The organism is Streptosporangium jomthongense, from assembly GCF_042650425.1.
In the GTDB taxonomy this organism is placed as follows: Bacteria; Actinomycetota; Actinomycetes; order Streptosporangiales; family Streptosporangiaceae; genus Streptosporangium.
On record NZ_JBHSBC010000003.1, the window covers coordinates 206,976 to 261,181 of the forward strand.

Sequence of the window (54,206 nt, forward strand, 5' to 3'; positions counted from 1 at the left end):
CGGCCGCCGCTCCGACGACCTTCTGCGTCAACAAGACCACGAAGGTCGTCCGCGCGCTCACGAGGTGCAACCCGAAGACCGAGCGGGTGCTGACCCTCCAGGAGGCCCAGCAGGGCATCGCCTCCCAGGGACCGGCCGGCCCGCGTGGCCCGCAGGGCCCCCAGGGTGAGCGGGGAGTCGCCGGCCCGCAGGGTCCCCAGGGCGAGCGGGGCGCCACCGGTCAGCGGGGCCCCCAGGGCGAGCGGGGCGCCGCAGGTCAGCAGGGGCCGCGAGGCGAGACGGGCAAGACCGGACCCCAGGGTCCCGAGGGCTCGACCGGGCCTCAGGGCCCCGAGGGTCCGGCCGGGCCGCAGGGCCCCGCCGGTCAGGGCGGCGGCCTGCCCGAGGTCTACGCCTACAAGGTCGGTCCCGTCTGGACGACCTGCACGCTGCTGGACGGCTACACGATCGCCGCCTACGACTGCAAGGTCACCAGGGCGCCGGGAAGGACCCCGAGGACCGCCGCGTCGCCGAGTTCGTCTCCCTCGGCCTCCTGATCGTCCGGCGGTAGGGGCGACCACCACCGGACATGTTCGAAGGGCCGCCGTCCGTGGGGCGGCGGCCCCTGGTGTTCACGGGACCTCGGAGCCCGTGGGCCCGGACCCGGGGGCCGGGGTCCCGCCAGGTCTCTCCCGTGCCGTGAGACCGGTCCCCTCCGGGGCGGTGACGGTTGCCCGTCCAACCGGACGTCCGTCGGCCGATCGTTAGCATGAACCAGGTGATTACCGATCAAGCAGGACGGCGAGGCCGGCTGGCCTGGCTTGACGCCATACGAGGGTTCGCGGCCCTGGCGGTGGTCTTCGAACACGTGCTGTCGCCGCTGCTGCCCGAGATCCGCTTTCCTTTCAAGGAGACCTTCGAGCCCGGGTGGTACGGGGTCATGGTGTTCTTCCTGGTGAGCGGCTACATCGTGCCGGCTTCGCTGGAGCGGCGGGGTGACCTGCGGGCCTTCTGGATCTCCCGGGCCTTCCGGCTCTACCCGATGCTGGGCGTCTGCGCGGTGGGGGTGGCGCTGCTGATCGCCGCGGGATGGGACGGCCTGCACCCCTGGTGGGGGAGCCGTCCCCTGTCGCTGACGCTGGGCCATCTGACGATGCTGCAGGACCTGCTGTACATGCCGAACACGGTCAACGTGATGTGGACGCTCTCCTACGAGATGGCCTTCTACCTGCTGCTGGGTTCGATGTACACCCTCGGGGTGAACCGGGCGAGCCGTACGGCCGCGCTCGGGTTCGCCGTGGCGGCCGTGCTGGGGGCGGGCGTGCTGCCGACCAAGCTGCTCTCGTACGGCGACGGGACGCGGATGCTGACGGTCACACTGACGGTGGTCGCGCTGGTGGTGGTCGGAACGGCCATGACGCTCATGGGGCCCCTCGCGGTGCGGCGGGCGGGCGCCGTCGCGGCCGGGGGCACCGTGCTGGTGCTGCTGGCGGTCAACCAGGAGTATCCCGGCACCTGGCAGGGGCTGCTGATCCTGGCCACGATGTTCTCCGGCACCGTGCTGTACCGGGCGGAACAGGGCGAGATCACCTGGGCGCGGGCCGGTTGGGTGCTCCTGGTTCCGGCGGCCGGGATCTGGCTGACGAGGGACACGCCCGGCCTGTGGCTGGCGCTGGTCGCGGCCTGGCTGACCTTCGCCGTGGGGATGGCGCTGCGCGACCGTGAGCTGCCCCGGGTGCTGCCCTGGCTCGGGCTGGTCAGCTACTCGGTCTATCTGCTCCATCCGCTGCTGTTGAAGGTGGTTCAGATGACCTGGCCGGAGCCACTGGCCGTACCGCTCGGGGCTCGGTTGGTCGCGCTGGTCGGCCTGGTCGGGGCGCTGCTCGGGATCAGCGCGCTGACCTGGCGTTTCGTCGAGGCGCCCGCGCAGCGGCTGGGCAGGCGCCTGGTGAGGGGCTCCTCAGCGGCCGTCCCTCCGCGTCCAGCCGAGGACGCGCTCCGTCAGGGCTGAGGGATCCGCACCGCCGTCGAAGGCCGTCGGGACGAGCGCGCGGGCCTGGGCCGCGTCCTCCATCGCCTCGTCGATCCGGTTCCGGGGCCGGTTCCTGGCCGTCGGACGGTCGAGCCGTACGGTGTCGGGGCAGTCGAGCAGCGCCCAGTGGGCCGGGGTGCTCCAGCGGGTGCCGGGGACCAGGTCCTCGGAGGAGGGGACCGGGGCAGCCTAACCTGCGGGAAACCGTGCGTAGTGGGCGATTTGTTGGTGTTTGTGGCGACCCCAGTAGGACTGGTCTGCTCGTAGACTCTGTGCATGGCCGAGACGTCATGGCATGAGCAACTGCGGGCGCACGGTTACCGGATCACCCCGCAGCGCCAGCTGGTGCTTGAGGCGGTCAAGGCCCTTGAGCACGCCACCCCGGAGGAGATCTGCGGCAAGGTGCGGGAGACCGCCCGCGGGGTCAACATCTCAACCGTCTACCGCACGCTTGAACTCCTCGAAGAGCTCGGCATGGTCACCCACAACCATCTCGGGCACGGCGCGCCGACCTACCACCTGGCCGAGGACGCCGACCACGTCCACCTGGTCTGCCACGACTGCGGGGAGCTCAACGAGATCCGCCCCGAGCTGGTCGACGACTTCGTGACCAAGCTGGACGAGGAGTTCGGCTTCGCCGTCAACGTGCACCATCTCACGGTCTTCGGCCGCTGCAGGAAGTGCCGCTGAGGCCTCGTAGGCTTGGAGCCATGCGAAGCCCTCTGCTGGACACCCCGGGCGCGGTCGCGGCCGAGGCCCCCGACGCCGGCGTTGCCGGACACTACGGCGACCCGTTCGCCGAGCAGCGCGCCCTCCTCGCCGGAGAGGCGATGGTCGACCGGAGCAACCGTGAGGTCGTCCGGATCTCCGGCCCCGACAGGCTGAGCTGGCTCAACAGCCTGAGCTCGCAGAAACTCGACGACCTCAAACCCGGTCAACCGACCCAGACGCTGTTCCTGGACGCCCAGGGCAGGGTCGAGCACCACCTCACGCTCGTCGACGACGGCGAGGCCGTGTGGGGGCACGTCGAGCCGGGCACCGGGGCCGGCCTCGTCGCCTTCCTCGACAAGATGCGCTTCATGCTCAGGGTCGAGGTGGCCGACGTCACGGCCGAATACGCCGTGGTCTCCGTCGCCGACGCCAGCCGCGTCACCCCGCCGGAGGGGACGATCGTCATCGGCGACGACCTGCTCCTGCCGCGTGACCTGCTGGCCGAGCGTCTCGGCGGCATGCGCCCGGCCGGGCTGTGGGCCTACGAGGCGCTGCGCATCGAGGAGCACAGCCCCCGGCTCGGCTTCGAGACCGACCACAAGACCATCCCCCACGAGGTCGGCTGGATCGGTACGGCCCTGCACCTGAGCAAGGGCTGCTACAAGGGTCAGGAGACCGTCGCCCGGGTCCACAACCTCGGGCACCCGCCCCGCCGTCTGGTCTTCCTGCACCTCGACGGCAGCGCCGACATCCTGCCCGGGCACGGCACTCCCGTTCTCAACGGGGGCGAGGAGGTCGGCTTCGTGGGCAGTTCGGCCCGTCACCACGAGCTCGGCCCGATCGCGCTGGCCGTGGTCAAGCGGACCGTCCCGGTCGAGGTCCCCCTTGAGGCGGGCGGGGTCGCGGCCTCCCAGGAGGTCGTCGTACCGCCCGACGCGGGCCGCAACGTCCAGATCGACCCGGCGCTGCGCCGCCGCATCCGCTGAGCGGACCCGCGCGCCGCGCCCTCGACGGGGTACGGCGCGCGGGCCCGGCGGGAATCAGCCCTTGGTCCAGATGGCGGTGTAGGCGCCGCCCTCGGTGTCGAGCAGAGTGGGCAGGAAGCCCTTGCCCTTCAGCTCGTCGAAGCGCTTCTGGTAACCGCTGGGGGTCATGCCCGTGTACTCGTACCAGGCGGAGCCGGAGTCCTTGACCCAGACGCTCGTGTAGGACTCGTCGGGGCCGACGGTGACCAGCGAGGGCCGTTCGCCCTTCTTGGTCCTGGCGAGGAACTCCGCGTGGTGCTCGTCGAAGGACTTGCCGACGGTGACGGACCAGGACTGCGAGCCCTGCGTCCAGACGGCGGCGTAGCGCGGGTCGTCGGCGGTGCCGTAGGCGTTGGCCGCGGTGAGCACGTAGCCCCGCTTGGCGGCGTCGGCGTTGGCGGCCGTGAACTGGCCGGTGGTGAGGTTGTGCTTGGCGAAGAACTTGCCCGGGACCTTCTCGAAGATCGCGGCGAAGACGGCGTCGTTCCCCGAGCCGGTGGCGCTCACCGAGGTCGGGCGGTACCCCTGGGAGAGGTAGCTGTCGAACCTCTTCTGGTAACCGCTCGCCGACATGCCCTGGATCATCGCCCAGGCCGGGCCGGACCGCTTGACCCAGACGGCGCCGTAACGCGGTGCGGACGCGTCGTCGACCGTGAAGGTGATCGGCCGGTAGCCCTGGCCGCGCAGCGTGTTGAAGCGTTCGGTCTGCTGCTGGCCGGTGACGCCGTGGTAGGCGCTGAACGCGGGCGTGGCCTGGGCGCCGGTCTGGGTGCCGACCTGGGCGTTGGCCGCCGATCCGGCGGTGGTGACCAGGGCGGCGGTGGCGACGGACGCGACGGCGATGGACGCGAAGATGCGCATGACCCTCCCCAAGGGTGCGACTTTTCGGGTGTTTCATCACGGATGAACGGATTCATCGCGGACAAGCGGTTACCCTAGCGGATCATCGCGGTCGGTGATCGTGGTATTGGTCCGGGAATCAGACCTCCAGGATCAGGGTGATCGGGCCGTCGTTGGTCAGGGAGACCTTCATGTCGGCGCCGAAGACGCCCGTCTCGACGTGCGCGCCCAACGCGCGGAGCTCGGCGCAGACGGCCTCGACCAGGGGTTCCGCCACCGGTCCCGGGGCCGCCGCGTGCCAGGTCGGACGGCGGCCCTTGCGGGCGTCGCCGTACAGGGTGAACTGGCTGATCACCAGCAGCGGGGCGCCGACGTCGGAACAGGACTTCTCGCCCGACAGGACGCGCAGGCCCCAGAGCTTGGCGGCGAGTTTGGCCGCCTGCCGCCGGGTGTCGTCGTGGGTCACCCCGACCAGCACCAGCAGTCCGGGCTCGTCGATCGCGCCGACCGTCTCGCCGTCAACCGTCACCGACGCGGAACTCACCCGCTGCACCACCGCACGCATGCGTCCATCATCCCGGTTGTTGCGACCGCGCCGGAAACCGGTGTTTCCGCCCTCCGTAGAATCCACGCGAAGGGAGCTGAGGTGTCTGCTGAGTCGCTGGTCGTGGAGGTCGTCCGTTCCGGGTTCGTGGAGTCCACCCACCGGGCCCGCATGCTGGCCGTCGACGCGGCCGGTTCGCCGGTGCGGGTGCACGGGGCTGTCGACGTCCTGGTTTCCCCGCGTTCCTCGCTGAAGCCGCTGCAGGGGCTCGGCATGGTGCGCGCCGGGCTCGGGCTCGACGGCGAACTGCTCGCCCTGGCGTGCGCCAGTCACACGGGGGAGCCCTTCCACGTCGAGGGGGCCCGCCGCGTCCTGGCCGGGGCGGGACTCGACGAGAGCGCGCTGCGCTGCCCGGCGGACCTGCCGGAGGACGCCGCCTCCCGCGAGCGGGTGCTGCGTTCCGGAGGCGCTCCCTCACCGCTCTACATGAACTGCTCGGGCAAGCACTCGGCGATGCTCGCCACCTGCGCGGCCAACGACTGGCCGCTGGAGACCTACCTGAGCCCGGCGCACCCGCTGCAGAAGGCGCTGCGTGACACGGTCGAGGAACTCACCGGGGAGCGGGTCGCGGCCACCGGGGTCGACGGCTGCGGCGCGCCGCTGTTCTTCGTGTCGATGGTCGGTGTGACCAGGGCCTTCCGCTCCCTCGTGCTGGCCGAGGAGGGCACGCCCGAGCGCCGGATCGCCGACGCCTTCCGCGCGCACCCCGAGTGGACCTCGGGCACGACCAAGCCGGAGGCCCGGCTGATGCGGGCGCTTCCCGGGCTGATGCTCAAGTCGGGCGCCGAGGCGTTCGACGCCTTCGCCTTCGCGGACGGCAGGGCCGGGGCCGTCAAGATCGAGGACGGCGGCTACCGGGCCAGGATGCCCGTCACCGTCGAGGCCCTTCGGGCGCTGGGTTTCGAGGCCGAGGTGCTTGAGGAACTGGCCGTCGGCGTGCTGCTCGGCGGTGGCCGCCCGGTCGGCGAGGTACGGCTGCGCCGCTGAGACCCGCGCGGACCGAGGGCCGCGCACGTGGAGCGGGGCGCGCGGGAGTGGGGGACGGGGCCTGACGGGAGCTGGAGGACGCGGCTGAGGGCCGGCGAAGCCGTACGGTCAGGGACGGCAGAGCTCCTCGGCGACCAGGCTCGTCCCGATGCCCAGCAGCCAGACGTCCTTGGCGACGCCGATGCCCTCCTGGGAGGGGCGCAGGCTGCCCTCCTGGCGCAGGCTCGGGGTGCGCAGGTAGAGGCCGACCAGCCCGCCGGCGAAGGCGGTCAGCGCCGCGCCCGCGACCAGTGAGGGCACCACCGGGACCAGCAGGGCAGCGCCCACGGCGATTTCGGTCTTCGACAGCAGCCAGACGAACGTCCTGGGGCTCATCTTCTTCAGGAACGGGTAGGCGTTGGCGGCCATCCCGTGGACGGCGGCGGCGCTGCCCTCGTCCCCGGCGGCCATGGACAGCCCGGCGTTCAGGACGTAGGCGCCGGTGGCGAGCCGTACGGGGAGCTGGTGCGGGCGAGCCAAGATCCTCATAAGTGCTCACAAGGGTTGAATGGTCCGGGAATCATGCTCCTTCCCGTTGTTTGTCCGCTTCACCCGGGGGGTGGTTCTTTCTTGACGGTCCTTGACCCGGGCCGGGGCCAGGTCCGGGAACCGGCCGGGCTCAGGCCTCGGTGGCCTCGCACCAGTGGCTGAGGCAGTTGCCGAGCCAGCCGTCGCCCTCGCCGTTCTTCATCGCCCGCGCCGCGCCGACGAGATGGCCGTGGCGCGCGTTGAGTTCGAGGACAAGCCGGGGGCTGTTCACCCGCGCGTCCTCGGTCGGCAGCTGCAGCGGCGCGCTGACCCGCAGGTCCCAGTCGTCGGAGGCCGCGACCACGTCCGCCGGGACCATCGGCCCGCCGTCGAGCCTGACCTCGGCGCCGGAGTCGGGCAGCACCCGCAGCAGCAGCGGCACGGACCCCTCCTCGGTGCGCACGTGCCCCTCCCAGAGTCCCTGCGGGACCGCGACCGCCCGTTCGGGCAGGAAGCTCGGCGGCAGGGACGCGGACGGGTGGTCCGGCACCAGTTCCGCCATGACGCGGTTGACGACCGAGGTGCGGACCTCGCCCCCGGTCTGGTTGGCGAGCACGCAGATCGAGAGTTCGAGCTCGGGCACGACCGCGAGCATCGCCGAGACACCGCCCATGCCGCCGCTGTGCGCGACCACCTGGTGCGGCCCGCCGCGTGAGACGAACCAGCCAAGGCCGTAACCCTGCTCCGCGGTGATCGGCAGCGCGGTGCGGGTGGCCGCGGCCGTCTCCGGCTTCAGCACCCCGGGGCCGCCCGCCTGCAGCAGTCCGAACATCGCCAGGTCGGAGGCGCTCGCCCAGCCGAGGGAGGCGCCGTGGTGGGTGGTGTCGTAGTCGGGGTACGGCCTGCCGTCGGCCGAGTAACGCAGCGCCCGAGGCCGTTCGCCCTCGTAGGAGAGGCCGATCTGGCAAGCGTTCAGCCCGAGCGGGGCGAAGACCTGCTCGGCGGTGAAGTCGGCGGCGCTACGGCCGGTCGCCTTCTCCAGGACCGCGTCGAGGACGCCGTATCCGAGGTTGGAGTACTCGAACCGGGACCCGGGCTCGCGGTACAGCGTCGAGTAGTGCTCGACGCCGTGCCGGATCGCGGGCAGTCCGGCGTAGGCGAAGTCGTAGTGCCCGCCGAACCCGGCCCGGTGCTGGAGGACCTGGCGCAGGGTCGGCTCGCTGTAGTCGCGGTATCTGGGCAGGCGGAAGCCGGAGAGATACTTCTCGACCGGGTCGTCGAGGTTCAGCAGCCCCCGGTCGGCGGCGACGCAGACCGCGGTCGCCGTGATCGGCTTGGTCACCGAGGCGATCGAGTAGACGGTATCCGGGGTGGCCGCCACCCCGCGTGCCACATCCGCCAGGCCGTACGCCTCGGCGAAGACCACGCGGTCGCGATGGGCGACCGCGACGGAGACCGAGGCGCAGCCATGGGTGGCGAGCGCCTGCGCGCAGTGCTGGGAGAGTCCCTCAAGCATGATCGAACATCCCTTCCGCCGTGCCGACTCAGACTTTAGGCCCCGCGACCGGTGCGCCGGGCATCGTACCGATGACGACGTTCGCCCCCAGTTCCTCGCAGTCGGCCACTCTCGCCGCCAATCCCGCCCGTTCCATGGTCTCGACGGTCCCGGGAGCCTGCCGCAGGCTCGTCTCCACCAGGAGGTGGCCGCCGGGCGCCAGCCACCGGGGCGCCGTCCGCGCCACCCGCCGCACCACGTCGAGGCCGTCCACGCCGCCGTCGAGCGCCACCATCGGCTCGTGGACACGGGCCTCGGCGGGCAACAGCCTGATCGCCTCGGTCGGCACGTACGGCGGGCTGGCCACCAGCAGGCCGACCCTGCCCCGGAGCCCGGCCGGCAGCGGGTCGTACAGATCGCCCTCGTGGACCCGCCCGCCGACGGCGGCGAGGTTGCGGCGGGCGCACCGCACCGCGGCGGGATCGATGTCCACCGCGTGCAGTTCCACGGCCACGCCGAGGGCCGTACCCGGCGCAGTGCCCGACACAGTGCCCGACACAGTGGTCGGCGCAGTGCCCAGCGCGGTGGCCAGTGCGGCGCCCAGCGCGCCCGAGCCGCAGCACAGGTCGACCACGACGGCCGGTCCGCCCCGGGCCAGGCCGATCGCCTGCCGGACAAGGAACTCGGTACGGCGCCGCGGGACGAAGACCCCGGGATCGACGTCTATCCGCAGGCCGCAGAACTCGGCCCAGCCGAGGACGTGTTCGAGGGGCAGCCCGTGGGCGCGTCGTTCGACCATGAGGGCCAGTTCCTCAGGGGCGCGCGCGGCCGAGACGAGGAGTTCGGCCTCGTCCTCGGCGAAGACACAGCCCGCCGCCCGCAGGGTGGCGGCGACGGTGGAAAGGGAGGCAGCAGGAGACACTAGTGCTGCGTTCCTGAATGGAGGTGGGGATCCCCGTTGACCTGGGGTGATGATGGTCTCAGGGGAATTGTCATGCCAAAGCTGTTGTTCGCGCGTCCGCCGTTGGACACCGACGAGGAACGCAAGATCCGCAAACTGGCCGGAGCCCGGCATGCCCCGGCCGATTGGATCCGGCGCGCGCAGATGATCGTGTTCAGCTGGCAGGGTCTGCGCACCAGCGCGATCGCGGCCAGGCTGGGCTGTCACATGCAGACGGTGCGCGAGCGGATCGTGCGCTTCAACGCCGAGGGCCTGGACGGGCTCGGCGACCGGCCCGGAGTCGGCCGCAAGCCGCGGATCAGCGAGGTCGAACGCGGACGCGTCATCGCGCTGGCCCGCTCCGATCCGCCGGGCCGGCTGGTCCGCGACGAGGCCGGCGACCTGGTCGCGGACGACGAGAGCGGCGCGGCCGAGTGGACACTGGACAGCCTGACCGCCGCCGCCTGCGCCGCGGGCATCACGATCGCGCGTAGCCAGGTCCGCCGGATCCTGCTCCAGGAACACGTGCGCTGGCGGCACACCCGCTCCTGGAGCACATCGACCGATCCCGGCTTCGCCCCAAAAGGGCCGAGGTCATCGGCCTCTATACCGACCCGCCGCCGTCGACCACGGTGATCTGCGCCGACGAGCTGGGGCCGGTGACCCCGCGCACCTTCCCGCCCGCGCCTGGCTGGTCTCCCGGCGGGCACCGGATCAAGGCGCCGCTGGAATACTCCCGCGGCGCCGACAAGACCTGGGTGTACGGCGCGCTGCGCATCCGCGACGGCATCGAGCTCACCTTCTGCGCGCCCTCACGCAACAGTGACGGCTGGATCCGGCTGCTGGCCAGCGTCGCGAAAGCCAACCGGCGCGGCCCGATCGTCGTCATCACCGACAACCTGTCCAGCCACTCCAGCTGGAAGGTCCGCCAATGGCTGCTGCGCCACCCACGGATCCGCCAGGTGTTCATCCCGATCAAGGCGTGCTGGCTCAACCTGGCCGAAGGCTGGTGGCGATTGCTACGCAAGGCCGCGTTCGCCGGGCAGACCTTCGCCGACGCCACCGAGATCGCTTACGCGGTCGCCGTCGCCACCGCCCAGCTCAACGCCCACGCCCAGCCGTGGGTCTGGGGACGCTCACCACCACAGCCTCGAACCCTACGCCGCAAGTTCATCTACCTGCTTTGAGGAACGCAGCACTAGGAGCCTTTCGGGATGCCGACGGGCGCTCCCTGGGCCACCTGCGTCAGATGGACCGAGCGGTCGCGAGGGAGAGCGCCCGACCTGGTGTGGGAATCGGACTCACCTCCTCGACGCGTTCACCACTGGGGCGGGTAACACTACCCGATCCCCTCGGACAGCGGGCCGTACCCGTGCTCGGCGGAGGCGTCGAACCGCGGTTGGGGTTCGGTCTCGGGCCAGGACGCGGCAGGCGCTACAGCATGTCCAGCAGGACGGGGGCGGCGTTGATCGCGCCGTGAACAGTGAGGATGGGCCACATCAGCCGGTACCGGCTCCACAGGTAGCCGAGGAACAGGCCCAGTACCCCCTGGTGAACGAAGACCGAGGTGAGGTCGGTGAGAAGGTGGCCGGTACCGTGGATGCCGATGTGCCAGGCAGCGAAGGACAGACTCGTCAACACGATGGCGGGCCAGCGGCCGATGACGTGCTCCCATCGGGTCTGGAGCCAACGCCGGTAGAAGACCTCTTCGAGCAGGGCGTTGACGGCGAAGCCCACGATCATGGTGATCAACAGTGCGGCGGGGCCGGAGTCCGCCGCCCAGGCGTTGTCGCCGGGCGGCCGGGCGAACGGTCCGGCGTGGTGGAGGACGAGCCAGGCCGCCACCGGCACCACCGGCCCGTAGCGGCGCCAGGCCTCGATCCGCCCGCGCACCGGTTCTCGACGGGTGGCGCCGTGGCGTGTCAACCGGAATACCAGCACCGGTACGGCCAGCAGCAGAACGAGCTTCAAGATGGTGTGTGCCGGCTCGGCGTCGTAACCGTTGTCCGTCACGATTCGCAGCGCCGCCGCGAACAGTACGGCCGACGCCAGGAGGGCGCCCGCCTGCCGGTGAAGCTCTCGCGGTGCCGGTGCTCCGTCCACCGGGGCCGCCCGGGATGGCAAAGGCGTCAGCCGGGTGAGTGCCAGTCCGACGAGGGCGGGGATCCATACGTGCCACATGGGCCTGGTGCCGGCGTGGTCGGCCGTGTAGCGGATCTCGCCGACGGTGGTCAGCGCCAGCCACAACGCTGATCCGAGGATCACGGCCAGTCCGGCGATCAGCACGCCCAGGCTCGGCGTGCGGTGGTACGGCATTCGCTGCGGCACCTTATTCAGCACACTTGTACTTTATAGTAAACCGTACAACCGTGCGATTATGGGAACATGCCGAAGATCGTCGACCACGAGCAGCGGCGCGACGAGCTCGTCCGCGCCGTATGGGAGGTCATCAGCAGGGAAGGCATCGAGGGCGCCACGGTCCGCAAGGTCGCCGAGGCGGCGGGCGTCTCGGTCGGCGGGCTGCGCCACTATTTCGACAACCAGCGTGGCCTGCTCGTCTTCGCCGCGTACGCGATCGGCAGAAGCGTCACCGCACGTGTCGCCGGACACCTGCACGCGGACCTGCCAGGGCTGGAGCGCGCTCAGCTCATGCTCGAAGAACTTCTTCCGCTGGATGACAACCGCCGCGTCGAAGCCGACGTGTGGCTGGCGTGCCTGGTGCGCTCACGCGTCGAGGAGTCTTTGGCGGAGTCGCGTGGCACCGCCTGGGCGGGCGAACGTCACATCTGCCGTCTTGCGGTCGCCTCCTGCCACGACACACCGTTGCCCGATATCGGGCAGGAGCTCGCCGACGCCGTCCTGGAACAACAGGCCGTGCGGCTTCACACGTTCATGGACGGTCTGACGTTGCAGACGGTGACCTGCCCCCACAACTTCACCCCGCGAGGCATCCGGGCGATCGTCCGTGAAGAGCTACGTCTGCTGACCGAGGTGTGACGACCTCCGGCCGGGAGGTCCGGGGCCGGTGACCTCCACGGCCTGCCGGCCCCGGACCTCCCGGCCGAACGACCGGCGGTCGCGCACGACGACCTTTTTGCACCGCGGACCACGACGCTCCTGACAGCCCCCTCCTTGCCGTCCCCCGAACTCCTGCACGGATGATCAAAGGGGACATGCTCTCCACCCGCACTGCAACCTCACGTCCTCCCAGGTCCCAGGCCTGGTCACTCGCCGAGCAGGCCCGCCTCGCGGGCGGCGATCGCCGCCTGTACCCGGTTCTCCAGGCCGAGCCGGGTGAGGATGCGGTTGACGCGGCTCTTCACCCCCGTCTCGGAGAGCCCGAGGTCACGGGCGATCCTGGCGTTCGACAGGCCCCTGGCGACCAGCACGAGCACTTCGAGCTCACGCCGGGTCAGTTCGCCGAGCGCCCCGGCGCGGAGGGAGGGGGACGGTTCGACCAGCGCGGGCGGCAGCGCGGTGAAGGCGCCGATGAGACGGCTGGTCACGCTCGGCGCGAGCATGGCCTCTCCCGAGGAGACCACCCGGATGGCGTCGGCGAGCTGGTCGGGGGAGACGTTCTTCAGGATGAACCCGGCGGCCCCGGCCCGCAGGCAGGCGTGCACGTACTCGTCGAGGTCGAAGGTGGTCAGTACCAGCACCCGGGGGTGCGGCTGTTCGTGCGGCCACCGCCCGACGATGTGCCGGGTCGCCTCGACGCCGGTCATACCGGGCATGCGCACGTCCATCAGCACCACGTCCGGGCGCAGGTCGAGGGCGAGGGCGACGGCCTCCTCGCCGTCCGCGGCCTCCCCGACGACAAGCAGGTCGGCGCGCCGGTCGAGCATGATCCGCAGCGCGGCGCGCACCAGCTCCTGGTCGTCGGCGATCAGCACACGGACGGGGTTCACCCGGCCTCCCCGTAGCGGAAGACGGCCTCGACCAGCCAGCCGCCGTCCTGGTCGCGGGGACCGGCCCGCAGGCTGCCGCCGAACAGCGCGGCCCGCTCACGCATGCCGACCAGCCCCAGCCCGGAACCGGCGAGGGGCCGGTGGCCCGGCGCGGCGGGGCCGTTCTCCACCGTGACGACGAGCCGCTCGGCGGCCCGCCGTACGGCGATCCTGACGTCGGTCGCGCCCGCGTGCCGCAGGACGTTGGTGAGCGCCTCCTGGACGACCCGGTAGGCGGAGACCTGCACCGCCGCCGGGATCTCGGGGCCCGGTCCCGTGCTGACCTCGACCCGGCACCCGGCGGCGCGGGCGGTGGTGGCGAGCCGGTCGAGGTGGCGCAGCGACGGCTCCGGGTCGCCGGGACCGGCTGGGGCGTCGTCGGCGAGCAGCCCGAGCAGCCGGCGCATCTCGACCAGGGCGGCGTCGGCGGCCGTGCCGATCCCGGTCACCCCCCGCCGGGCCAGATGGGGGTCCTCCGTCATCACCTCCGCGGTCGCCCGCGCCTGCATGGCGATCGCGCTGACGTGGTGGGCGACCAGGTCGTGCAGGTCACGGGCGATCCTGGCCCGCTCGGCCGTGACCGCCCGCCGGGCGCTGACCTCCTGCTCGGCGCGCAGCCGGGCGGTCAGGTCACGCAGCCGGGCGGCGTCGGCGTGGATGTGCCGCTGGGAGACGCCCAGCAGCCACGGCGCCAGCGACAGACCGGCGATCATGATCATCTCGAAGAGGGTGGGCCGGAACTCGGTGGGGAACGGCAGGCCGAGTGGCGAACGCAGCAGGTCGGGGGCCACCACCGTCACCCCGGCCACGACGACGGCCACGACGCTCGCCGGTGGCCGGGCGTAGCGGGCCACGGCGTAGGCGGCGAACATGACGTACAGGCCGTCCCTGAGCGCGACCATGGGGTCGACCAGCTCGTAGACCACGTAGGTGACGCTCACCGCCACCATGACCGGCCACGGGTGCGTCCTGCGCCAGGCCAGCGGTACGGCCTGCGTGAGCAGCAGGGCCGTCACCAGGACGGCGGTCGCCGGGTCGTCGGGAACGCCCTCGCTCAGCCTGAGCATCAGCGCCGCGACCGTCAGCGCCAGGGCGAACAGGACGTCGGCGATCCGGGGCCTGGCAGCGAGCCACCGTCTCATCCCGTCGATGTGATCCCGCACCGTCGCACCGCCCCCGTCTCCTCCGCCCAAGGGTAGGCGCGGCCGTGACCTGCACGGAGCCGGAGACAACCAAAGTTGCGCCGTCCGGGGCGGATTCCTCCCCAGGGGGCATCGCGGAGCCGGGCCAATGGCCGATGTCCCGGCGGACTCCGATTTCTAGGGTTGAAATGTGCGCCGGAACATCCCGGTCTGTCACCTTTTAGGAGGATTTATGCGTCCCTTCGGTGCCCCTGTACGACGTGCGGCGCTGCTGGCCGTGGTCGCGGCCCTGGCCACCACGACTGTGGCCTCCCTGGCCTCCCCGGCCGCCGCGGCGAGCCCTGCGGACGCTCCGGCGCGGGTCTCGACGTACGGCAAGGCCGACCTGCAACGTGACGTGGACGCCCTGCGCGCGATCGGCACCAGCGGCGTCCAGGCGCGCGTGACCACCTCCGACGGCCGTCAGCTGGTCGCGACGAGCGGGGTCGCCGCACTCGGGAGCAGGCGCCCGGTCCCGGCGAACGGCTACGTCAGGATCGCCAGCACCACCAAGTCGTTCGTGGCCACGGTGGCCCTCCAGCTCGTCGCGGAGGGCAAGCTCTCCCTGGACGACACCGTGGAGAGCAGACTGCCCGGCGTGGTCAAGGGCAACGGCAACGACGGCAACAAGATCACGGTCAGGCAGCTCCTGCAGCACACCAGCGGCATCCACGAGGGCTACCCGGCCCACACCTCCGTCGAGGAGTTCCTCAAGCACCGCGACGAGCCGTTCACCAGCGAGCAGATCGTGGCAGAGGCCGTCAAGCACGCGCCGAACTTCGAGCCGGGCAAGAAGTGGATGTACTCCAACACCGGATACGTGCTGATCAGCATGATCATCGAGAAGGTGACCGGGCGTCCCTGGCACGAGGAGGTCGACCGGCGCATCAGCAGGCCGCTGGGGCTCAGCCGTACGCTGTGGTCGGGCCGTTCCCTCGACGTGCCGAACCCGCACGCCAAGGGCTACCTGGTGCTGCCGCCCCGCAAGCCGGTCGACGCCACCCGGCACTTCGACGGGGACGCCGCCGGTGGCCTGCTGTCCACGACCAGGGACGTCAACCGCTTCTTCATGGCGCTGCTCGGCGGCAGGCTGCTGCCCGCCGAGCAGCTCGCGCAGATGCGGAAGACCGTCGTGGCCCCGCTGTGGCAGCAGACCTGGCCGGGGGCCCGCTACGGCCTGGGCCTCAGCTCCCGTCCGCTGTCCTGCGGCGGGGTCTACTGGCATCACGGCGGCGACGACTACGGGTACAAGACGAGGACGGGCGTCAGCGCGGACGGCAGGCGCAGCGTCACGATCTCGCTGACCACGCAGTTCGGCGACGAGCGTTCCGAGCGCCAGGAGAAGGTCGCGGGCGAGGTCGTCGACCGGGTGCTGTGCAGCCGGTAGTCCCTCTCCGGCCGGGACCCCGTCGCAGGGGATCCCGGCCGGACCGGTGTCTCAGAGGCGACCGAGACGGTCGTACAGGACACGCCACCGGTCGGGGTGGACGTGCGCGACGACCGTCCCCTCCGGGACGCCCGCTGCGGCGAAGGCGGCCCCGACCAGGGCGGCCGGGTGACGCAGCCGCATGGTCGCGTCCAGGGAACCGCCCAGGCCGGTGAAGCCGTAGTCGACGAAGGCCTCGTAACCCGGCAGGTCGGGCGTCTCGGCCCGGCGTTCGATCCGCAGGATCGCCGAGTCGACCGAGGGCACCGGCCGGAACGCCTCCCGGCCGATGTGCCCGAGCATCTCCCAGCGGAACCACGGCCAGGTCCGCACGGTCAGCGCGCTCCAGCGGCCGAAGTCGCCGGTGCGCTTGCGGACGTACTCAAGCTGGGCGACGAGCGTCGCCGAGGTCAGCCCGGGTGCCCCCAGACACCAGTCGACGATCTTCGAGGTGATCGAGTACGGGATGTTCCCGACGACCGCGAACGGCTCACGCGGCGCGCGGGCGGTCAGGAAGTCCCCCCTGACGACCCGGACGCGGGCGTCGTCGCGGGTGCGGACGGTCAGCCTGCCCGCCAGCAGCGGGTCGATCTCGTAGGCGACGACCTGGTCGCAGGTCTCGGCCAGCGCCAGGGTCAGGACGCCCTCGCCCGCCCCCGGCTCGACGACCAGCCCGTGCGCCCCCGCCGCCTCGGCGACGAGCCGTACGGCCTGGCGGTCCACCATGAGGTTCTGCGAGAGGGTGCGCCTGGCCTGGTCGCGGGCGGTCCTGCCGCCCCTGTTCGCGACCTTCTTCTGGGTGTGTGAATGATCTCCGTGTGCGAAAGAACGCGCCACAGTCTTGCCCCTTCGGGTCCGAGATGAAGTGGTCTCGGAAGATCCGGGGCACGCGCGGAGAAGTGAGATTCTCTAGCGGCCCTGGATCGGGCCGCGGCGCATACGGATGTAGTACGAAGGAATACGACACATGCGGCTCACCCTAGGAGAGCCCGGGTGAGCGGCACAAACGGTTTTCCCGCCTCCCCGGAGCAGGGGAGACGGGAAGCGCGCGAGGTGTCTACAGGGAGCGGAACTGCCGGGTCGAGGAGATGGCTCCCGACGTCGTCATGGTGAAGGTCCGCATCGAGTCGGCGAACTTCGACAGGTCCCACTCGGCGGGGCCCTGGTACCAGTACAGGTGGTCGGCCTGCCTGCCGTTGCCGGTGATCGAGGAGACGACACGGGCCCAGCGGTCCACGCTGTCGAAGATCACGGCATAGGGCAGATAACGGGAGAACAGCTCGACCCGCTGGGCGGGAGGGATGTCGCCACCGGCGTCGCCGGAGGCCAGATACTCACGGAAGCCCAGCGTGTGAGCCAGGGCTGCGGCGCCCTTCGCGGTCTTGGCGGGCATGTACTGTCCGCCGACGGCCAGCGCGGCCCCGGCGATGATCACGGCCAGGCCGAGCAGGCCGTACGTGGTGAACCAGGCCAGCGCGACGGTGCCGAGGACGCCGGCGACGGTGAGCAGCACGCCGAGGGTCGTCCAGCGGGTTCGCACGGTGTCCGGGCGCCGGGCGAACCAGCCCTGCGCGACCACGTCCCGGTAGAGGGCGTCGCGGACCTTGCTGAGCTTGGAGGTGAAGGAGCCCTTCAGGTGCGAGAGCGGGATCGCGTCGCGGCCGTCGAAGATCGCGTCGTAGAGGGCGCGCTCGTAGGACTGCAGCGCCTTGAGGTCGGCGTTGGGCATCCGCACCAGGACCCAGTCGGGTGTGTCGTAGGTCTGCCTGGGCTGCTCGTCGATCCTGAGGTAGCCCCGCACCGCGAGGTCGACGATCGTGGCGGTCACGTCGATCACGTCGGCCTGCTCGTCGATGAGCGTGCCGATCTGGCCGGGCCGTACGCCGTCGGGCGGGGAGAAGTGGCCGTTGCTGACCCCGCTGACCGCGCCCGACTCGTGGCCGACCACCCGGGCGTCACGGCCCCGGGTCCAGTACAGCAGGCCGACGCCGCCCAGCAGCAGGACCAGCAGGCCGGCCAGGGCGCCGCCGGTGACCGTGTTCAGGGTGAAGGCGTTGGACAGCTCGAAGCGGCGCTCCAGGATGGGCTCGCCCTTGGTCACGCCGCTCGGGTAGCCGATGACCACCGTGAGGACCTCGTCGACCCCCAGGCCCTGCTGCTCGAACTCGGCCTCGACCCCGGTGTGGTCCGGTGAGGCGGTGGTGCAGCCGATCGCCGAGGTCAGCGCCCCGGCGAAGCAGGACAGGCTCTGCAGCTGCGCGGGGCCGGTCACCTTGGCCTTGGCCAGCTCGACGGGCGCCGACCAGCCGCCCGCGGCGTACCAGCGCAGCTCCTGGACGTCGCCGAGCGGGGTGATGGTCCCCTTGACGTCGTATTCGAACTTGGCGGTTCCCGAGCCCTTCAACGTGATCGTGGAACCGGTCAGGGTGGCGTCGCCCTTGAGGTTGACGACCTGGTAGAGCCGGTCGTTGCCGTCGTCGTAGCGCGTCCGGTCGACCAGCTTCCTCGTCGGCGCGGTGCCGTCGAACGTGACCGTCTCCTTGACGTGCAGTACGCCGTCCTGTCGCAGTTCGATTTCGAGCGCGTCACTCTTGATCTTGCCTGCCGAAGTGGCGGCCTTACCCGGTGACGTGTGCGCCGTACCGGCCGCGAGGGCGGGGGAGGCGCTGAGGGCCAACGCGCAGGTGGCGATCGTGGCCACGCTTCCGACCGCCCGGCACACGTTCGCGGCCGTTCGGTGCAATAGGGATGCCGACATGGCCCGGGAGCCTACCGATAACCACCCACACATGACTGCAGTGACCCTTTCAGGTTTTTCGGACAATCACGTTTATGTGCCGAAATCCGCTAGATTGCCGCCCGGAGATCAGCAGTTCGGAGAGGTGGTCGCATGCGTCCGCGGAGGTCAAGCCCTCTGGCCTTTGGTGTTTTCGGGGTCCTCGCCCTGACCTTCGCGGTGGTCGTCGTGATCGCCGGTCTGGTCAAGGGGAACGAGACAGGGGTTCCGGCCGGGCCGGAGACGGGTCCCGTGGCGACCGGAGGCGGCAGGTCCATGCCGTCCGGCGGCACCGAGGTGGCCCCGCCCGAGGTGAAGCCTCCGTCGCCGATCAAGCTCGGCGACGAGAACGGCGCGGGCGGCACCGCGATCACCCTGGCCTCCGCCCAGTCGGGCACGAGCTTCGACCTGCGTAACATGCGGCGTTCGGACACCACCGCCAGGCTCAAGCGCAACCCCCTGTACGGTGCCGGCGTCATGGGATCGGTCGCCTGCCGCGCTCCGCGGCCCTCGACCCAGCCCGCCGCCATGTACAGCTATCTCAACGCCGTCACCGGCTGCCTGGACCGGGCGTGGGCGGGCAAGTTCGCCCAGGCCCGGGCGACCTTCCTGGCCCCGCGCCGGGTCTACTGGAACCGTCCGGGGCGGGGGCCGTGCGGCACCTACCCGTCGTCCGGGGCCGCCGCCTACTACTGCCCGTCCAACCGCGGCATGTACATCGGCCTGACCCACGTCATCAGGCAGAGCGGCGACGTCGACCCGGCGGAGAACCACGTCCCCTACCTGGCCGTTCTCGCCCACGAATACGGTCATCACGTGCAGTCCATGGCGGGCATCGGCGGAGCCTGGTGGTGGGAGGTCGCCAACCGCTCGAAGAGCGCCCAGGACGCGCACTCCCGCCGCGCGGAGCTCCAGGCCCAGTGCCTGTCCGGGATCTTCGTCCGCGCCGTCCGGACTCCCCTGGCCGTCACCGCCGACCGCTGGCAGTCGCTGCTGCGTACGGACTACGGCCGGGGCGACGACCAGAACGGTCTGGGCAAGCGTGACCACGGCAACGGCGACCACTACGCGGGCTGGCTCAACCAGGGCTGGAAGTACTCCAGGCTCGCCTACTGCAACACCTGGAGCGTGCCCGCCTCCTACGTGAGCTGACCGTGAGCCGACCGTGAGCCGACGCCGGGGGCTTGGGACGATCTCCGGGTCGTCCCTTCCCACACGGATAGAATGCCGACCTGCTCAAGACGATCTCCCCGGACGGTGATTTCGCCGTGCTCGTCTGGGGGATCGACTCTCATATCGGCAGTCCGAATCTCCCCGGAGTGGCATGCGCGGGCCTGTGCGCCGACGTTCCCGAGCATCCGTGCTCGCAGCTTCTGTGGTGATTTTCTGTCTTATTTCGGGATGCGCCAGCGGGGACGCGGCCGGGCCGATCCCGGTCCTCAACCCACCCACCGCGCAGGAGAACCCGCAGAAGGACAGCCCGGTCAGGGCCCCGGTGGTCATGGTGCTCGGCGACAGCTTCACCGCCGGGTCGGGACCGGTCCCCCGCTGGGAGAGCTACGCGGCGCGGGCCGCCCGTACGCTCGGCTGGCAGCTCGTCACGGCGGGCGCCGCGGGGACGGGCTTCGTCAACCCCGGCCGGGTGCGCAGGACGTTCCAGCAGTCCTTCGACGCCGAACTCTCCTGGCGTCCCGCCCCCGACCTGCTGATCCTCTCCGGCGGGCACAACGACCACACCACCCCCGGCAGGGTGTACGGCGCCGCCAGACGCCTGCTCGTGACGGCCAGGACCCGCTGGCCACGGACCAGGGTCGTGGTGATCGGCCCCATCTGGATGGGCCGGGAGCCCCGCTGGGTCCCCGCGGTCAGGGACGCGATCGCGGTCGCCGCCGACGAGGAGGCGACCGTCTTCCTCGACCCGCTCGATCACCCCTGGGGGCGGGGGGCGATCCTGCCCGACGGTGTCCACCCCACCTTCCTGGGGCACAGGAGGCTGGCGAACTGGCTGGTCACGGCACTGCGCGAGCACGGCGCCGAGCCGGACGGCTGAGTTCGGCCAGCGTCGCGGCCACCCCCTCCCGGTAGGACGGGTAACGCGGCTCGAAGCCCGTCTCCGTCAGCGCCGAGACGTCGGCGACGACGTCGAGCGTGAGCGTCCGCACGGCGACCCCGCCCGCGAACGCCGCCGTCAGCCACCTGGGCAGCCTGCGGGGCCTGGCCGCGCCGAGCATCCCGGCCGTCTCGTCGAACAGCTCGCCCAGCGTCGTGACCGTGCCGTCGGTCGCCACGAAGCTCCGTCCCGCGACGCCGGGCAGCCCCGCCACGTGCACCAGCGCCCGAGCGGCGTCCTCCACGTGGATGATCGGCAGCCGGTTGCGCCCCGTCCCGGGAACCGGCATCCGGCCCCTGGCCAGGCCGGGCACGATCATGTCGCCGAACCCCTTGCCGGGGCCGTACACCATGTTCCCCAGGCAGACGTGTACGGCGGGCGTTCCCGACGCCTCGACCATCCGCCGCACCGGCAGCCCCACGTGGGCGAACCCCACCGGGACGGAGCGCGGAGGCGACAGGTGCGAGACCGTACGGCCGGGCCCGGGGGCGAGGTCGTCCATCCCGCTGACCGAGACCAGCAGGGGCCGTTCCCCGGCGGGCAGGGAGAGCAGCGTCCGCAGCACCCCCTCGGTGGTCTCCCTGCGGACGGCGGCGACCCGGTCGATGGCCCGCCTCGTCAGCCGCCCCGGCAGGCTCGGCTGGATGAGGTCGAGGACGGCGTGCGCCCCCCTGGCGGTCTCGGCCCAGGTGGCGGGGTCACCGACGGAGAAGTGGCGGGGTGTGCCGCCCGCCCGCCGTACGCGCTGGGCGGCCTCGTCGTTCCTGACCAGGCCGACGACCTCCCAGCCCGCGATGACGGCCTCGCGGACCGCGGTGCGCCCGATGAAGCCTCCGGCGCCGAGAACGAGCAGTTTCATGATCCCTCCAGGGATGATCTGGTTAGCATTTGCTAACTCGACGGGTGTGAAAAAGGCCCCGGGAGCCGGGGCCGGGTTCTACGGGGTGAGCATGCGGGTGACCAGGGGACGCAGGGCGGCCAGCGCCGCCCCCCTGGGCAGTTCGTCGAAGTGGCGCATCCTGGCGTACTGCGCCACGGTGCCGGAGAGCGCGGCCACCAGCAGATCGACCGGGATCTCCGCGGTGACCTCGCCCGAGGCGACCCCGTCGCCGATCAGCCCGCGCAGCAGACCGAGCAGGGACGGCCCGCGCTCCTCGGCGGAGAGCCTGGGCAGGTAGAGCCGGAGGTTGTCCTGTGTGAAGAGCAGGACCTCGGGCTCCTCGTCGAGAAGTTCGCCGAAGGCCCGCATCAGCGCGTCGAGCCGCTCACCGAACGGCCGCCCCGGCGCGGTGGCCGGCGCGGCCCGCTCACCGAGCCGGGTGTAGCACCTGGCGAACAGGTGCAGTGCGAGTTCCTCCTTCGAGGCGAAGAACTTGAACAGCGCGGGATTGCTGTAACCGCTGGCCGCGGCGATGTCGCGCACGGTCGTGCCGTCCACGCCCCGCTCGACGAACAACCGCAGCGCCTCGACCAGCATCCGCCGCTTCGACGGCGGATCCCGGTCGTCCACCAGGAACACCTCGACCCCTGTCACACCACGAAGTTAGCAACTGCTAACCACCTCCCGCCAGGGCCGAAGGTCCCGGACTCATCGGTACGGCAGGGCGGAGGCGGCCGTGGGAGCCGGGGAGGCCGGGAAGGCCGGGGAGGCGGCGGCGCGTGCGGGCGTCGCGGGAAGGGTGACCAGCACCAGGAAGACCGGCAGGAGCGTGGCGAGCCTCGCGCGTCGTGTTCTCATGACCTACCTCGATGGGGGAGTCGCCGACGGCCCCGGGGCCGCCGGAAGGCCGGGTCGCCTTGCGGAGGTGGTGCCGGGGCGCGGACGGAACACGCCAGGGGCCGTGAGAGGCGACAGAAGGCTTCACGAACCCCGATAACGGTCAGAATAGGATCCATCACCCTCCGATGGAAGATGGGAGATCCAATCTCGCCTGGTTCGTGACCCTCAGCCCTGGTTGAGCAGCAGCAGGCTGTAGGCGGCGAGGCTGCAACTCTCCACGATCACTCCCTCACGGATCATGCTCTCCACCTCCCGCCGGGGGAACCACCGCTGCCGCAGGTCCTGCTCCTCGACCTCCCGCTCGGCCTGCCCCTGCCGCAACCCGGTCGCCACGAACACGTCGTAGCCCTGGACGGTCATCCCGGGCGCGCAGTGCAGATGCCCGAGGTGGCGCATGGAGGCCGCCGTCAGGCCCGTCTCCTGGCGCAGCTCCTCCCGGGCGAGGTGCTCGGGGTCGGCGGTCGCCAGGTCGGGCATCGTGCCCTGCGGGAACTCCCACGACCTTCGCCCGATCGGATAGCGGTACTGCTCCACCAGGTGGAAGCCGTCGTTCTCCATCGGGATGACCAGTGCGAAGTCCGGCTTGTCGACGTAGGAGTACACCCCCAGAGACCCGTCGGCACGCCGGATCTCGTCATGACGCAACCGCATGTAACGCGTCTCGTGCACCACGGTGCTGGAAAGCCGCTCGATGTCACCCAACCCAAACCTCCAGAACAGCCCACGACGTCTCCCTGATTCTCACCCGATCCGTGTGGGTCTGGAGGAAGTGGTCTTCCTGGGTGCCCGGCCGATGCCCCCCGCATCAGACCGGGCACTCTCACCCCCTACCCGCCTGGCCGGGTCACATCCCGGTGGCGGGCCGGTCGGGGGCCAGGACGGACATCACGACGGCGTCGTGCCACCGGCCGTCCCACAGGAGGGCGTCACGGCGCACGCCCTCCTCGACGAAGCCGACCTTGCGGTAGACGTGGGCGGCGCGATCGTTGAAGGCGAAGACCTCAAGCTCGATCCGGTGCAGGTCGGTGGTGGCGAAGGCGTGGTCGAGCACCAGCCGGATCGCCTCGGTGCCGTAGCCCCTGCCGTACACCCGGGGGCCGGACAGGGCGATGCGCAGGTTGCACGAGAGGTTGTGCGTGTCCAGGTCGTTGAGCACGACCTCGCCCACGTAGGCGTCGTCGTCCACGGCGCAGATCGCCAGGTCGAGACGGTCGTCCTGGTCTGCGCGCGTGCGGCACCACAGGTCGATCGCCGCGCGGTCCATGACGCCGTGCGAACCGGTGAGGCGGGTGGTCTCCGGGTCGTTGACCAGCCCCCAGAGGCCGTCGGCGTGCTCGGGGCCGACCGGCCTGAGGGTCACGCGGCTGCCGTACAGGGTGGGTTTCCTTGCGAACAACGTCACCCGAGGTTGTCTACCCGGTCCGTACGACCGGGGGCAACAGGTTTCACCAGGGGCCGTAGGGGCCCTGGTTGCCGCCCTTGCCGATCTCGCTCACCGCGGGCTTCACGTCGGCCAGGTAGATCCCGGAGGCGACGACCGACGCGATGGCGAAGATGTTGAGCTGCCCGAGGCCGATCCCGAAGTAACCGACGGCGGAGGCGAAGGAGAACAGCGCCGCCAGCCCCAGGACGATCAGCCAGAACCTCTTGGACTGCTTGCCGGTCACGGCGAACGCGCGGACGGGGGTGCGCGTCGCGTGGAACAGCGCCCAGGCGGACATGCCGAAGGCGATGATGCTGAGAACCCAGAAGATGAGGTCCAGCCCTACGGAAATCATCGTCGTCACTCCACCGTGCTCGCCCTGCTGACAGCAACCACCCTAATGCCGGAAGTCTTCCCGCGGCGGGCCTCCTTCCGGGCGAACCGGCCGAGGCCTTTTCGCACGGCCCCGCACACCCGGAGACCTCGTACGGCCCCGCACCCGGAAACGGCCCGGGGCCTTTCGTACGGCCCCGCACCCGCAGGCCCGCACCGAGAGACCCCGCACCCGGAACCGAGGGGCCGCCCCGGTGCGCCGGGGCGGCCCCTCGTGGGGTTCCGGGAAGACCCCGAGGTCAGGACTTCGCCGACGAGCCGTTCCTGCTCCTCCTGGCGGGCTTGGCGGCCGTGGAGACCTGCTCAAGCTCGCGGGAGGCCTCGCCGCTCGCCTTGGAGACGACCTTGCGGCCCCGGGAGGCGAACTCCTCGTACAGCCTGGCGGCCCTGTCGCTGACCTGGTCGGCGTAGCCGCGGGCCCGGCCGGGGAACTCCCTGGCGTAGACCTCGGCCCTGTCGGCCAGCTCCCTCGCCTTCTCCGGCAGGTCCTTGGCGGCCTCCCTGGCGGCCTCGCGGATGTCCTCCTGGCGGCCCTGGATGCGCTGCAGGTGCTCGGGCAGTTCTCGGAGCTTCTCGACCGCGTAGTCGCCCGCGCCCGCGACGGCGTAGAACGGCTTGGTCTCGGCCAGTTTCTTCACTTCGGTGGCAAGAGTCATGGATGTTAACCTTCCTTGGATTCCGGTGTGACGTTCTGGCTGTCCACGGGGGCCGCGTAGGGCTTCAACGCGGCGAGATACCCCTCGGGCAGCGGATGCGCGTCGCCCCCTTGGGGCTCCGGTGCGGAAGGCGCGTTCTGGGAGGTCTGCGCTTCCTCATCCGGGGCCCCGACCCGGTTCTCCCGGCGGAACGACTCGTAGATGTCGATCAGCACCTGGCGCTGACGTTCGGTGATGAGATGGTCTGCCCTGATCGCGGCAAGCACGTCGCTGTCCGGCTCGCGCTCCTCGATGAGACCGGCCTGGACGTACAGGGCCTGCGAGGAGATGTGCAGTCCCTTGGCGATCTGGTTGAGGATCTCCGCACTCGGTTTGCGCAGTCCTCGCTCGATCTGGCTGAGATAGGGGTTGGAGACCCCCGCCGCCGCCGCGAGCTGGCGCAGCGAGATCTTCGCGTGGGTGCGCTGCTCCCGGATGTACTCGCCGATCGAGCCGACCTTCGGTAGTGCCATGCCGGCAGTCTACCCCCGATGCTTGCAATTGCAAACGCGATGGCTAACAGTTGCAAGCGTCAGTGGGGGATCAGCCAGAGCAACGGAGCCGAGGCCGTCAGGGTGACGGAGAAGGCGACGATGGCGTAACGGATCTGCCTGGGAAGGTCGGGGCCGGGGCTGACCAGGCGTTCGACCCGGGCCATCACCGCGGATCCCGCCGTCTCCGAGACGCCGAGGGCGCCCTGCGGGGTCGGGGCGGCGCCCGCCGTACCGAAACGGAGCAGGGCGGTGGCCAGACGGCGTGGCGAGCAGTAGCGGCGGGCGACGTCGTCGGCGGCCATCTCGACCAGCAGGCCGACCTCGCTCTGCACCCTGCCGACGACCCGTGACCAGGGCAGCGCCCTGTGCAGCGCGGCGAACGGCAGCAGCACCAGGTCGTGGCGCTCGCGGACGTGCGCGGCCTCGTGGGCGAGCACCGCGGTCAGCTCGGCGGGGGACAGCAGCCTGAGTGTCCCCTCGCTGACCACGACCTCGGAGCGCAGTCCGGGGACGCAGTAGGCGGCCGGGCCCGGGTGGTCGACGACCCTGACCCCGGGGACCTCGGGGTCCTCACGGGCGACCAGGGCCAGCAGCGTGCGGTGCCTGCGCCGGGCGCGGAGCGTCTGCGCGCCCGCGGTGAGCAGCACGACGACCAGGATGGTCAGCGCGGTCAGACCGGCGATGAGGGCGAGGATTCTCGGCAGCGTGAAGGACTCGGCGGGGCCGTAGCCCCCGTTCGTCGCCGAGACGACGAAGGCGCCCAGCCCCTGGAGCACGCCCTGCCCGTAGGGTTCGAGGGCGTAGGAGAGAAGCGCTCCCGTCCCGGCCAGACCCCAGGTGACCCCGAGTGCCTGCCACAGGACGATGGCCACGTGCGGGGCGCGGTAGGTCCACCGTGCCCGCGTGAACCGCCAGGCTCCGACCGCGCAGACCAGGGCGAGGGTCGCCAGGGCTGCCGCGGTGATCACTCGTCCTCCAGCTCCGTCAACGCTTTGAGCAGGATCTCGGCCTCGCTGCCCGAGACGGCCTGGGCGAACCGGGTGAGGGCGGCGGACCGGTCTCCGGTCAGGTCCAACGCCTCAAGCATAAGCTCAGCGACGTACGCGTCACGGCTCTCGGCCGGTTCGTAGCGCCAGGCCCGCCCGTCCCGGGTCCGCTGCAGGAACCCTTTGCGGGTCAGCCGGTCGAGCACGGTCATCACCGTGGTCGGCGCGAGGTCGCGATCGGCGATCAGACGCCCTACCTCCCGCGCCGTCACGGGGGATGACTGCGCCCAGATGATGTCCATGATGCTGCGTTCAAGCTCGCCCAGACCCTTCACACAACCAAGCCTAACTCCCGCACCACGAGGGGTAGTACTACGGGTTGTCGAGTGATTTCCGTCACAGCTGAAGAACCATGTAGATCTCGTCGCGGTCGTCACCGTCGGACAGCCGGATGGCGCCGGGGACCCGGCCGACCTCCGTGTAGCCGAACCGCGCGTAGAAGGACTCGGTCCCGGTGCCGCCGCGCACCGTCAGGTGCAGCGCCTCGGCCTCCAGACCACGGGCCGCCTCCTCGGCCGCGCGCATGAGCAGCGCGCCGTACCCGCGGCCCTGGTGCTTGGGGTGGACCATCACGCGCAGCACCCAGCGCCAGTGCGCGCGCAGCCGGGATCCGGCGTCGGCCAGGACCAGCCAGCACGCCACCCGCCCGTCCTCGTCGAAACCGGCGAGAAGATGGTCGGGGCCGTCCGCGCCGCAGCGGGCGAAGGTCGACAGGGCCAGCTCGCGGACCTCGGCGGCGGTGACCGGCGGCACGAAGCCGACCGCCCCGCCCGCGTTGCTCACCTCGGTCCAGCACTCGATCAGTTCGTCGACGAGCTCCCCGGTCAGTTCGGGATCTGTCACGAAACGAGGGGACATGCCGACGACCCTAACCGCCGCTTCGGGGCCCCGGGCGCGCGGGGTCAGCGGTCCACGGCGGACCAGGGGAGAGTGAGTTCGCCGAGCCGCCAGCGGGCCCGGCCGCCCAGCGGAGGGCGCGTCGCGACCGGCCAGGTCCGCGCCAGCGTCCGTGCCGTGGCGATCCACCGCTGGCGGAAGCCGTAGGCCCCCAGGGGGGCGTTGACCGCCCAGGCGTGGTCGAAATCACGCAGGAAGGCGTGGATCGGCTCGCCGGGGACGTTGCGGTGGATCAGCGTCTTGGGCAGCCGCTCGGCCAGGTCGGAGGGGCGTTCGAACCCGCCGAACCGGGCCGAGAAGGTCAGCGTCCTGGGGCCCGTGGCGTCGAGACCGGCCCACACGGCCCGGTGGCCGACCTCCGAGCAGGTGCCCTCGACGATCACCCCGTCGGGGGCGATCCGCCGGCGGAGCATCGCCCAGTACTCCCACGCCTCGGCCTCGCCGTACTGTCTGAGCACGTTGAAGGCCCTGACCAGGGTCGGCGGCCTGCCCACAGGCAGCTCGAAGCCGCCGAGCACGAAGGACAACCCCTCCCGCCCGTACGGCCTGGCCGCCGCGACCCTGCCCGGGTCGATCTCGACGCCGACGACCTCGACCGAGGGACAGACCCTCCGCAGCCGCGAGAACAGTTCGAGGGTCGTGGTGTGCGAGGCGCCGTAGCCCAGGTCGACCACCAGGGGACGTTCCACCGAGCGCAGCAGGCGGCCGTGCACGGCGACCACCCAGCGGTCGGCCCGTCTGAGCCGGTTGTGGCCCGTCGTGCCCCTGGTGATCTCCCCGATCGGCTTCGGCACGGCTCAGACGCGGTGGATCTTGTGCTGGGCGGCCTGCGCGCGGGGACGGATGACCAGGCGGTCCACGTTCACGTGCGCGGGCCTGGTCACGCACCAGGCGATGGCGTCGGCCACGTCGTCGGCCGTCAGCGGGTCGGGAACGCCCTGGTAGACGCGGTCCGCCGCGGCGGAGTCACCGCGGAAGCGGTTGAGGGAGAACTCCTCGGTGTGCACCATGCCGGGGGCGACCTCGACGACCCTGACCGGTTCGCCGCACAGTTCGAGCCTGAGCACCTCGGTCATCGCGGTCTGCGCGTGCTTGGCCGCGTTGTAGCCGCCACCGCCCTCGTAGGAGACCAGCCCGGCGACCGAGGTCAACATGACCAGCACGCCGTCGCCAGAGGCGACCAGCCGGGGCAGCAGGGCCTTGGTGAGCCGCAGCGAGCCGAGCACGTTCGTGTCGTACATCCGCTGCCAGTCGGCCACGTCGCCGTTCGCCACGGTCTCAAGGCCGATCGCCCCGCCCGCGTTGTTGACCAGCACGTCACAGCGCTCCAACGAGGCCGCCAGGGCGTCTACCGACTCCTGGGAGGTGACGTCGAGGGTCACGGCGCGGACGCCGGGCACCTCGGCGGCCAGTTTGTCGAGCCGGTCCCGGCGCCGCGCCGCGGCCACCACGTCGAATCCCTCGGCGGCCAGCCGGCGGGCGGTCGCCTCGCCGATCCCGCTGCTGGCGCCCGTAACCACTGCTGTCCTGTCCATGACCCCCCATCCTGCCAGGACACCGGGCCACGACGGCACCGCCTCCCAAGCCCCCGGGGGGCGGGAATGACGCGAACTATTGGGTGGTTATATCCCTCTCGGAGGTGGTGCCGGTGATGCGGCGGGGTAGACGACGGGTCAGCCGGGTCGCGACGATCAGCATGCACACGTCCCCGCTTGACCAGCCGGGGACCGGGGACGCGGGCGGCATGAACGTCTACGTCGTCGAAGTGGCCAAACGCCTGGCGGGACTGGGCGTCGAAGTGGAGATCTTCACCAGGCAGACCGCGCGTGACCTGCCTCCGGTCGCCGAGATCGTCCCGGGGGTATCGGTCCGTCACATCACGGCGGGGCCGTACGAGGAACTGGACAAGGGCGACCTGCCCGGCCAGCTCTGCGGCTTCCTGTCCGGCGTGCTGCGCACCGAGGCGATGTACGAGCCGGGCCGCTACGACGTCATCCACTCCCACTACTGGCTGTCCGGGCAGGTGGGCTGGCTGGCCAAGGAGCGCTGGGGCGTCCCCCTGGTGCACACCATGCACACCATGGCCAAGGTGAAGAACCTCCTGCTCGCCGACGACGACAACCCGGAACCCCAGATCCGGGTCGCCGGTGAGCAGCAGGTCGTGGACATCGCCGACCGCCTGGTCGCCAACACCCCCACCGAGGCCAGGGAACTGGTCGAGCTGTACGGCGCCGCCCCCGGCCGCGTCGAGGTCGTCAGCCCCGGGGTGAACCTCACCGTCTTCCAGCCCGCCTCCCAGAGCGCGGCCAGGCACCGCCTCGGGCTGCCGGACGACGCGCACGTGCTGCTCTTCGTCGGCAGGGTGCAGCCGCTCAAGGCCCCCGACGTGCTGCTGCGCGCCGCCGCCCTGATGCTCGCCGAGGACCCGGCCCTTAGGTCGCGGCTGGTCGTCGCCTGCGTCGGCGGCCCCAGCGGCAACGGGCTCGCCCGGCCGTCCTACCTGACCGAGGTGGCCGCCTCGCTGGGCATCTCCGACGTGGTCAGGATCGTGCCGCCCGCTCCGCAGCACGAACTGGCCGACTGGTACCGCGCCGCCGACGTGACCGTGGTCCCCTCGCACAGCGAGTCCTTCGGGCTCGTCGCCCTGGAGTCCCAGGCGTGCGGGACACCGGTCGCCGCCGCCTCGGTCGGCGGGTTGCGCACCGCCGTACGGGACGGGGTCTCCGGGGTGCTCGTCGAGGGGCACGACCCGCACGACTGGGCCAGGGTGCTCAGCCGGTTCGTGCACCAGCCCGCCTGGCGCGACGCCCTGGCCGCGGGGGCGGTGACCCAGGCGGCCTCCTTCGGCTGGTCGGCGACCGCCTCAAGGCTCGCCGACGTCTACGCGCGGGCCATGACGCACCTGAGCGAGGTGCCGGTCGCGGCGGGCTCGTAGGGTGGGCGCATGCGTGAGGTGATCGAGGCGGCGCTGCGGGCCGCCGAGGCGTCCTTCGAGGAGCCCAGGCCGGGCGCCTTCCTGGTACGGCTCCCAGGCCAGCACAAACTCGCGACCATGACCTGGCTCATCGTCGGCGACCACGTCCTGCACGTGGAGGCGTTCTTCTGCCGTCAGCCCGACGAGAACCACGCCGAGTTCTACCGCTGGCTGCTGACTAAGAACGGCTCGACGTACGGCGTGCACTTCGCCCTGGACCCGGTCGGCGACGTCTACCTCGTCGGCCGCGTCCCGCTGGCCGCGGTCTCCGACGAGGAGATCGACCGGGTGCTCGGCTGCGTGCTCACCTACGCCGACGAGGGCTTCGACCGGGCGCTCGAACTCGGCTTCGCCTCCTCCATCCGCAGGGAGTGGGAGTGGCGGGCCAAACGCGGCGAGTCGCTCGCCAACCTCCAGGCCTTCGCCAGGTTCGCCGACCCCGCCCGCTGACCCGCCGTACCGGGGCCGTGCCAGGTGTCTCGCCTGTTGAGCGTCCCCGGGGAGGCGCCGAGGGGCCCCACTAAGCTTGGCCGCATGGCGACATTGGTGCTGCTTCGGCATGGTGAGAGTGAGTGGAACGCTAAGGGCCTGTTCACCGGATGGGTGGACGCCGGGCTCTCCGCCAAGGGCGAGGAGGAGGCACGGCGCGGCGGGCGGCTGCTGAACGACGCGGGGGTGCGGCCGGACGTGGTCCACACCTCGGTGCTGACCCGCGCGATCCAGACGGCCAACTTCGCGCTCGGCGCCGCCGACCTGCTGTGGCTGCCGGTCGTCAGGTCCTGGCGGCTCAACGAGCGTCACTACGGCGCGCTGCAGGGCAAGGACAAGGCACAGACCCGCGCCGAGTTCGGCGACGAGCAGTTCATGCTCTGGCGCCGCTCCTACGACACCCCGCCGCCCCCGATCGCCGACGACGACGAGTTCTCCCAGGCGGGCGACGCCCGGTACGCGCTGCTTCCCGGTGAACTGCTGCCGAAGACCGAGTGCCTCAAGGACGTCGTCGAGCGCATGCTGCCGTACTGGTACGACGCGATCGTGCCCGACCTGGCCTCGGGAAGGACCGTCCTCGTCGTGGCGCACGGCAACTCGCTCAGGGCGCTGGTCAAGCACCTGGACAAGATCGGCGACGACGAGATCGCGGGACTCAACATCCCCACCGGCATCCCGCTCGTCTACGACCTGGACGAGAACTTCACCCCGGTGACCAGGGGAGGCCGCTACCTCGACCCCGATGCCGCGAAGGCGGCGATCGAGGCCGTGGCCAACCAGGGCAGGTAACCCCCGGACAACCTCGGACACGTCGAAGGGGCCCGCCGGTCGGCGGGCCCCTTTCGCGTTGCCTGCGGCCTTGGACGGGCCTGAACGGGGTCTAGGCGAGGTCTGCGAGGTCGGCGGCGTCGGGCGACCGGGTGCCGGTCACCAGGTACACCACGTCGCGGGCGACGCGCACCGCGTGGTCGGCGTAACGCTCGTAGTAACGCCCGATCAACGTCACGTCGATGGCGGGCTCGACGCCGTGTTTCCAGTCGGGGGCCATCAGGACCTTGAACAGCCTGCGGTGCAGTTTGTCCATCGCGTCGTCGTCGTCCTCAAGCTCAAGGGCGGCGTCCACATCGCGGGAGGCGATGCAACTGCCGGCCTTGGTGACCAGGCGCTCGGCGATCTGGCCCATCTCAACGATCGTGGCGCGAACCTCCGCCGGGATCGCCGACTCGGGGTGCCGCAGCCGCGCCACCTTGGCCACGTGCTCGGCCAGGTCGCCCATCCGTTCGAGGTCGGTACCCATACGCAGCGCCGCGATGACCACCCGCAGGTCGACGGCCACCGGTTGCTGGGTGGCCATCAGGCCGAAGATCGAAGCCTCGATCTCGGAGAAGATCCGGTCGACCTCCTCGTCTTGGGAGATCACGCTCTCGGCGAGTTGAAGATCGGAGTCCAGGAGTGCGGTGGTGGCCCGGGAGATCGCCGACCTCACGAGTCGGGTCATCTCCACCAGCCGGCCCGTGAGGGCGTCGAGCTCATCATGGTAGGCGTCGCGCATGGCCCTCACCGTATGTGTGTAACAGTGAACGAACCTCGACCGTAAAGTGAACTTTGCGGGAAAGGCCTTGGTCATGCCCCCATGAGCTGCCCCAATGGGGAAAGCCCCGCCTACCATCAAGGACGTTGAAGCGGACAGGAGGAGCATGTGAGTGAACTGATGGCGAGTCTGGCCGCCCTGGCCGGGTTCGTCGTGGGGGCGCTGGCCGTGATGGTCGTCCGTCAGAACGTGGGACGGGGAGCTCCCACGGCGTCGGACTCACCCGAGCCCGCCACGCTGCCGCAGGGCGTCGCCTCGGTGCTGGCTGTCCTGCCGTCGTCGGCGGTCGTGCTCGACAAGGAGGACCGGGTGCTGCGGGCCAGTTCCGCCGCGCGGGCGTTCGGCCTGGTGAGGGGCGAGAACCTGATGGCGGCCGAACTGCTCGCGCTGGCCAGGCAGGTGCGCAGGGACGGCGAGATCCGCGAGAGCGAGATCGAGGTCGCCGGCCACAAGTTCGGCCAGGACTCGACGAGCTTCGCCGTACGGGTGGCCCCGCTCGGGTCGCACGGGCAGGTGCTGGTGCTGGCCGAGGACCAGACCGAGCACCGCAGGGTCGAGGCCGTACGGCGTGACTTCGTCGCCAACGTCAGCCACGAGCTCAAGACGCCGGTCGGCGCGCTCTCGCTGCTCGCGGAGACCATCCAGGACGCCGCGGACGACCCCGAGGCCGTCACCCGGTTCGCCGGGCGCATGCAGCACGAGGCCGCCCGGCTCACCTACCTCGTTCAGGACCTCATCACCCTGTCCCGCATCCAGGGGGCCGAACCCATCCCCACCCCGGGCCCCGTCCCCGTGGACGAGGTCGTGCACGAGGCCATCGACCGCTGCAACACCACGGCCGCGGCCAAGGACATCACCCTCGTCGCGGGAGGCGCGGAGGGGCTGCGCATATGGGGCGACGACGACCTCCTCGTCACCGCGCTGCGCAACCTCATCGACAACGCCGTCGCCTACAGCCCCGAGCACACCCGCGTCGTGGTCAGCGCGCGGACCGCCGGGCCGCACAGCGACTCGATCGAGATAAGCGTCAGCGACCAGGGCATCGGCATCCCGGAGAGCGCCCAGGAGCGGATCTTCGAGCGGTTCTTCCGCGTGGACGCCGCCCGGTCACGCGCGACCGGAGGCACGGGCCTGGGCCTGGCCATCGTCAAACACGTCGCCGCCGCCCACAACGGCACGGTGACGGTGTGGAGCAAGGAAGGGTCGGGCTCCACCTTCACACTTCGCCTGCCCGCCTTCGGCGGCGCGGCGGCTGCCGTACCCGGTAACACCACCATCCCCTTGGAGGCCGCGCAGTGACTCGCGTGCTTGTTGTCGAGGACGAGGAGTCCTTCTCGGACGCCCTGTCGTACATGCTGCGCAAGGAGGGCTTCGAGGTCGCGGTCGCGGCCACGGGCCCCGAGGCGCTGGACACCTTCGACCGCAACGGCGCGGACCTGGTGCTGCTCGACCTGATGCTGCCGGGACTGCCCGGTACGGAGGTCTGCCGTTCCCTCCGTCAGCGTTCCAACGTCCCGGTGATCATGCTCACCGCCAAGGACAGTGAGATCGACAAGGTCGTCGGGCTGGAACTCGGCGCCGACGACTACGTGACCAAGCCGTTCTCCTCAAGGGAACTGGTCGCCCGCATCCGCGCGGTACTGCGCCGCCAGGGCGACGTCGAGGAGCTCGAATCGGCCGTCCTGTCGGCCGGTCCCGTCAGGATGGACGTGGACCGCCACATCGTCGCCGTCCGCGGCGACCAGGTGCAGCTCCCGCTGAAGGAGTTCGAGCTGCTGGAGGTCCTGCTGCGCAACGCGGGCCGGGTGCTCACCAGAGGCCAGCTCATCGACCGCGTCTGGGGCGCCGACTACGTCGGTGACACCAAGACCCTGGACGTACACGTGAAGCGCCTGCGCGCCAAGGTGGAGGCCGACCCCTCCAACCCCCGCTGCATCCTCACCGTACGGGGCCTCGGCTATAAGTTCGACCCCGCCGAGGATTAACCAAAAATCCGGAAAGGGGCACAACCCAAACGGGTTGTGCCCCTTTCCGGATTTATCGTTATATTCCCAGGCCTCGAACGCTGAGTGTTTTCCACCCCGTGCTTTACCGGCGCCAAACAGAAGAGTTTCGCTCTTGTGCTTCACCGGCCCTCGGCGTGAGGAGTTTCAGCTTGGGCGCCGACGGCGCCCAAGCACGCGACGCCGAAGGCGGAGCAGGGAAACCCGGTTCGGGCGCGTCGGTGCTTGGACTGAGGAACGCAGGAGCGCAGCGACGAGGGAAAGCACCGACCCGAGGCGCCCAAGCCCACGACGCCGTCAGGCGGAGCAAAGAGACAGGTTCGGGCGCGCCGACGCTTGGACTGAGGAACGCAGGAGCGAAGCGACGGAGTGACGAGGGAAAGCGTTGGCTCGAAGCGCCCGAACCCGCGACGCCGAAGGCGGCGCAAAGAGACACAGCCCCGCGACGCCGAAGGCGTCGCAAAGAGTCAGGGCGCGCTGGTGGCCGGAGCCGTGGGCTCGGCAGGATCGCTGGGGTCCGCGGGCGCGGCGTCGGTCGCGCCGGCCGAGGGACTCGTGCTCGGCGAGGGGCTCGCACTGGCTGAGGGGCTCGCGCCGGCGGTCGAGGCGGGCGCCTGCGGCAGGTCGGCGAACTCGCGGCTGCGGGTGATGACCGGGACCGTCAGGGTGATGACGCCCGCTCTGGCGAACTGCAGCTGCACCGGGATGCTCTCGCCGCCGCTGAGCGGCTTCTTGAGGCCCTCGATCATGATCGTCGGGGTCGGCTTGCCGACGTTGACGCGCTGCTGGACGGGCAGGTTCACCGGGGAGACGACCTTGGCGGTGCCGAAGGCGGGGTCGACGCCGAGGCCCATGAGCTGGTCGGCCTCCTTGGTGGTGTTCAGCAGCGACAGGTAGAGCGGCGTGGCGCCGCCCTCGGCCAGCTTCGAGCCGGAGTCGGGGCCCAGGAAGAACGCCTGGGAGACGGCGATGCCCTTGACCTGGACGCTGAGGGCCTCGGTCGGGGTGTAGGGCATGCTGGTGATCGCGTCCGACCCGGCACCGCAGCCGGCCAGGACCGGGGCGGCAGCGAGGAACGCGGCGGCGGCGATCGCCCAGTGACGGCTGTTGCGGGTCACGGTGCGGGTACTCCTTGTCAAACACGAGGCTATGGCAGAGCCAACCCTATCCGTGGACTTCGCCAGGTTTTCCGCCGACCCGCCCCATCGTGGGGAGGTGTGGTCCGCAGGTCGCGGAGGCCTTTCGCAGCGCTGATTCACAGAGTCGAACACTTGTCAAGCCTTAATATGCGGCTTTGACCTGCAGTTATGGTGATTTCACTGTTCCGGGAGGCTGTGGATACGTGGTACTCTTGAGTACAGCGGAAGGGGTACTTGTCACATGACTTTCCAGGTCGGCGACACTGTCGTCTACCCCCACCACGGGGCTGCTCGGATCGAGGCCATCACGACCCGAACCATCAAGGGTGAGGAAAGGACCTACCTGGTTCTCAAGGTCGACAAGGGCGACCTTACCGTCCAGGTGCCGGCTGACAACGCCGAACTCGTCGGTGTTCGCGATGTCGTCGGCCAGGAGGGCCTTGAGCGCGTCTTCGACGTGCTTCGCATGCCTCACACCGAAGAGCCCACCAACTGGTCCCGCCGCTACAAGGCCAACCTGGAGAAGTTGGCGTCCGGTGACGTCAACAAGGTGGCCGAGGTCGTTCGCGACCTGTGGCGGCGTGACAAGGAGCGCGGGCTCTCCGCAGGAGAGAAGCGTATGCTCGCCAAGGCGAGGCAGATCCTGGTAAGCGAGCTCGCGCTCGCCGAGAAGACCAACGAAGACAAGGCCGAGGCCCTGCTCGACGAGGTTCTCAACTCCTGAACACAACATTTCCACGGGTGGGCGTCGGGGTCGACGTCCACCCGTTCGCATCGGGCCGCGAGTTGCACCTCGCGGGACTTCACTGGCCGGGCGAAACCGGTCTGGCCGGGCACTCGGACGGCGACGCCGCGGCTCACGCAGCCTGCGACGCGTTGCTGTCGGCCGCGGGCCTGGGCGACATCGGCGGTCTCTTCGGCACCGCGGATCCTCGCTGGGCGGGCGCCTCCGGCGTCGTCCTCCTTCAGGAGACCGCGAGGCAGGTGCGCGCGGCGGGCTTCGAGATCGGCAACGTGGCCGTCCAGATCGTGGGGAACCGTCCCAAGCTGGCGCCACGCCGTACGGAGGCTGAGAGGGCGCTCAGCGCCGCCGTGGGGGCACCGGTGAGCGTCAGCGCCACCACCACCGACGGTCTCGGGCTGACGGGGCGTGGCGAGGGCGTCGCGGCCATCGCGACCGCGATAGTGGTCAACCACTCTCCGGAGCCGGGCGTCTCCTGATACGGAGCGCGAAAGCGTTCCGGCGGGTGGCGCGTGAAGACCCGTCGCCGCATTCGAGGTGGCCCGTTTACTGGCGCGGTACGGGCCACCTTCTTTTCCGGAATGATCGGCGAATGTCCTGGGTAACCCCTTATTAACCATGTCTCGTCATCGGGGGGAGCCGGACATGATTGGCTCGATCATCGCCGCGATCGTCATTGGTGCCATCATCGGTGCCCTCGCCCGTCTGATAGTTCCCGGGCGGCAGAACCTGTCGATAGGTCTGACGCTCATCGTGGGTATCGTCGCGGCACTCATCGGCACCGCCATCGCGGCGGCGCTCGGACTGACCCACACCAGGGGCATCAACTGGTGGGAGCACATCATCCAGCTCGCGCTCGCGGTGATCGGAGTGCTGCTGGTGGTTCAGATGCAGGCGAGGAAGACGCACTGAGCCGGAATTTTGCCGTTCCCAGGAATATCCGTGACGTAGGGGGTAGCCGATCTCCCGTGAGCGTGAAGGTCACCTCACTGGGAGGTTCACGATATGACCATCGCATCCATTCTCGGGGCCATCGTCATCGGCGCCGTCGTCGGCGCCCTGGGTCGTCTCCTGCTTCCCGGTAGACAGCCGATCGGATGGGTCCTGACCGTCGTGGTCGGCATCGTCGCCGCGCTGATCGGCACAGCCATCGCCCAGGTGCTCGGGGTGGCGACCACGAACGGGATCGACTGGATCGAACTCGTCATGCAGGTCGTCCTCGCCGCCGTAGGCGTCGGCCTGGTCGCGAGCATGAGGCGATCCAGGGTCTGACCCGCGCGGGGACGACACCGTCCGCGTCAACGCGGCCCCCAGACCGGGCCGGCTCCTCCAAGGCCCCGGAGCCGGCCCGATTCGCCTGTTCCCGAAGCTATTCCTGCGGCGGGACGGGGGTGCTGCGCATCCGCCCGGAGGGCGGCGCGGCGCTCTCATCGCCGGGCACGACCTCCAGGTCGGGCATCGTGGTGTCCAGGTCGTCGTCATCGACGACGGTCGCACGCCGCCTCCTGGCGCCGCCGGGCTCATCCGGTTCGTCGGTCGCCGCGGCCATCGGCTGGGTGTCCTCGCCCGGATCCTCGTCGCCGGGCCGCTCGTCCTCCTCTGTGGCCTTCCCCGTGGCCTTTCCTGTGGTCTCCTCCGGAGCCTTCTCGGAAGCCTTCTCCGGGGCCTGGCCGGGGTGCTCGGCCTCCCAGGTCTCGACCCGCTCGCTGACCCGCCCTCCGGGCTCCTCCTGTACGGCGGAGCGCGGCGGGTGGACGAGCTGGTCGCCGGGGTGAGGCCGTACCAGATCGCCCCAGCGGAGCGGCCTGTCCGGGTCGGCCTCCGCGCGGGGGGCGGGAACCGAATCGGGGGTCTCCGGCGCGGTGGGGACCTCGGGAGTCTCCGGGGCGGCCGTCGGGCCGACGACCGGGTCGGAGGCGGGAGGCGCGGCGGACGGGGTGTGGTGCGGCGCCGGATCAAGAGGGGGAGCGGCCTGCGGGTCGAGCACCACCTCGGAAGGCCGGTGGTGCACCGGCTCCTCGTGCCACCCCGGGTGGTCCCGATGCTCCGGCCGGGCGAGTGGGACGGGGTACTCGGCGGTCGGCAGGTCTCCGTCGGGGAAGGGCACGATGTCGCCGGCACCGCTCTCCGGCGTCGTGTCCACGGCGTTCGCCGCCGCCCGTCTGGCCGCCGCGTGGTTGATCAGCAGCAGCCAGAGCCACAGGGCGAGCAACAGCGCCACCCAGGGGAAGACGGCCACGACCACCGCGGCACGCCGTACGTCGACCGTGGCCCGTACGGCGGTGGCCGTCTCGGCCGCAACCGCGCCCGCGAAGAGCAGGACCAGGACCGCGCCCGCCTGCAGCCGGATCGGCCAGCGCGCACCCCGCAGCAGGGGCAGGGCGATCAGCGCGACGGCCAGCAGCGCGTCGAAGGCGGCGGGATAGAGGTAGGCGAGGTCCGCGGGGGCCTCACCGGTGATCGCGAGGGCCCGCAGGTCCTCGAAGGAGAGCACACACGCCGCCGCGGCGAGCGCGGCGACACCGACACCGACCAGGGCGATCCCGGTACGGCGCAGCGCGACGGCGGTCCTGCTCGGCTGGGCGGGCGGGATCGAGGACGGGCGGGAGGCGGGGCCTGCCGCCGCGGGGGATTTCACGTCCATGGCGCTCCGAGCCTACAGAATCGACACCTGGCATGATCTGTGCATCGAAGCACGACAAGGAGGAAAGTTGTCCGAACTATCCGATGGCGTGCGGGCGCTCTTCGACGCGGCGAACTTCGCCACCGTGACGAGTCTGAACGAGGACGGCAGCCCGCAGGCCAGCGTGATCTGGGTGAAGACCGACGGTGACGACATCGTGTTCTCCACGGTCAGGGGGCGGCGCAAGGACCGTAACTTCGCCCGCGACCCCAGGACCGCCGTCGTGGTGATCGACCACGCCAACCCCTACCGCTACGCGGAGGTGCGCGGGAGGGTCACGGTGACGGAGGACCCGACGGGCTCTCTCATCCAGGAGCTGGCGCACAAATACACCGGCAAGGCCTGGGAGGAATCTCGTCCTGACACGCAGCGGCTGATCGTCCGAGTGATCCCGGAAAAGGTGCATCTGCACGGGTGACCGGGGAATGCGTGGGGCGACATTCGCCCTCGTTGCCATAAAAAGTGCCGTCGCTAAGCCCCAACGTCTCGTAACACGGCTTGTGAGGTGAGGTAAGGCGTTAGCCTTTCCTCCGTGAGCCTGCACCTATACGACACCAGCGCACGTACGGTCCGCGAGTTCGTTCCGGTCGAATCCGGCCGGGCGTCGATCTACCTGTGTGGTGCCACCGTGCAGGCTCCTCCGCACATCGGGCACATCCGCTCCGGCGTCAACTTCGACGTGCTGCGCCGGTGGATGATCCGGTCGGGGTACGACGTCACGTTCTGCCGCAACGTCACCGACATCGATGACAAGATCATCAGGGTCGCGGCGGCCGAGGGCGTGCCGTGGTTCGTCGTCGCCGAGCGCAACCAGCGCGCCTTCACCTGGGCCTACCAGGTGCTGGGCTGCCTGCCGCCGACCGTCGAGCCCAGGGCGACCGGCCACGTGCCGGAGATGATCGAGCTGATGGAGCGGCTCATCGCCGCCGGCCACGCCTACGCCTCGAACGGAGACGTCTACTTCGACGTCGTCTCCTACGCCGACCGGTACGGCTCGCTGTCCAACCAGCGCCTGGAGAACATGTGGGCGGCCGGTGACACCGACACCGACTCCGCCAAGCGCGACCCGCGCGACTTCGCGCTGTGGAAGGGCGAGAAGCCCGGCGAGCCGACCTGGCCGACCCCCTGGGGGCGCGGCCGTCCCGGCTGGCACCTGGAGTGCTCCGCCATGGCGACCAAGTATCTCGGCCCGACCTTCGACATCCACGGCGGCGGCGTCGACCTGATCTTCCCGCACCACGAGAACGAGCTGACCCAGTCGCAGGCGGCCGGGGACGGCTTCGCCCGCTACTGGATGCACAACGGGATGCTCAAGATCGGCGCGGAGAAGATGAGCAAGTCGCTCGGCAACTCCCTGCTGATCCCCGAGGTGACCAAGAAGGTCCGCCCGGTCGAGCTGCGTTACTACCTGGCCGCCCCGCACTACCGCTCCGCGATCGAATACTCCGAGGAGGCTCTGGCCGAGGCCGCCGCCGCCTACCAGCGCATCGAGGGGTTCGTCACCAGGGCGGCCGAGGTGATCCACGACGTGGACGCCCACGCGCCGCTGCCCCAGGCGTTCGCCGACGCGCTCGACGACGACCTGGGCACCCCGCAGGCGCTGGCGGTCGTGCACGAGGTGGTCAAGGAGGGCAACGTCGCCCTGGCCCAGGGCAACAAGGAGCAGGTGGCCAGGCTCCTGGCCGAGACGCAGAACATGCTCGACGTGCTCGGTCTCGACCCGCGCTCCGAGCAGTGGCGCTCCTCCGGCGACGACTCCGGCCTGCGTACGACCGTGGACGCGCTGGTCAGGGTGGCCCTTGAGCAGCGTCAGGCGGCCAGGGCCCGTAAGGACTTCGTGGCGGCCGACGGCATCCGTGACCAGTTGGCCCAGGCGGGCATCCTCGTCGAGGACACCCCCCAGGGACCGCGCTGGGAACTTTCCCGGTAGGCGCAGGCCATACCCTAGACACCATGGCTGCTGGCGGTAGAGGGTCCGGACGACCCGCGAAGAAGAAGAGTCCGACCAAGGGCACGGGCGGTAACAAGCGCCGAAGCCTTGAGGGCAAGGGGGCGACCCCGCCGGCGCACATGAGGCACTGGCACAAGGACAAGGCCAGGGCCGAGCGGGTCGAGCGGGAGGAGCGCACCGGCAGGACCACCTCCCAGCGCCCGCAGACGCGTGCCAGGCGCAGCGAGGACGCCCCCGAGTACATCGGCGGGCGCAACCCCGTCCTGGAGGCGCTACGCGCTGGTGTGCCCGCCTCCGCCATGTATGTCGCCCTGCGCATCGACAACGACGACCGCGTCAAGGAGGCCGTACGGCTCGCCGCCGAGCGGGGCATCGCGCTGCTTGAGGTCGGCAGGGAGAAGCTGGACCGGCTCACCGAAGGCGGCATCCACCAGGGCGTCGCCCTGCAGATCCCGCCGTACGAGTACGCCCACCCCGACGACCTCGTGCGCATCGCCCAGGAGGCCGGGGAGGTGCCGCTGATCGTCGCGCTCGACGGTGTCACCGACCCGCGTAACCTCGGCGCCATCGCCCGTTCGGCCACCGCCTTCGGCGCCCACGGCCTGCTGGTTCCCTCCCGCCGCTCGGCCGGGGTCACCGGAGGGGCCTGGAAGACCTCGGCGGGCACGCTGGCCACCCTGACCGTCGCCCGGGCCTCCAACCTGACCTCCGCCCTGCGGGAGTACCGCGAGGCGGGCCTGTTCGTCGTCGGCCTCGACGGCGAGGGCAGCGTTGACCTGGAGAAGGCCAACCTCCTCGACGGTCCCCTGGTCGTCGTGGTCGGCTCGGAGGGCAAGGGCCTGTCCCGCCTGGTCGCCGAGTCCTGCGACCTGGTGGTGCGCATCCCCATGCACGCCGCCGCCGAGTCGCTCAACGCGGGTGTCGCCGCGGGCATCGCCCTGTACGAGGTGGCCCGCCACCGCCGCCGCTGACCTTTCCCGGCGGGGGTGGCGTCCGCCCGTCCTGTACCGCTCCGGCTGTCTCTTGGCCGTCGCAGTCTCGCGGCGGCCCGGCTGTACGGAAATCGGCGTTTCGGGGGCTCCGTCGGTGACGTCCACGGTGCGGGCCGACTACACTCATCAGTTGACCATGCCGACGTAGCTCAATCGGCAGAGCAACAGTCTTGTAAACTGTAGGTCAGGGGTTCGATTCCCCTCGTCGGCTCATGAAGCAAAGGCCCAGGTCAGGGACATGTCCCTGACCTGGGCCTTTGTCATTTCTGGTTCTTCCCTCGGCCGTGTGTCACCTACGTGCCCCTAGCTCTCGATCTTCGTTTTCCGTCTCACCTGTTCTCGTACGGCTCGGCGAGCTCCGAAGCCGGAGGGAAGCGCCCATGCGACGACCGGTCCAATACAGGAGGATCGTGAACATGGTCCAGGATCCCGACGGTCTTGGCGAGGGGATCACCTGTCGTTCCGGAGTGTCCGGCGCCTTTGACCTGGTACGGATTCTGTGGATCGGCTCGTCCTTCACCGCCGTGTCACGTGTTTGACTTAGTTGCTGCTTCGCCTGTCTCCTTGGCCACGGCCTTTCGACGTCTGCGCTCGGTGAGGACCGCGCCGAAGCCGCTGATCCAACCCAACAGCACCGTGTAGCCGATGATGCTCTGCCAGTTGAAGACCGTGTCCAGGGGCCAAAGGTCGTGGTTGTGGAACCAAAGAGCGAGGAGGCTTGCGAGGAAACCTCCCACGGCTCCTTGCAAGAGGCCACGAAGGCCTACCCGCCATAAGGGTGCCTGCCCGCCCTGCATGTTCAGCCTTTTCTGTCTCCGACAGAGAACCTGCCTTGTAATGATCACGCTACCCAAGCCGGGGTCATACGTGACCTCGGCAGGCCGCGTACCAAGACTTTGTAACCTCAGTCAGGGTTCGGTTCCCTTGTAGGCCCCAGGTATCCGAGGCTCTTTCTTTTTCCCGAAACCGTCGTGATGGGGATGCGCGGGGTTACTCGTCCGCGCCGATGAAGGGGCCCGCCCACACCGGTTGTGGACCGGGCCGAGTGGAGGAGGCGGGGGTGGCCTGAAGGATCGTGTGGGCGGAGGTGGCGGCGCCCTTACCGAAACACTGGGCGATCGATCGACTACTTTTGGTCATGGCTGGTTATGTTCCGTGAGGTCATCCACCTCATGGAAGGACCATCTCGTGCGCCTGACCCGCCCTCTGTTCACCACCGCCCTGGCCACCGTCGTCGCCGCCACGGCCGTGGTCGTGGTTCCGTCCGGCTCGGCCTGGGCGGCGAAGGGCACGCTGTGGATCAACGGCCGTCGCCACCACAACCCCAGCGGCTGCTACACCGTCATGGGGCGGCTCTCGGCGACCAACCGCACCAACACGGCGGCCATCCTCTACAGAGGAGACAGGTGCAACAGCCGGATACTCGGCGCTCTCGGGCCCGAGCAGCGCAACACGTGGGAGTTCATCGGCAGCGTCTCCATCCAGTAGCCGGGAGTCGGTGACGCGTGCCGTAGCCGCCGTTCGGTCAGCGTGCGGGACGGCCAGGCCCGGTCGGCGGGAACCACACCGGTTCCACTTCCGGAGCCTTCGGCGTATCGGGCGGGCTCGGGGGCGGAGGCTCCGGTCACGCCTGGCCTGGGGAGGGACTCGTCAGGATCGCTCCTTCCTGCCCGACGCGGGATGCCGAGAGGCGCACGGCTCATGCTTCGGATCCGGGGCGGACGATCATCATGATCACGACGACCGCCCAGATCAGGTTGTACAGCCCGGCGAGCATGGACAGCCTGCGCAGTGGTGCTGCCGGGCCGGGGGTGTCGAGTGCCGCACGTTGGCGCGGGACGATCTGGGTGACCAGCAGGCCCGCCGCTCCTGCGGTGAGGACCATCGACAGGGTGATCCAGATCTCTCCCGTCCGGCCCTGCACGGCCGCGAGGACGAGACCGGCCACGGGAACGGCGAGACCGGCCACGGCGTAGCCCCGGGTGATGCGGTGCATCGCGGTCGCGACAGCGGGACTGCGTTCTCCCTGGTCGGATGGGGCGTCTGGGGGAACGTCCGCGGCGAGAGGCGCGTAGCGGGGGAACAGGCTCGTCGCGACGGCGGAGCCGCCGACGAACACGATGGCGGCCAGGACATGTACCACCAGCAGAACGTCTTCCAGCACGGATGTCTCCCTTCGACCTTCAGGTTGGCTGAAGCCTAGACCATGCTTCAGTCAGCCTGAAAGATGGGGTTCGCAGACGTACGGCGGTCAGGCCGCCGAGGAGGGATCAGCCGGCGGTACGGAAGGCGGCCCGGATGGCCTCGCCCACCCGTCGGCGCGTCGGATCGGAGTCCGGGCCGAACAGGTGCTCGTCCACCTGGTCTGCCGCTTCCTGTGCCGCTCGTAGCAGGCGCGCGCCCTCGGCTGTCACCTCGATGACCGACGCGGAGCCGGCGCGGGCACTGCTGTCGCGCACCAGTCCCGCTCGTTCCAGCGTCTTCACCGCCGTGTGCACGCTCTGCACGGTGATCCCCGACATGCGTGCCAGGTCGCTGAACGACACCCCGGGCACGGCCTTGATGTGCGCCAGCAGCCCCAGCCTGCTCACCGTCAGATCCAACGGCGCCAGAGCCCTGTTCAGCTCCGCCTCGACCTGGTGCGCCAACGTCAGGACCACGATCGAGACGTTGGTCACGGGCGGCGCGGGACGGGAGGTCTCAGACACCGTTCCAGTGTCCCCGGTCGGGCAGGCACTTCGCACGGACATGGGATCACCGCCACCGTGTCGGAACGGCCTGGCCGCGGGCCGTCGTGGGCGAAGGGCCGAGGACACCGGGAGAGCCGCGATTCGGCCGAAGGGGAGGGCTCACCGGAACGTCCAGAGGGCGGCGGTGGCGTCGTCGTGGGTTTTGTGGCGGGGCCGGTGCGAGCCGTACGGGTCGTCGTGTTCGGCGGCGCGGACCTGGGCGATCAGTCCTTGCGGGCCGTCGCGGGTGAGGAGGTCGAGGAGCTGTCGCCAGGTGGCCAGGCCGAAGAGGTCGGTCAGGCGGGAGGCGCCGTCGCTGAGCAGGGCCGCGGACCGTACCCGTTCGGCGGGGACGGATCCGGTCAGGGAGCGTGCGGCGGCGAGGGGGTCGGCCGAGGCGACCCAGAAGCCGCCCTCACGGTTGCGGTGGCCGCGCATGATCTCGATGTAGCGGCGTAGCGCCTCGGAGTGTTCGGGGGTTCCGTTCGTCAGGGCGTCCAGTTCGGTCCGGTGGAGCACGCCGGTCCGTTCGAGCCGGTCGTCGCTGAGCACGGTCGGCTCCGCCGTACCGGTGTCGATGATGATCACGGAGTCGGCCAGCACCAGCCATTCCAGGGCGTCGTCCGTACGGCGCAGCATCGCGACCGTGGCCGAGGGGGTGCCGGGGTGGGACAGGTCGCAGGTGAAGTCGTGCAGCGAGACGACGGTCTTGATCGACCTGGTGAGCAGTTCGGCCAGGGGAGCGGCGCTCTGGGTCACCTCGGCCAGCAGGGTGGAGCCGAGCGTGCGGGCGTACCAGGCGACCCCGTGTGAGCAGCCGGACTCCATGCCGCTCGGGACGCCCGCCCCGTCCAGGAGAACCACCGCGCCGGAGGTGACCCCGACGAAGTCCTCGTTGGGGCGGTCCGGGGAGGCGGGGTCGGTGGCGAGGGTGAGCCGCATGTCCGTCGTCCTCGTGTCGTGGTCGGATGGAGGCGTACTCGACGCCGGATGGCATGCCCGCGAATAGCGGGAAATATGCGGTTTTGGGGTTCGGGGTAGTCGTGAGGCGAACGCCCCGGAACCGGCTGCGGTGGTTCCGGGGTTCGGGGTCAGGTCGCGAGTGCGGTGCGGCGGCCACGGCGGGCCACCTCGCGCTCCAGATACCACTCCACGATCAGCAGCGGGACCGTCCAGCCGAGCCAGCCGGACAGGCCGGAGATCGTCCACGCCATCAGGTCGGGGTCGCCGTGGAAGACGGTGTCCTGCAGCGGGGGCAGGACGATGATCAGAATCGCGGTCCACACCCGGTTGGTGATGATGGAGTAGGTCAGCACGGTGCTGCGCAGCATCCAGCGCCGGTGACCGGCGTACCGGCGGGCGCGGGCGGCGCGCCAGCCCGCCACGGTGAAGGCGAGCCACAGCAGGGCGAGGATCACGTCGCTGACCGCGAGGAACAGCCCGAACGGGGAGCGCGCCCCGATGACCAGGCCGGTCAGCCCGGCCGGTAACACTCCGGCGAACACGTAGGCCCGTCCGGCGCGCCGGTGCCACACCGGGTGCCGCCTGCGAAACCACGGCCACACCTGGAAGAACGCGGTGACCATGGCGATCGTGGCGAACAGCACGTGCGCCACGAGCAGCGGGTAGTGCAGGCCGAACCCCTCCGGCTGCGGCACCCGGGACTGCGACGGGTCGCCGGTCAGGTACGGCGGCAGCGAGAACGCGAGGAACCCGGCCATGACCAGACCGAGGGGCGCCGTCCAGGGGCGTCTCCACCACGGACGGCGGCGGGCCGGTGCCGGTTGGGGGCTGTCGATCGTCGTGTGCATGACGACTCCAAGGGGGTTGAGTGGGATGCGTATGACATACGCTTATTGCGTACTTTATACGTAAGGCGTATGACCTACGCAAGGCGTATGTCATACGCAAGGCGTATGTCATACGCAAACTGATAGGCTCCTGGAATGCGGGACGACACCGGAAACGAGCTGCCGCACGCGCTGAACGTGTTGTGGGGGCGGGCCAAGCCAAAGGGGCGGGGACGCGCGCCCGCGCTCAGCCTGGAGCGGATCGTGGCGGCGGCCGTCGCCCTCGCCGACGAGGAGGGGCTGGCCGCGCTGTCCATGGCCCGGCTCGCCGAGCGGCTCGGCTGCGCGCCCATGTCGCTGTACCGGCATGTGGCGGGCAAGGACGACCTGCGGCTGTTCATGCTGGACGCCGCCCCCGGCCCGCCGCCGGAGTTCGACACGGCACCGGCCGACTGGCGCGGCTCACTCACCCGGTGGGCCGTCGAGCTGTTCGGCGTCTACGCGCGGCATCCGTGGATCGTCCAGCTGGTGAACTCCCCGCCTGCCGATCCCGGCCAGCTCGCCTGGCTGGACGCCGCGCTGCGCACCCTCGGCGGCACACCGCTGGACCTGCGGACCCGGATCTCGGTGGTCATGCTGGTGACGCACTACGTGCGTGGCGCGGCCCAGCTCCTGACGTCCATGGCCGCAGAACCGGGGGAGGGGGCCGACGAGGCGTACGCCGTCCTGCTCACCGAGCTGGTCGACCCCGGCCGGTTCCCCGCGCTGGCCGGCGCCGTGCGGGCCGGGGTGTTCGCCCCCAACCCGGGAGCCGGTCCTGACGACGACTTCCGCGCCGGCCTGGACCACCTGCTCGACGGGGTGGGGGTGGCGATCGAACGTGCCGCCCGGAGCTGAGCCGGGTCAGCCGGGGGGAGGGGGCATGGGGCCGGTGATGACGGCGACGAGCACCGTGCCGGGCGGGAAGACGCCGTCCTCGGTCATCGTGAAGATCGCCCGCATCATCTTGGCCACGTATATCCGGTCCAGGCGCAGGCCGTGCCGGGCGGTGAAGTCGGTGACGAACGCGTCGAGGGCGGCGTCGCTCCTGGCGTAACCGCCCGAGTGGAAGTCGAGGGCGATCGACCAGTTGCCGGAGGCGTGGCCGTACGCCTCGGTCTGTAGGCGGGTGACCTCCTCGGTGAGGAACCCTCCGCCGCGCAGCACCGAGACGCCGAGCGCCCGCCGTCCGGGCTCCAGGCCTGCGGCGATGCCCGCGAGCGTGCCGCCGGTGCCGACCGGGCAGCAGACGACGTCGTACGGCACGGCGATCTCCCCGGGCAGTTCGGCACAGCCGTGTACGGCCTGCGCGTTGCTGCCGCCCTCGGGCAGCAGGTAGAACCGGCCGAACCGTTCCCGCAGCGTCTCGATCACGGGGGCGGTGTGCTTGGCCCGGTAGGTGGTGCGGTCGAGGTAGGTCAGCCGCATCCCGCGCCCGACGGCGAAGGCCAGGACCTCGTTGAGCGGCAGGTGCTCCTCCCCGCGCACGACCCCGACGGTCCGGAACCCGAAGCGGGCACCGGCCGCGGCGACGGCCCGCAGGTGGTTGGAGTAGGCGCCCCCGAAGGTCAGCAGCGTGTCGTGCCCCAGTTCGGCGGCCCGTGTCAGGTTGTATCGGAGCTTGCGCCACTTGTTGCCCGGAAGATCGGGGTGGATGAGATCATCACGTTTGAGGAGCAGCCGTACACCGGCCCCGGCGAGGCGGGGGTCGCACAGCTCGGTGAGGGGCGAGGGAGCCACGGGCGAGACCCTGGAGGCCGTCGGGAGATCGGTTCCGGAGACGGTCGCGGGGGTGATCCCGGAGGAGGCCGTGGGAGGGGGCGGAGGGAGGGACGGCCTTGGGCGGATCACCGCATCAGGATGCCATCTCGTACGGTGCCCTTCCATTCGGAAGGTGAAAGCCGCAATGTAAGCACCAATCAGCACCTATATCCAGATACACCCGTTGATATGGCATTCCTTTGCCCCGCTGTACGCCGTCATCATGGGGGAACCAGCGGCCCGCACCTCGCCGCGGCCGGTTCGCAGCCCACGTGTGAAGAGAGAGACGTATGACCCACTCGTTGAGAACCGGCCTGTCGATCCAGGAGATGCAGGAGGAGGCGCTGCGGCGCGACGCGGAGGATCCCGGCAACCGGGACCTCTTCCTCGTCCCGCCGGCGGAGGGCGGGGACTACCCGGAGAGCGCCTACCTGGCGGGCAACTCACTCGGCCTGCAGCCGAGGGCGACCAGGACGGAGCTGCTCGCCGACCTGGAGGCCTGGGCGAGACTCGGCGTCGAGGGTCACATGGAGGCCGAACGCCCCTGGCTGCCCTACCACGAACTGCTCACCGAGCCCGCCGCCCGTCTGGTCGGCGCGCTGCCCGAGGAGACCGTGGTGATGAACTCGCTGACGGTCAACCTGCACCTGCTGATGGTGTCGTTCTACCGGCCCGAGGGGCGGCGCACCAAGATCGTCATCGAGGACACGGCCTTCCCCTCGGACAGCTACGCGGTGCGCAGCCAGGCCCGTTTCCACGGCCTCGACCCGGAGACCACGGTGGTACGGCTCCGCGACGGGCGGCAGGTCCTCGACTTCCTGGCCAGGGAGGGCGAGACGGTCGCGCTGGTGATGCTCGGCGGGGTGAACTACCTGACCGGCGAGCTGATGGACATCCCCGCGATCACCACGGCCGGGCACGCGGCCGGGGCGGTCGTGGGCTGGGACCTGGCGCACGCCGCAGGGAACGTTCCGCTGAGCCTGCACGAGTGGGGGCCGGACTTCGCCGCCTGGTGCTCCTACAAGTACCTCAACTCCGGGCCCGGCGCCCTCGGCGGCGTCTTCGTCCACCAGCGGCACCTGGGCGACCCCACGCTGCCGCGCTTCGAGGGCTGGTGGAGCACCGAGCAGGAGACCCGCTTCCAGATGGCCCCGGTCTCCCGGCCGCCCGCGACCGCCGACGCCTGGCAGATCTCCAACCCGCCGATCTACGCCATGGGCCCGGTGCGCACCTCGCTCGAACTGTTCGACCAGGTCGGGATGGCCGAGCTGCGGGCCCGGAGCGTGCGGCTCACCGGATACCTGGAGAGTCTGCTCGACGTGGTCGTCCCCTCCCGGCCGCTCAGCGTGGTCACCCCGCGGGAGCCGGGGCGCCGGGGCTGCCAGCTCTCCCTGCGGATCGGGAGCGGCAGCGCCGCGGAGCTGGCCTGGCGGCTGCGCCGGGAGCACGGGGTCGTCACCGACGCCCGTGAGCCGGACATCGTCCGGATGGCGCCGACCCCGCTCTACTCGACCTACCACGACTGCTGGCGCGCCGCCGTCGCGCTGGCCGACTGTGTCCAGGAGGAGTCGTGACCGTTGCCGTCGTCGGCGCCGGGCTCACCGGCTGCCTGCTCGCCTGTTATCTGGCCCGTCGTGGCCTCGACGTGACCGTCTACGAGCGCCGCCCCGACCCGCGTACCGGTAAGCCGGAGCGCGGCCGGTCGATCAACCTGGCCATCTCCGAGCGCGGCCGGGACGCCCTGCGCAGGATCGGCCTTGAGGAGCGGGTCATGGCCGACGCGCTGCCGATGCGCGGCCGGATGATCCACCCGGTGAGCGGCCCGCTCGACTTCCAGCCCTACAGCCACGACGGCGAGATGGCGATCAACTCGATCAGCCGGGGAGCGCTCAACAACACGCTGCTGGACGCCGCGGAGGCCGCCCCCGGGGTGAAGGTCTTCTTCGGCCACCGGCTGACCGGGCTCGACCCGGCGACCGGGGCGATGACCTTCGAGACGGCTGACGGGCCGGTCGAGACGGTCGCCGACGTCGTGCTCGGCGCGGACGGGGCGGGCTCCGCCGTACGGGGGCAGCTGCTCGCGCACCGGGACATCGAGGAGAGCCTGGACTTCCTCGACTACGGCTACAAGGAGCTGACGATCCCCGCGGTCGACGGGGAGTTCGCGCTGGACCCGGGCGCGCTGCACATCTGGCCGCGCGGCACGTCCATGATGATCGCGCTGCCCAACCCCGACCGGTCCTTCACCTGCACGATGTTCTGGCCGACCGGCGGCACCGGGAGCTTCGCCTCGCTGAGCAGCCCGGCGGCCGTCGAACGCCACTTCCGCGCCAACTACCCGGACGTGGTGCCGCTGGCGCCGACCCTGGTCGACGACTACACGCACAACCCGGTCGGCCTGCTCGGCACGGTCCGCTGCGCGCCCTGGCAGTCGGACGGCAGGGTCGGCCTGATCGGTGACGCGGCGCACGCGATCGTGCCGTTCTACGGCCAGGGAGCCAACTGCGGCTTCGAGGACGTGGTCGTGCTCGACCAGTGTCTCGACGAGACCGGCGGTTCCTGGTCCAGCGCCCTGCCGCTGTTCGAACGGCGGCGCAAGGAGAACGCCGACGCGATCGCCGAGATGGCCCTGGACAACTTCATCGAGATGCGCGACAAGGTCGCCTCTCCGGTGTTCCGGCTGGTCAAGGGGGTCGAGCACCGGCTGGAGCGGGCGCTGCCCGGCCGCTACGTGTCCCGGTACGAGCTCGTCTCCTTCTCCACGGTGCCCTACGCCCAGGTCAGGCGCCGGGTGCGCGCCCAGCAGCGGCTGCTCGCCGGGGCGGCGGCCGTACTGGCCGGGGCGGTCGTCGCGGGCCTGGCCGGGCTCAGGCGCAGGTCGTGAGGCCGTCATGAGGCCGTCGTGAGGTCGTCGTGAGCGAGGACAGGTCGGTCCTCGGGAGGCACGCGCCCGGTCCTGACGAGACCGTCGCGTACGGCCCGGCCCCCGACCAGGTGAGCGACCTGTGGCACGGGCAGGGCCCGACGGTCGCGCTGGTCCACGGCGGGTTCTGGCGTCCCGAGTACGACCGGGTCCACCTGCGTCCGATGGCGAACGCGCTGCGCGAGGCGGGCTGGAACGTCGCCGCGGTCGAGTACCGCCGCGAGCCGGGCCGTCCGGACGCGGCGGTCGAGGACGTCCGTGCCGCGCTCGCCGCGCTCGGTCCCGCGTCCGGTCCCATGGTGGTCGCCGGTCACTCGGCAGGCGGCCACCTGGCCCTGCTCGCGAGCCCGGGGGAGGCCGCGGTCCTCGCCCTGGCCCCGGTGGCCGACCTGCGGCTCGCGCACCGGCTCGACCTCGACGAGGGCGCGGTCGCCGACTTCCTCGGCCGTCCGCCGGACGAGCGCCCCGACCTCGATCCGGTACGGCTGCGCCCCGGCGCCGGGCGGGTGACGCTCGTGCACGGCACCGACGACGAGCGCGTGCCCGTCGAGGTCTCCGAGTCCTACGTCGCCGCCCACCCCGAGGCCTCGCTGGTGCGGATTCCCGGCGCCGGGCATTTTGTGGTTATTGACCCGGAAAGCGAGGCTTGGCCGGTTGTCCTGAGGGAATTGGCGGCCCTCGCCCGTTAACACGATGGTTTTTTGGTGGTTCTCCGGGTTACTGGGGGTTCGATCAGTACGGTGATCTCAGCCCCCAAAGGAGAAACCGCATATGACCTCTCCAACCTCGCAGGAACTGAGAAAGCTCCAGGAACCCGCGTACTGGCTCATCTTCGCGTTGCCCTGGCCCGACTCCCGGCAGGACGCCGCGACCGCGGAGGCCGCCTACGTCGTCGCGCCGCCGCTCGTCCCCAGGAGCCAGGTCTCGGAGAACGCGGAAGGGGTCTTCGCGGTGGCCCACTTCCACGTCAAGGAGAACCCCGGCCGCAGAGGTGTCTGGTTCAGCGACCTCACCCGGTGGCTGGCCGAACGGGACAACAGCTGGCAGGGGGTCGAGGTGGACTGGGAGGCGGCGCTGCGCGAGATCCAGGAGCTGCCGACGTTCGGCATGTTCCTGGAGGTCAGCAGGCGCGGCTACCTGTTCCTGCTGGACGGCTCACCGGAGGGGGCGACGGTGACCTACCCCGGAGGGGAGCGGGAACACCTGACCGCGCGGGAGCGTGAGGCGGTGCACGCCGACTTCGAGAACAAGATCACACGTGACTGGGCGAGGTACATCGAGGAGATGGCCGCCCGGGGGATGATCCACCTTCACTGACCCCGCGGGCGGCGCGGCGTGGACCCGAGGCCCCGGCTCCCCTCGCCGGAGTCGGGGCCGGTCCTTCGGCCGGCCGCGAGGCGCTCGGCCTCGACGTGCAACGCCTCGACGAGGAGCAGCTCCAGAAGGAGGTCCGCGTCCACAAGATCGTCGAGTGCTGCCATGTGCCCTCCTGCTGGAAAAGACGTCCCACGGGTCACACGGGTTTCTTCTCATAACGGAACGGCATGGAAATTCCCGGGCAAGTCACACGGAAACATAAGGATTTTTCGTGATTTTGGGTGAGATGTCGATAGCCGTCCCGGCTCCAAGGCTGTTTCCGGGTGTCCGAGACTTGTTCCATGAACCGTCCCCCGGCGCCCAAGGGCGTCCTCTATGTGATCGTCTGCGCGGCCGGAGCGGCCCCCACGGCACAGGACCTGGTCGCGGCGGCCCTCGATGAGGGATGGGAGGTCCAGGTCGTCGCCACCCCCTCGGCGCTGGGCTTCTTCGACGTCGCCGCCTTCGAGGAGCTGACCGGGCGTCCCGTCAAGAGCCGCTACCGCAGGCCGGACGAGCCCAAGCCGCCCAGGGCCGACGCGATCGTCGTGGCCCCGGCCACCTACAACACCGTCAACAAGTTCGCCCAGGGGATCGCCGACACCTACGCGCTCGGCCTGCTCGCCGAGGCCCCCGGCCTGGGCATCCCGGTGGTCGTCGTGCCCTTCGTCAACGCGGCCCTCGCCTCCCGCCTGCCGTTCCTGCGCGGTGTCGAGACGCTGCGCGCCGAGGGGGTGCGCGTGCTCCTCGACCCGGCGAACGAGGCCTGGAACGGTTCCAAGCCGTGGCGGACGGCGCTGGCGGCGGTCGAGGAACTCGGGAGGCTCCGGCGCGACGACACAGGGTGACGGGCCGGAGGTACCAAAGGGCGACAAGGCGACAAGGCGCGCGAAACGCCAAGCCGTGCGAAGCCGTAAGAAAAAGGGGGTTTTCACCAGGCACGGTGAGGCCGGGCGAAGGCGGAGAGGGCCAAGAAACCGGATCCGCCCCACACGCGCGGCCCATCGTCACATACTGGAACGCTGCGTGACGTTGAGTAACCGACGGGGGGCACAGCGGTGACGGGGACGATCATTCGAGCGGTCCGTGCGGGAAGCGGTGAGCGGGCGGCCGGAGAAGAGGCCGCGGGGCCCGGGCGCTGGGCCGCGCGGGAGGAGACGCAGCACCCCGACATCGACGTCAGCGTCATCGTCCCGGTCCACAACTGCCGCCCCTATCTCGACAGGTGCCTGACCTCGCTGCTGGTACAGCGGGTCAACAGGGAGATCATCGTCGTCGACGACGGCTCGACCGACGGCGGCGCCGAACTGCTCGACCTCTACGCCGCCCACCACCGGGGGGTCGTGCGGGTCGTCCGCATGGAGCGCTCCGGCGGCGCGGGCCGTCCCCGCAACGTCGGCCTGGCCCTGGCCAGGGGCAAGTACGTGTTCTTCTGCGACGCCGACGACTACCTCGGCCCCGAGGCGCTCGAACGGATGCTCGCGATGGCCGAGCGCAACGGCTCGGACATGGTGCTCGGAAAGATCGTCGGGCACGACCGCAGGGCCCCCGTCTCGATGTTCCGGGAGAACGCCGAGCGGGTCACGCTGGAGGAGAGCCGCGTCTACAACAGCCTGAGCTGCTTCAAGCTCTTCCGCAGGGAGATGATCGAGCGGTACGGCATCCGCTTCGACGAGACGCTGCTGGTCGGGGAGGACGTGTTCTTCACCACCCACGCCTACTGCCACGCTGAGGTGATCTCCGTCGTCGCCGACTA

Annotated in this window: 63 protein-coding genes, 1 tRNA gene and 1 pseudogene (1 of these 65 only partly in view); 32 read left to right on the forward strand and 33 right to left on the reverse strand. The window is 70.6% G+C overall.

The window, feature by feature from the left end; translation table 11 throughout:
• The 4 genes and pseudogenes from ACFOYY_RS05480 to ygfZ all read left to right on the forward strand — a co-directional run.
• Positions 1–536 (forward strand): annotated as a pseudogene (locus tag ACFOYY_RS05480) (hypothetical protein); the annotation flags it as partial.
• A gap of 221 nt (positions 537–757) precedes the next feature.
• The gene (locus ACFOYY_RS05485; RefSeq protein WP_386188347.1) at positions 758–1,990 is read left to right on the forward strand and encodes an acyltransferase family protein; all 1,233 of its coding nucleotides are present in this window, start codon (positions 758–760) and stop codon (positions 1,988–1,990) included.
• A gap of 297 nt (positions 1,991–2,287) precedes the next feature.
• Positions 2,288–2,701 carry a Fur family transcriptional regulator gene (locus tag ACFOYY_RS05490; protein WP_352014639.1) on the forward strand — a complete coding sequence of 138 codons (414 nt, stop codon included), beginning with the start codon at positions 2,288–2,290 and terminating at the stop codon, positions 2,699–2,701.
• 20 nt (positions 2,702–2,721) lie between these two features.
• Complete coding sequence (ygfZ, locus tag ACFOYY_RS05495) at positions 2,722–3,708, forward strand: CAF17-like 4Fe-4S cluster assembly/insertion protein YgfZ (protein ID WP_386188350.1); 987 nt, start codon at positions 2,722–2,724, stop codon at positions 3,706–3,708.
• A 54-nt stretch (positions 3,709–3,762) separates the two neighbouring features.
• Here the strand turns inward: ygfZ and ACFOYY_RS05500 are convergent, their stop codons facing one another.
• Positions 3,763–4,608 (reverse strand): hypothetical protein, encoded by an 846-nt coding sequence (locus tag ACFOYY_RS05500; protein ID WP_386188353.1) that lies wholly within the window; start codon positions 4,606–4,608, stop codon positions 3,763–3,765.
• A gap of 118 nt (positions 4,609–4,726) precedes the next feature.
• Positions 4,727–5,152, reverse strand: a complete 426-nt coding sequence (gene dtd / locus ACFOYY_RS05505) for a D-aminoacyl-tRNA deacylase (protein ID WP_362781180.1) — start codon at positions 5,150–5,152, stop codon at positions 4,727–4,729.
• An 81-nt stretch (positions 5,153–5,233) separates the two neighbouring features.
• On the opposite strand from dtd, the gene ACFOYY_RS05510 reads away from it, so the two are divergent.
• Positions 5,234–6,178 carry an asparaginase gene (locus ACFOYY_RS05510; RefSeq protein WP_386188356.1) on the forward strand — a complete coding sequence of 315 codons (945 nt, stop codon included), beginning with the start codon at positions 5,234–5,236 and terminating at the stop codon, positions 6,176–6,178.
• Between the two features lie 108 nt (positions 6,179–6,286).
• Here ACFOYY_RS05510 and ACFOYY_RS05515 read toward each other — a convergent pair whose 3' ends face one another.
• The 3 genes from ACFOYY_RS05515 to ACFOYY_RS05525 form a co-directional block, all read right to left on the reverse strand.
• Positions 6,287–6,706: a hypothetical protein gene (locus tag ACFOYY_RS05515; protein WP_352014644.1), complete on the reverse strand. Its 420-nt coding sequence runs from the start codon at positions 6,704–6,706 to the stop codon at positions 6,287–6,289.
• A gap of 130 nt (positions 6,707–6,836) precedes the next feature.
• On the reverse strand, positions 6,837–8,201 hold the full coding sequence (locus ACFOYY_RS05520; protein ID WP_386188360.1) for a serine hydrolase domain-containing protein: 1,365 nt from the start codon (positions 8,199–8,201) through the stop codon (positions 6,837–6,839).
• A gap of 28 nt (positions 8,202–8,229) precedes the next feature.
• A complete protein-coding gene (locus tag ACFOYY_RS05525) occupies positions 8,230–9,102 on the reverse strand; it encodes a putative protein N(5)-glutamine methyltransferase (protein WP_386188363.1) in 873 nt (290 codons plus the stop codon).
• A 72-nt stretch (positions 9,103–9,174) separates the two neighbouring features.
• Between ACFOYY_RS05525 and ACFOYY_RS05530 the strand changes: the two genes are divergently transcribed.
• Both ACFOYY_RS05530 and ACFOYY_RS05535 read left to right on the forward strand, forming a co-directional pair.
• Positions 9,175–9,756: a helix-turn-helix domain-containing protein gene (locus tag ACFOYY_RS05530; protein WP_386188366.1), complete on the forward strand. Its 582-nt coding sequence runs from the start codon at positions 9,175–9,177 to the stop codon at positions 9,754–9,756.
• Entirely contained in the window at positions 9,753–10,307 is a 555-nt protein-coding gene (locus tag ACFOYY_RS05535; RefSeq protein ID WP_386188369.1) for a transposase, read from the forward strand. Before ACFOYY_RS05530 ends, ACFOYY_RS05535 begins: the two co-directional genes overlap by 4 nt.
• 247 nt (positions 10,308–10,554) lie before the next feature.
• On the opposite strand, the gene ACFOYY_RS05540 is transcribed toward ACFOYY_RS05535, so the two are convergent.
• Entirely contained in the window at positions 10,555–11,460 is a 906-nt protein-coding gene (locus tag ACFOYY_RS05540; protein WP_386188372.1) for a CPBP family intramembrane glutamic endopeptidase, read from the reverse strand.
• Positions 11,461–11,505: 45 nt separating this feature from the next.
• On the opposite strand from ACFOYY_RS05540, the gene ACFOYY_RS05545 reads away from it, so the two are divergent.
• Complete coding sequence (locus ACFOYY_RS05545) at positions 11,506–12,117, forward strand: TetR/AcrR family transcriptional regulator (protein ID WP_386188374.1); 612 nt, start codon at positions 11,506–11,508, stop codon at positions 12,115–12,117.
• Positions 12,118–12,344: 227 nt separating this feature from the next.
• Here ACFOYY_RS05545 and ACFOYY_RS05550 read toward each other — a convergent pair whose 3' ends face one another.
• On the reverse strand, positions 12,345–13,028 hold the full coding sequence (locus tag ACFOYY_RS05550) for a response regulator transcription factor (RefSeq protein WP_352014649.1): 684 nt from the start codon (positions 13,026–13,028) through the stop codon (positions 12,345–12,347).
• Positions 13,025–14,209 (reverse strand): sensor histidine kinase, encoded by a 1,185-nt coding sequence (locus tag ACFOYY_RS05555; RefSeq protein WP_386188377.1) that lies wholly within the window; start codon positions 14,207–14,209, stop codon positions 13,025–13,027. The genes ACFOYY_RS05550 and ACFOYY_RS05555 overlap by 4 nt, the downstream gene beginning before the upstream one ends.
• Positions 14,210–14,441: 232 nt before the next feature.
• On the opposite strand from ACFOYY_RS05555, the gene ACFOYY_RS05560 reads away from it, so the two are divergent.
• Positions 14,442–15,635, forward strand: a complete 1,194-nt coding sequence (locus ACFOYY_RS05560) for a serine hydrolase domain-containing protein (protein ID WP_386188379.1) — start codon at positions 14,442–14,444, stop codon at positions 15,633–15,635.
• 51 nt (positions 15,636–15,686) lie between these two features.
• Here ACFOYY_RS05560 and erm read toward each other — a convergent pair whose 3' ends face one another.
• Together erm and ACFOYY_RS05570 are read right to left on the reverse strand one after the other, a co-directional pair.
• Positions 15,687–16,400, reverse strand: coding sequence for a 23S ribosomal RNA methyltransferase Erm (gene erm / locus ACFOYY_RS05565; RefSeq protein ID WP_386188484.1), 714 nt, complete (start codon positions 16,398–16,400; stop codon positions 15,687–15,689).
• A gap of 331 nt (positions 16,401–16,731) precedes the next feature.
• Positions 16,732–18,375, reverse strand: a complete 1,644-nt coding sequence (locus tag ACFOYY_RS05570) for a DUF2207 domain-containing protein (RefSeq protein WP_352014653.1) — start codon at positions 18,373–18,375, stop codon at positions 16,732–16,734.
• A 189-nt stretch (positions 18,376–18,564) separates the two neighbouring features.
• Here ACFOYY_RS05570 and ACFOYY_RS05575 point away from each other — a divergent pair, with 189 nt between their 5' ends.
• Entirely contained in the window at positions 18,565–19,602 is a 1,038-nt protein-coding gene (locus ACFOYY_RS05575) for a neutral zinc metallopeptidase (protein WP_352014654.1), read from the forward strand.
• A gap of 208 nt (positions 19,603–19,810) precedes the next feature.
• Positions 19,811–20,500 carry an SGNH/GDSL hydrolase family protein gene (locus tag ACFOYY_RS05580; protein ID WP_386188381.1) on the forward strand — a complete coding sequence of 230 codons (690 nt, stop codon included), beginning with the start codon at positions 19,811–19,813 and terminating at the stop codon, positions 20,498–20,500.
• Here ACFOYY_RS05580 and ACFOYY_RS05585 read toward each other — a convergent pair.
• The 13 genes from ACFOYY_RS05585 to ACFOYY_RS05645 all read right to left on the reverse strand — a co-directional run bounded on the left by ACFOYY_RS05585 (position 20,460) and on the right by ACFOYY_RS05645 (position 28,823).
• Positions 20,460–21,419 carry an NAD-dependent epimerase/dehydratase family protein gene (locus ACFOYY_RS05585; RefSeq protein WP_362781202.1) on the reverse strand — a complete coding sequence of 320 codons (960 nt, stop codon included), beginning with the start codon at positions 21,417–21,419 and terminating at the stop codon, positions 20,460–20,462. The two genes, ACFOYY_RS05580 and ACFOYY_RS05585, sit on opposite strands and share 41 nt — an antisense overlap.
• 78 nt (positions 21,420–21,497) lie before the next feature.
• Entirely contained in the window at positions 21,498–22,094 is a 597-nt protein-coding gene (locus tag ACFOYY_RS05590) for a TetR/AcrR family transcriptional regulator (RefSeq protein WP_352014657.1), read from the reverse strand.
• Between the two features lie 54 nt (positions 22,095–22,148).
• Positions 22,149–22,298 (reverse strand): hypothetical protein, encoded by a 150-nt coding sequence (locus ACFOYY_RS05595; protein ID WP_386188384.1) that lies wholly within the window; start codon positions 22,296–22,298, stop codon positions 22,149–22,151.
• Positions 22,299–22,505: 207 nt separating this feature from the next.
• Positions 22,506–23,042 (reverse strand): NUDIX hydrolase, encoded by a 537-nt coding sequence (locus ACFOYY_RS05600; protein WP_352014659.1) that lies wholly within the window; start codon positions 23,040–23,042, stop codon positions 22,506–22,508.
• Between the two features lie 142 nt (positions 23,043–23,184).
• On the reverse strand, positions 23,185–23,742 hold the full coding sequence (locus tag ACFOYY_RS05605) for a GNAT family N-acetyltransferase (RefSeq protein WP_362781205.1): 558 nt from the start codon (positions 23,740–23,742) through the stop codon (positions 23,185–23,187).
• Positions 23,743–23,785: 43 nt separating this feature from the next.
• Positions 23,786–24,118, reverse strand: coding sequence for a DUF2516 family protein (locus tag ACFOYY_RS05610; protein WP_352014661.1), 333 nt, complete (start codon positions 24,116–24,118; stop codon positions 23,786–23,788).
• Positions 24,119–24,395: 277 nt separating this feature from the next.
• Entirely contained in the window at positions 24,396–24,812 is a 417-nt protein-coding gene (locus ACFOYY_RS05615; protein WP_362781208.1) for a hypothetical protein, read from the reverse strand.
• A 5-nt stretch (positions 24,813–24,817) separates the two neighbouring features.
• Positions 24,818–25,324, reverse strand: coding sequence for a helix-turn-helix domain-containing protein (locus tag ACFOYY_RS05620; RefSeq protein ID WP_352014663.1), 507 nt, complete (start codon positions 25,322–25,324; stop codon positions 24,818–24,820).
• Positions 25,325–25,383: 59 nt separating this feature from the next.
• Positions 25,384–26,313 carry a M56 family metallopeptidase gene (locus tag ACFOYY_RS05625; RefSeq protein WP_352014664.1) on the reverse strand — a complete coding sequence of 310 codons (930 nt, stop codon included), beginning with the start codon at positions 26,311–26,313 and terminating at the stop codon, positions 25,384–25,386.
• Positions 26,310–26,666, reverse strand: coding sequence for a BlaI/MecI/CopY family transcriptional regulator (locus tag ACFOYY_RS05630; protein ID WP_184712514.1), 357 nt, complete (start codon positions 26,664–26,666; stop codon positions 26,310–26,312). Before ACFOYY_RS05630 ends, ACFOYY_RS05625 begins: the two co-directional genes overlap by 4 nt.
• Before the next feature lie 61 nt (positions 26,667–26,727).
• Positions 26,728–27,249 carry a GNAT family N-acetyltransferase gene (locus ACFOYY_RS05635; protein WP_386188390.1) on the reverse strand — a complete coding sequence of 174 codons (522 nt, stop codon included), beginning with the start codon at positions 27,247–27,249 and terminating at the stop codon, positions 26,728–26,730.
• A gap of 44 nt (positions 27,250–27,293) precedes the next feature.
• Positions 27,294–28,082 carry a class I SAM-dependent methyltransferase gene (locus ACFOYY_RS05640; protein ID WP_386188392.1) on the reverse strand — a complete coding sequence of 263 codons (789 nt, stop codon included), beginning with the start codon at positions 28,080–28,082 and terminating at the stop codon, positions 27,294–27,296.
• A gap of 3 nt (positions 28,083–28,085) precedes the next feature.
• Positions 28,086–28,823, reverse strand: coding sequence for an SDR family NAD(P)-dependent oxidoreductase (locus tag ACFOYY_RS05645; protein WP_352014667.1), 738 nt, complete (start codon positions 28,821–28,823; stop codon positions 28,086–28,088).
• A gap of 116 nt (positions 28,824–28,939) precedes the next feature.
• On the opposite strand from ACFOYY_RS05645, the gene mshA reads away from it, so the two are divergent.
• The 3 genes from mshA (at position 28,940) to ACFOYY_RS05660 (ending at position 31,540) form a co-directional block, all read left to right on the forward strand.
• Positions 28,940–30,223, forward strand: a complete 1,284-nt coding sequence (gene mshA, locus ACFOYY_RS05650; protein ID WP_352014751.1) for a D-inositol-3-phosphate glycosyltransferase — start codon at positions 28,940–28,942, stop codon at positions 30,221–30,223.
• Between the two features lie 9 nt (positions 30,224–30,232).
• Positions 30,233–30,712: a type III secretion system chaperone family protein gene (locus ACFOYY_RS05655; protein WP_352014668.1), complete on the forward strand. Its 480-nt coding sequence runs from the start codon at positions 30,233–30,235 to the stop codon at positions 30,710–30,712.
• An 84-nt stretch (positions 30,713–30,796) separates the two neighbouring features.
• Complete coding sequence (locus ACFOYY_RS05660) at positions 30,797–31,540, forward strand: phosphoglyceromutase (protein WP_352014669.1); 744 nt, start codon at positions 30,797–30,799, stop codon at positions 31,538–31,540.
• Between the two features lie 91 nt (positions 31,541–31,631).
• On the opposite strand, the gene phoU is transcribed toward ACFOYY_RS05660, so the two are convergent.
• The gene (gene phoU, locus ACFOYY_RS05665; RefSeq protein ID WP_352014670.1) at positions 31,632–32,303 is read right to left on the reverse strand and encodes a phosphate signaling complex protein PhoU; all 672 of its coding nucleotides are present in this window, start codon (positions 32,301–32,303) and stop codon (positions 31,632–31,634) included.
• A 159-nt stretch (positions 32,304–32,462) separates the two neighbouring features.
• Here phoU and ACFOYY_RS05670 point away from each other — a divergent pair, with 159 nt between their 5' ends.
• Together ACFOYY_RS05670 and ACFOYY_RS05675 are read left to right on the forward strand one after the other, a co-directional pair.
• A complete protein-coding gene (locus tag ACFOYY_RS05670) occupies positions 32,463–33,641 on the forward strand; it encodes a sensor histidine kinase (RefSeq protein WP_362915252.1) in 1,179 nt (392 codons plus the stop codon).
• Entirely contained in the window at positions 33,638–34,327 is a 690-nt protein-coding gene (locus ACFOYY_RS05675) for a response regulator transcription factor (RefSeq protein ID WP_352014671.1), read from the forward strand. The genes ACFOYY_RS05670 and ACFOYY_RS05675 overlap by 4 nt, the downstream gene beginning before the upstream one ends.
• Before the next feature lie 485 nt (positions 34,328–34,812).
• On the opposite strand, the gene ACFOYY_RS05680 is transcribed toward ACFOYY_RS05675, so the two are convergent.
• Entirely contained in the window at positions 34,813–35,463 is a 651-nt protein-coding gene (locus ACFOYY_RS05680; protein WP_352014672.1) for a copper chaperone PCu(A)C, read from the reverse strand.
• A gap of 262 nt (positions 35,464–35,725) precedes the next feature.
• Between ACFOYY_RS05680 and ACFOYY_RS05685 the strand changes: the two genes are divergently transcribed.
• From ACFOYY_RS05685 to ACFOYY_RS05700, 4 genes are all read left to right on the forward strand, one after another.
• The gene (locus ACFOYY_RS05685; protein ID WP_012887713.1) at positions 35,726–36,208 is read left to right on the forward strand and encodes a CarD family transcriptional regulator; all 483 of its coding nucleotides are present in this window, start codon (positions 35,726–35,728) and stop codon (positions 36,206–36,208) included.
• Between the two features lie 17 nt (positions 36,209–36,225).
• On the forward strand, positions 36,226–36,705 hold the full coding sequence (gene ispF, locus ACFOYY_RS05690) for a 2-C-methyl-D-erythritol 2,4-cyclodiphosphate synthase (protein WP_362915163.1): 480 nt from the start codon (positions 36,226–36,228) through the stop codon (positions 36,703–36,705).
• A 166-nt stretch (positions 36,706–36,871) separates the two neighbouring features.
• Positions 36,872–37,138, forward strand: coding sequence for a GlsB/YeaQ/YmgE family stress response membrane protein (locus tag ACFOYY_RS05695; RefSeq protein ID WP_352014674.1), 267 nt, complete (start codon positions 36,872–36,874; stop codon positions 37,136–37,138).
• A gap of 93 nt (positions 37,139–37,231) precedes the next feature.
• Positions 37,232–37,498, forward strand: coding sequence for a GlsB/YeaQ/YmgE family stress response membrane protein (locus ACFOYY_RS05700; RefSeq protein ID WP_352014675.1), 267 nt, complete (start codon positions 37,232–37,234; stop codon positions 37,496–37,498).
• A gap of 97 nt (positions 37,499–37,595) precedes the next feature.
• Here ACFOYY_RS05700 and ACFOYY_RS05705 read toward each other — a convergent pair whose 3' ends face one another.
• Complete coding sequence (locus tag ACFOYY_RS05705; protein WP_386188397.1) at positions 37,596–38,870, reverse strand: DUF2637 domain-containing protein; 1,275 nt, start codon at positions 38,868–38,870, stop codon at positions 37,596–37,598.
• A gap of 67 nt (positions 38,871–38,937) precedes the next feature.
• Here ACFOYY_RS05705 and ACFOYY_RS05710 point away from each other — a divergent pair, with 67 nt between their 5' ends.
• The 4 genes from ACFOYY_RS05710 (at position 38,938) to ACFOYY_RS05725 (ending at position 42,063) form a co-directional block, all read left to right on the forward strand.
• Positions 38,938–39,327, forward strand: a complete 390-nt coding sequence (locus ACFOYY_RS05710; protein WP_352014677.1) for a PPOX class F420-dependent oxidoreductase — start codon at positions 38,938–38,940, stop codon at positions 39,325–39,327.
• Positions 39,328–39,441: 114 nt separating this feature from the next.
• The gene (gene cysS, locus ACFOYY_RS05715; protein ID WP_362781224.1) at positions 39,442–40,839 is read left to right on the forward strand and encodes a cysteine--tRNA ligase; all 1,398 of its coding nucleotides are present in this window, start codon (positions 39,442–39,444) and stop codon (positions 40,837–40,839) included.
• Positions 40,840–40,862: 23 nt separating this feature from the next.
• Positions 40,863–41,831: a 23S rRNA (guanosine(2251)-2'-O)-methyltransferase RlmB gene (gene rlmB / locus ACFOYY_RS05720; RefSeq protein ID WP_352014679.1), complete on the forward strand. Its 969-nt coding sequence runs from the start codon at positions 40,863–40,865 to the stop codon at positions 41,829–41,831.
• A 159-nt stretch (positions 41,832–41,990) separates the two neighbouring features.
• A tRNA-Thr gene (locus ACFOYY_RS05725) sits at positions 41,991–42,063 on the forward strand.
• A gap of 316 nt (positions 42,064–42,379) precedes the next feature.
• Here ACFOYY_RS05725 and ACFOYY_RS05730 read toward each other — a convergent pair.
• Positions 42,380–42,589 (reverse strand): hypothetical protein, encoded by a 210-nt coding sequence (locus ACFOYY_RS05730; RefSeq protein ID WP_386188400.1) that lies wholly within the window; start codon positions 42,587–42,589, stop codon positions 42,380–42,382.
• Between the two features lie 451 nt (positions 42,590–43,040).
• Here ACFOYY_RS05730 and ACFOYY_RS05735 point away from each other — a divergent pair, with 451 nt between their 5' ends.
• On the forward strand, positions 43,041–43,340 hold the full coding sequence (locus ACFOYY_RS05735; RefSeq protein ID WP_362781226.1) for a hypothetical protein: 300 nt from the start codon (positions 43,041–43,043) through the stop codon (positions 43,338–43,340).
• A 211-nt stretch (positions 43,341–43,551) separates the two neighbouring features.
• On the opposite strand, the gene ACFOYY_RS05740 is transcribed toward ACFOYY_RS05735, so the two are convergent.
• The 4 genes from ACFOYY_RS05740 to ACFOYY_RS05755 form a co-directional block, all read right to left on the reverse strand.
• Positions 43,552–44,016, reverse strand: coding sequence for a hypothetical protein (locus ACFOYY_RS05740; RefSeq protein WP_386188402.1), 465 nt, complete (start codon positions 44,014–44,016; stop codon positions 43,552–43,554).
• A gap of 106 nt (positions 44,017–44,122) precedes the next feature.
• Positions 44,123–44,560 carry a MarR family winged helix-turn-helix transcriptional regulator gene (locus ACFOYY_RS05745; RefSeq protein WP_352014682.1) on the reverse strand — a complete coding sequence of 146 codons (438 nt, stop codon included), beginning with the start codon at positions 44,558–44,560 and terminating at the stop codon, positions 44,123–44,125.
• Positions 44,561–44,701: 141 nt separating this feature from the next.
• Positions 44,702–45,523, reverse strand: coding sequence for a protein phosphatase 2C domain-containing protein (locus tag ACFOYY_RS05750; RefSeq protein ID WP_386188405.1), 822 nt, complete (start codon positions 45,521–45,523; stop codon positions 44,702–44,704).
• A gap of 149 nt (positions 45,524–45,672) precedes the next feature.
• Positions 45,673–46,392 carry a DUF2306 domain-containing protein gene (locus tag ACFOYY_RS05755; RefSeq protein WP_362915176.1) on the reverse strand — a complete coding sequence of 240 codons (720 nt, stop codon included), beginning with the start codon at positions 46,390–46,392 and terminating at the stop codon, positions 45,673–45,675.
• Between the two features lie 135 nt (positions 46,393–46,527).
• Here ACFOYY_RS05755 and ACFOYY_RS05760 point away from each other — a divergent pair, with 135 nt between their 5' ends.
• A complete protein-coding gene (locus tag ACFOYY_RS05760; protein WP_386188408.1) occupies positions 46,528–47,268 on the forward strand; it encodes a TetR/AcrR family transcriptional regulator in 741 nt (246 codons plus the stop codon).
• Between the two features lie 6 nt (positions 47,269–47,274).
• Here the strand turns inward: ACFOYY_RS05760 and ACFOYY_RS05765 are convergent, their stop codons facing one another.
• A complete protein-coding gene (locus ACFOYY_RS05765) occupies positions 47,275–48,150 on the reverse strand; it encodes a 1-aminocyclopropane-1-carboxylate deaminase/D-cysteine desulfhydrase (protein ID WP_386188410.1) in 876 nt (291 codons plus the stop codon).
• A 311-nt stretch (positions 48,151–48,461) separates the two neighbouring features.
• Between ACFOYY_RS05765 and kynU the strand changes: the two genes are divergently transcribed.
• From kynU to ACFOYY_RS05785, 4 genes are all read left to right on the forward strand, one after another.
• The gene (gene kynU, locus ACFOYY_RS05770) at positions 48,462–49,745 is read left to right on the forward strand and encodes a kynureninase (RefSeq protein ID WP_386188413.1); all 1,284 of its coding nucleotides are present in this window, start codon (positions 48,462–48,464) and stop codon (positions 49,743–49,745) included.
• On the forward strand, positions 49,742–51,055 hold the full coding sequence (locus ACFOYY_RS05775) for an FAD-dependent oxidoreductase (protein WP_352014688.1): 1,314 nt from the start codon (positions 49,742–49,744) through the stop codon (positions 51,053–51,055). The genes kynU and ACFOYY_RS05775 overlap by 4 nt, the downstream gene beginning before the upstream one ends.
• 29 nt (positions 51,056–51,084) lie before the next feature.
• Positions 51,085–51,783, forward strand: coding sequence for an alpha/beta hydrolase (locus ACFOYY_RS05780; protein ID WP_386188415.1), 699 nt, complete (start codon positions 51,085–51,087; stop codon positions 51,781–51,783).
• Between the two features lie 82 nt (positions 51,784–51,865).
• Positions 51,866–52,411 (forward strand): hypothetical protein, encoded by a 546-nt coding sequence (locus ACFOYY_RS05785; protein ID WP_362915184.1) that lies wholly within the window; start codon positions 51,866–51,868, stop codon positions 52,409–52,411.
• Here the strand turns inward: ACFOYY_RS05785 and ACFOYY_RS05790 are convergent.
• Positions 52,405–52,575, reverse strand: coding sequence for a hypothetical protein (locus ACFOYY_RS05790; protein WP_362915186.1), 171 nt, complete (start codon positions 52,573–52,575; stop codon positions 52,405–52,407). The genes ACFOYY_RS05785 and ACFOYY_RS05790 overlap by 7 nt on opposite strands.
• A 177-nt stretch (positions 52,576–52,752) precedes the next feature.
• Between ACFOYY_RS05790 and ACFOYY_RS05795 the strand changes: the two genes are divergently transcribed.
• Positions 52,753–53,298: a flavoprotein gene (locus ACFOYY_RS05795; protein ID WP_362781238.1), complete on the forward strand. Its 546-nt coding sequence runs from the start codon at positions 52,753–52,755 to the stop codon at positions 53,296–53,298.
• A gap of 210 nt (positions 53,299–53,508) precedes the next feature.
• Positions 53,509–54,206: the 5' end (the start) of a glycosyltransferase family 2 protein gene (locus ACFOYY_RS05800; protein WP_386188418.1), read on the forward strand. It continues 1,246 nt past the right edge of the window; 698 of the gene's 1,944 nt are visible here — the first part of the coding sequence; it begins with the start codon at positions 53,509–53,511; its stop codon lies off the right edge, out of view.

Bases quoted from the DNA above. Each gene is read 5' to 3' on its own strand.
- ACFOYY_RS05620 (WP_352014663.1), bottom strand. From the start codon at position 25,324: ATGGCACTACCGAAGGTCGGCTCGATCGGCGAGTACATCCGGGAGCAG.
- ACFOYY_RS05520 (WP_386188360.1), bottom strand. From the start codon at position 8,201: ATGCTTGAGGGACTCTCCCAGCACTGCGCGCAGGCGCTCGCCACCCAT.
- ACFOYY_RS05760 (WP_386188408.1), top strand. From the start codon at position 46,528: ATGCGGGACGACACCGGAAACGAGCTGCCGCACGCGCTGAACGTGTTG.
- erm (WP_386188484.1), bottom strand. From the start codon at position 16,400: ATGGTGGACCGCCAGGCCGTACGGCTCGTCGCCGAGGCGGCGGGGGCG.
- ACFOYY_RS05545 (WP_386188374.1), top strand. From the start codon at position 11,506: ATGCCGAAGATCGTCGACCACGAGCAGCGGCGCGACGAGCTCGTCCGC.
- ACFOYY_RS05490 (WP_352014639.1), top strand. From the start codon at position 2,288: ATGGCCGAGACGTCATGGCATGAGCAACTGCGGGCGCACGGTTACCGG.
- ACFOYY_RS05615 (WP_362781208.1), bottom strand. From the start codon at position 24,812: ATGACTCTTGCCACCGAAGTGAAGAAACTGGCCGAGACCAAGCCGTTC.
- ACFOYY_RS05515 (WP_352014644.1), bottom strand. From the start codon at position 6,706: ATGAGGATCTTGGCTCGCCCGCACCAGCTCCCCGTACGGCTCGCCACC.
- ACFOYY_RS05560 (WP_386188379.1), top strand. From the start codon at position 14,442: ATGCGTCCCTTCGGTGCCCCTGTACGACGTGCGGCGCTGCTGGCCGTG.
- mshA (WP_352014751.1), top strand. From the start codon at position 28,940: ATGCGGCGGGGTAGACGACGGGTCAGCCGGGTCGCGACGATCAGCATG.
- ACFOYY_RS05750 (WP_386188405.1), bottom strand. From the start codon at position 45,523: ATGCGGCTCACCCTCGCCACCGACCCCGCCTCCCCGGACCGCCCCAAC.
- ACFOYY_RS05795 (WP_362781238.1), top strand. From the start codon at position 52,753: ATGAACCGTCCCCCGGCGCCCAAGGGCGTCCTCTATGTGATCGTCTGC.
- ACFOYY_RS05610 (WP_352014661.1), bottom strand. From the start codon at position 24,118: ATGATTTCCGTAGGGCTGGACCTCATCTTCTGGGTTCTCAGCATCATC.
- rlmB (WP_352014679.1), top strand. From the start codon at position 40,863: ATGGCTGCTGGCGGTAGAGGGTCCGGACGACCCGCGAAGAAGAAGAGT.
- ACFOYY_RS05755 (WP_362915176.1), bottom strand. From the start codon at position 46,392: ATGCACACGACGATCGACAGCCCCCAACCGGCACCGGCCCGCCGCCGT.
- ACFOYY_RS05785 (WP_362915184.1), top strand. From the start codon at position 51,866: ATGACCTCTCCAACCTCGCAGGAACTGAGAAAGCTCCAGGAACCCGCG.
- ACFOYY_RS05660 (WP_352014669.1), top strand. From the start codon at position 30,797: ATGGCGACATTGGTGCTGCTTCGGCATGGTGAGAGTGAGTGGAACGCT.
- ACFOYY_RS05500 (WP_386188353.1), bottom strand. From the start codon at position 4,608: ATGCGCATCTTCGCGTCCATCGCCGTCGCGTCCGTCGCCACCGCCGCC.
- ACFOYY_RS05585 (WP_362781202.1), bottom strand. From the start codon at position 21,419: ATGAAACTGCTCGTTCTCGGCGCCGGAGGCTTCATCGGGCGCACCGCG.
- ACFOYY_RS05595 (WP_386188384.1), bottom strand. From the start codon at position 22,298: ATGAGAACACGACGCGCGAGGCTCGCCACGCTCCTGCCGGTCTTCCTG.
- ACFOYY_RS05705 (WP_386188397.1), bottom strand. From the start codon at position 38,870: ATGGACGTGAAATCCCCCGCGGCGGCAGGCCCCGCCTCCCGCCCGTCC.
- dtd (WP_362781180.1), bottom strand. From the start codon at position 5,152: ATGCGTGCGGTGGTGCAGCGGGTGAGTTCCGCGTCGGTGACGGTTGAC.
- ACFOYY_RS05575 (WP_352014654.1), top strand. From the start codon at position 18,565: ATGCGTCCGCGGAGGTCAAGCCCTCTGGCCTTTGGTGTTTTCGGGGTC.
- phoU (WP_352014670.1), bottom strand. From the start codon at position 32,303: ATGCGCGACGCCTACCATGATGAGCTCGACGCCCTCACGGGCCGGCTG.
- ACFOYY_RS05695 (WP_352014674.1), top strand. From the start codon at position 36,872: ATGATTGGCTCGATCATCGCCGCGATCGTCATTGGTGCCATCATCGGT.
- ACFOYY_RS05555 (WP_386188377.1), bottom strand. From the start codon at position 14,209: ATGAGACGGTGGCTCGCTGCCAGGCCCCGGATCGCCGACGTCCTGTTC.
- ACFOYY_RS05635 (WP_386188390.1), bottom strand. From the start codon at position 27,249: ATGTCCCCTCGTTTCGTGACAGATCCCGAACTGACCGGGGAGCTCGTC.
- ACFOYY_RS05530 (WP_386188366.1), top strand. From the start codon at position 9,175: ATGCCAAAGCTGTTGTTCGCGCGTCCGCCGTTGGACACCGACGAGGAA.
- ACFOYY_RS05700 (WP_352014675.1), top strand. From the start codon at position 37,232: ATGACCATCGCATCCATTCTCGGGGCCATCGTCATCGGCGCCGTCGTC.
- ACFOYY_RS05685 (WP_012887713.1), top strand. From the start codon at position 35,726: ATGACTTTCCAGGTCGGCGACACTGTCGTCTACCCCCACCACGGGGCT.
- ACFOYY_RS05645 (WP_352014667.1), bottom strand. From the start codon at position 28,823: ATGGACAGGACAGCAGTGGTTACGGGCGCCAGCAGCGGGATCGGCGAG.
- ACFOYY_RS05670 (WP_362915252.1), top strand. From the start codon at position 32,463: ATGGCGAGTCTGGCCGCCCTGGCCGGGTTCGTCGTGGGGGCGCTGGCC.
- ACFOYY_RS05790 (WP_362915186.1), bottom strand. From the start codon at position 52,575: ATGGCAGCACTCGACGATCTTGTGGACGCGGACCTCCTTCTGGAGCTG.
- kynU (WP_386188413.1), top strand. From the start codon at position 48,462: ATGACCCACTCGTTGAGAACCGGCCTGTCGATCCAGGAGATGCAGGAG.
- ACFOYY_RS05655 (WP_352014668.1), top strand. From the start codon at position 30,233: ATGCGTGAGGTGATCGAGGCGGCGCTGCGGGCCGCCGAGGCGTCCTTC.
- ygfZ (WP_386188350.1), top strand. From the start codon at position 2,722: ATGCGAAGCCCTCTGCTGGACACCCCGGGCGCGGTCGCGGCCGAGGCC.